This is a genomic window from Thalassovita autumnalis (assembly GCF_001458255.1).
In the GTDB taxonomy this organism is placed as follows: domain Bacteria; phylum Pseudomonadota; class Alphaproteobacteria; order Rhodobacterales; family Rhodobacteraceae; genus Thalassobius; species Thalassobius autumnalis.
Genome location: NZ_CYSB01000028.1, coordinates 55697 through 100573 on the forward strand (window position 1 = coordinate 55697; position 44877 = coordinate 100573).

45 protein-coding genes (1 of these 45 running past the window's edge) are annotated in these 44877 nt (G+C 60.5%); 28 read left to right on the plus strand and 17 right to left on the minus strand.

Going from position 1 to position 44877, the window contains the following annotated elements:
* From TL5118_RS10100 to TL5118_RS10110, 3 genes are all read right to left on the minus strand, one after another.
* A protein-coding gene (locus TL5118_RS10100) for a leucyl aminopeptidase family protein (protein WP_058242384.1) crosses the window boundary here: on the minus strand, window positions 1–1261 show its 5' portion. It extends 125 nt beyond the left edge of the window; 1261 of the gene's 1386 nt are visible here — the first part of the coding sequence; it begins with the start codon at window positions 1259–1261; its stop codon lies off the left edge, out of view.
* 95 nt (window positions 1262–1356) lie between these two features.
* Window positions 1357–1737 carry a hypothetical protein gene (locus TL5118_RS10105; RefSeq protein ID WP_082626161.1) on the minus strand — a complete coding sequence of 127 codons (381 nt, stop codon included), beginning with the start codon at window positions 1735–1737 and terminating at the stop codon, window positions 1357–1359.
* Between the two features lie 234 nt (window positions 1738–1971).
* Complete coding sequence (locus TL5118_RS10110; RefSeq protein WP_058242383.1) at window positions 1972–2796, minus strand: IclR family transcriptional regulator; 825 nt, start codon at window positions 2794–2796, stop codon at window positions 1972–1974.
* A 186-nt stretch (window positions 2797–2982) separates the two neighbouring features.
* On the opposite strand from TL5118_RS10110, the gene TL5118_RS10115 reads away from it, so the two are divergent.
* Both TL5118_RS10115 and rpe read left to right on the plus strand, forming a co-directional pair.
* Window positions 2983–3945, plus strand: coding sequence for a class 1 fructose-bisphosphatase (locus TL5118_RS10115; protein WP_058242382.1), 963 nt, complete (start codon window positions 2983–2985; stop codon window positions 3943–3945).
* A 23-nt stretch (window positions 3946–3968) separates the two neighbouring features.
* A complete protein-coding gene (rpe, locus tag TL5118_RS10120; RefSeq protein ID WP_058242381.1) occupies window positions 3969–4652 on the plus strand; it encodes a ribulose-phosphate 3-epimerase in 684 nt (227 codons plus the stop codon).
* 64 nt (window positions 4653–4716) lie between these two features.
* On the opposite strand, the gene TL5118_RS10125 is transcribed toward rpe, so the two are convergent.
* Window positions 4717–5109, minus strand: coding sequence for a GFA family protein (locus TL5118_RS10125; RefSeq protein WP_058242380.1), 393 nt, complete (start codon window positions 5107–5109; stop codon window positions 4717–4719).
* A 143-nt stretch (window positions 5110–5252) separates the two neighbouring features.
* Between TL5118_RS10125 and TL5118_RS10130 the strand changes: the two genes are divergently transcribed.
* Window positions 5253–5645: a VOC family protein gene (locus tag TL5118_RS10130; protein WP_058242379.1), complete on the plus strand. Its 393-nt coding sequence runs from the start codon at window positions 5253–5255 to the stop codon at window positions 5643–5645.
* A 59-nt stretch (window positions 5646–5704) separates the two neighbouring features.
* On the opposite strand, the gene TL5118_RS10135 is transcribed toward TL5118_RS10130, so the two are convergent.
* A complete protein-coding gene (locus TL5118_RS10135) occupies window positions 5705–6277 on the minus strand; it encodes a PAS and helix-turn-helix domain-containing protein (RefSeq protein WP_058242378.1) in 573 nt (190 codons plus the stop codon).
* 185 nt (window positions 6278–6462) lie between these two features.
* Here TL5118_RS10135 and TL5118_RS10140 point away from each other — a divergent pair, with 185 nt between their 5' ends.
* The 10 genes from TL5118_RS10140 to TL5118_RS10185 all read left to right on the plus strand — a co-directional run bounded on the left by TL5118_RS10140 (window position 6463) and on the right by TL5118_RS10185 (window position 18400).
* The gene (locus TL5118_RS10140) at window positions 6463–7764 is read left to right on the plus strand and encodes an acetylornithine deacetylase/succinyl-diaminopimelate desuccinylase family protein (protein ID WP_058242377.1); all 1302 of its coding nucleotides are present in this window, start codon (window positions 6463–6465) and stop codon (window positions 7762–7764) included.
* Between the two features lie 18 nt (window positions 7765–7782).
* A complete protein-coding gene (locus TL5118_RS10145) occupies window positions 7783–9264 on the plus strand; it encodes an ABC transporter substrate-binding protein (RefSeq protein WP_058242376.1) in 1482 nt (493 codons plus the stop codon).
* Window positions 9265–9367: 103 nt separating this feature from the next.
* The gene (locus tag TL5118_RS10150) at window positions 9368–10315 is read left to right on the plus strand and encodes an ABC transporter permease (RefSeq protein ID WP_058242375.1); all 948 of its coding nucleotides are present in this window, start codon (window positions 9368–9370) and stop codon (window positions 10313–10315) included.
* Window positions 10312–11127: an ABC transporter permease gene (locus tag TL5118_RS10155; protein ID WP_058242374.1), complete on the plus strand. Its 816-nt coding sequence runs from the start codon at window positions 10312–10314 to the stop codon at window positions 11125–11127. The genes TL5118_RS10150 and TL5118_RS10155 overlap by 4 nt, the downstream gene beginning before the upstream one ends.
* A complete protein-coding gene (locus tag TL5118_RS10160; protein ID WP_058242373.1) occupies window positions 11124–12713 on the plus strand; it encodes an ABC transporter ATP-binding protein in 1590 nt (529 codons plus the stop codon). The genes TL5118_RS10155 and TL5118_RS10160 overlap by 4 nt, the downstream gene beginning before the upstream one ends.
* Window positions 12714–12737: 24 nt before the next feature.
* A complete protein-coding gene (locus tag TL5118_RS10165) occupies window positions 12738–14192 on the plus strand; it encodes an aldehyde dehydrogenase family protein (protein ID WP_058242372.1) in 1455 nt (484 codons plus the stop codon).
* A 5-nt stretch (window positions 14193–14197) separates the two neighbouring features.
* On the plus strand, window positions 14198–14650 hold the full coding sequence (locus TL5118_RS10170) for an acyl-CoA thioesterase (RefSeq protein WP_058242371.1): 453 nt from the start codon (window positions 14198–14200) through the stop codon (window positions 14648–14650).
* Window positions 14647–15387 carry an SDR family oxidoreductase gene (locus tag TL5118_RS10175; RefSeq protein WP_058242370.1) on the plus strand — a complete coding sequence of 247 codons (741 nt, stop codon included), beginning with the start codon at window positions 14647–14649 and terminating at the stop codon, window positions 15385–15387. Before TL5118_RS10170 ends, TL5118_RS10175 begins: the two co-directional genes overlap by 4 nt.
* 218 nt (window positions 15388–15605) lie before the next feature.
* On the plus strand, window positions 15606–16628 hold the full coding sequence (locus TL5118_RS10180; protein ID WP_058242369.1) for an aspartate-semialdehyde dehydrogenase: 1023 nt from the start codon (window positions 15606–15608) through the stop codon (window positions 16626–16628).
* Between the two features lie 104 nt (window positions 16629–16732).
* Entirely contained in the window at window positions 16733–18400 is a 1668-nt protein-coding gene (locus TL5118_RS10185; RefSeq protein WP_058242368.1) for a DUF4139 domain-containing protein, read from the plus strand.
* 289 nt (window positions 18401–18689) lie between these two features.
* On the opposite strand, the gene TL5118_RS10190 is transcribed toward TL5118_RS10185, so the two are convergent.
* Complete coding sequence (locus TL5118_RS10190; RefSeq protein ID WP_058242367.1) at window positions 18690–19655, minus strand: NADPH:quinone oxidoreductase family protein; 966 nt, start codon at window positions 19653–19655, stop codon at window positions 18690–18692.
* A 187-nt stretch (window positions 19656–19842) separates the two neighbouring features.
* On the opposite strand from TL5118_RS10190, the gene TL5118_RS10195 reads away from it, so the two are divergent.
* From TL5118_RS10195 to TL5118_RS10220, 6 genes are all read left to right on the plus strand, one after another.
* Window positions 19843–21474 carry a long-chain fatty acid--CoA ligase gene (locus tag TL5118_RS10195; RefSeq protein WP_058242366.1) on the plus strand — a complete coding sequence of 544 codons (1632 nt, stop codon included), beginning with the start codon at window positions 19843–19845 and terminating at the stop codon, window positions 21472–21474.
* Window positions 21475–22033: 559 nt separating this feature from the next.
* Complete coding sequence (locus tag TL5118_RS10200; protein WP_058242365.1) at window positions 22034–22501, plus strand: MaoC family dehydratase; 468 nt, start codon at window positions 22034–22036, stop codon at window positions 22499–22501.
* Window positions 22498–23430 (plus strand): SDR family NAD(P)-dependent oxidoreductase, encoded by a 933-nt coding sequence (locus tag TL5118_RS10205; protein ID WP_058242364.1) that lies wholly within the window; start codon window positions 22498–22500, stop codon window positions 23428–23430. The genes TL5118_RS10200 and TL5118_RS10205 overlap by 4 nt, the downstream gene beginning before the upstream one ends.
* A 32-nt stretch (window positions 23431–23462) precedes the next feature.
* Window positions 23463–24485, plus strand: coding sequence for a phosphotransferase family protein (locus TL5118_RS10210; protein ID WP_058242363.1), 1023 nt, complete (start codon window positions 23463–23465; stop codon window positions 24483–24485).
* A gap of 10 nt (window positions 24486–24495) precedes the next feature.
* Window positions 24496–24924, plus strand: coding sequence for a PaaI family thioesterase (locus tag TL5118_RS10215; protein WP_058242362.1), 429 nt, complete (start codon window positions 24496–24498; stop codon window positions 24922–24924).
* Window positions 24921–25955, plus strand: coding sequence for an NADP-dependent oxidoreductase (locus TL5118_RS10220; RefSeq protein ID WP_058242361.1), 1035 nt, complete (start codon window positions 24921–24923; stop codon window positions 25953–25955). Before TL5118_RS10215 ends, TL5118_RS10220 begins: the two co-directional genes overlap by 4 nt.
* 65 nt (window positions 25956–26020) lie before the next feature.
* On the opposite strand, the gene TL5118_RS10225 is transcribed toward TL5118_RS10220, so the two are convergent.
* From TL5118_RS10225 to TL5118_RS10235, 3 genes are all read right to left on the minus strand, one after another.
* Window positions 26021–26872: a universal stress protein gene (locus TL5118_RS10225; protein WP_058242360.1), complete on the minus strand. Its 852-nt coding sequence runs from the start codon at window positions 26870–26872 to the stop codon at window positions 26021–26023.
* Between the two features lie 10 nt (window positions 26873–26882).
* Complete coding sequence (locus TL5118_RS10230) at window positions 26883–28367, minus strand: SulP family inorganic anion transporter (protein WP_058242359.1); 1485 nt, start codon at window positions 28365–28367, stop codon at window positions 26883–26885.
* A gap of 533 nt (window positions 28368–28900) precedes the next feature.
* Complete coding sequence (locus tag TL5118_RS10235; RefSeq protein ID WP_058242358.1) at window positions 28901–29215, minus strand: metalloregulator ArsR/SmtB family transcription factor; 315 nt, start codon at window positions 29213–29215, stop codon at window positions 28901–28903.
* Window positions 29216–29281: 66 nt separating this feature from the next.
* Here TL5118_RS10235 and TL5118_RS10240 point away from each other — a divergent pair, with 66 nt between their 5' ends.
* Window positions 29282–30211 (plus strand): acyl-CoA desaturase, encoded by a 930-nt coding sequence (locus tag TL5118_RS10240; protein WP_058242357.1) that lies wholly within the window; start codon window positions 29282–29284, stop codon window positions 30209–30211.
* A 180-nt stretch (window positions 30212–30391) separates the two neighbouring features.
* Here the strand turns inward: TL5118_RS10240 and map are convergent, their stop codons facing one another.
* Both map and sfsA read right to left on the minus strand, forming a co-directional pair.
* Window positions 30392–31204 (minus strand): type I methionyl aminopeptidase, encoded by an 813-nt coding sequence (gene map, locus TL5118_RS10245; protein ID WP_058242356.1) that lies wholly within the window; start codon window positions 31202–31204, stop codon window positions 30392–30394.
* An 83-nt stretch (window positions 31205–31287) separates the two neighbouring features.
* The gene (sfsA, locus tag TL5118_RS10250) at window positions 31288–31989 is read right to left on the minus strand and encodes a DNA/RNA nuclease SfsA (RefSeq protein WP_058242355.1); all 702 of its coding nucleotides are present in this window, start codon (window positions 31987–31989) and stop codon (window positions 31288–31290) included.
* Between the two features lie 50 nt (window positions 31990–32039).
* Here sfsA and TL5118_RS10255 point away from each other — a divergent pair, with 50 nt between their 5' ends.
* The 4 genes from TL5118_RS10255 to TL5118_RS10270 are packed head-to-tail and all read left to right on the plus strand — an operon-like array spanning window position 32040 to window position 35045.
* Complete coding sequence (locus tag TL5118_RS10255; protein ID WP_058242501.1) at window positions 32040–32762, plus strand: competence/damage-inducible protein A; 723 nt, start codon at window positions 32040–32042, stop codon at window positions 32760–32762.
* Window positions 32759–33487 carry a GNAT family N-acetyltransferase gene (locus tag TL5118_RS10260; protein ID WP_058242354.1) on the plus strand — a complete coding sequence of 243 codons (729 nt, stop codon included), beginning with the start codon at window positions 32759–32761 and terminating at the stop codon, window positions 33485–33487. The genes TL5118_RS10255 and TL5118_RS10260 overlap by 4 nt, the downstream gene beginning before the upstream one ends.
* Before the next feature lie 19 nt (window positions 33488–33506).
* A complete protein-coding gene (locus TL5118_RS10265) occupies window positions 33507–34085 on the plus strand; it encodes a peroxidase-related enzyme (RefSeq protein WP_058242353.1) in 579 nt (192 codons plus the stop codon).
* Between the two features lie 6 nt (window positions 34086–34091).
* Window positions 34092–35045 carry an OmpA family protein gene (locus TL5118_RS10270; protein ID WP_082626160.1) on the plus strand — a complete coding sequence of 318 codons (954 nt, stop codon included), beginning with the start codon at window positions 34092–34094 and terminating at the stop codon, window positions 35043–35045.
* A gap of 30 nt (window positions 35046–35075) precedes the next feature.
* On the opposite strand, the gene TL5118_RS10275 is transcribed toward TL5118_RS10270, so the two are convergent.
* On the minus strand, window positions 35076–36338 hold the full coding sequence (locus TL5118_RS10275) for a glycerate kinase type-2 family protein (protein ID WP_058242352.1): 1263 nt from the start codon (window positions 36336–36338) through the stop codon (window positions 35076–35078).
* Between the two features lie 252 nt (window positions 36339–36590).
* On the opposite strand from TL5118_RS10275, the gene TL5118_RS10280 reads away from it, so the two are divergent.
* The 3 genes from TL5118_RS10280 to TL5118_RS10290 all read left to right on the plus strand — a co-directional run bounded on the left by TL5118_RS10280 (window position 36591) and on the right by TL5118_RS10290 (window position 39290).
* Window positions 36591–37985, plus strand: coding sequence for an aminotransferase family protein (locus tag TL5118_RS10280; protein WP_058242351.1), 1395 nt, complete (start codon window positions 36591–36593; stop codon window positions 37983–37985).
* On the plus strand, window positions 37985–38575 hold the full coding sequence (locus TL5118_RS10285; protein ID WP_207383447.1) for a GNAT family N-acetyltransferase: 591 nt from the start codon (window positions 37985–37987) through the stop codon (window positions 38573–38575). Before TL5118_RS10280 ends, TL5118_RS10285 begins: the two co-directional genes overlap by 1 nt.
* A 133-nt stretch (window positions 38576–38708) precedes the next feature.
* Complete coding sequence (locus tag TL5118_RS10290; RefSeq protein WP_058242349.1) at window positions 38709–39290, plus strand: HupE/UreJ family protein; 582 nt, start codon at window positions 38709–38711, stop codon at window positions 39288–39290.
* A gap of 73 nt (window positions 39291–39363) precedes the next feature.
* Here the strand turns inward: TL5118_RS10290 and TL5118_RS10295 are convergent, their stop codons facing one another.
* Window positions 39364–40401, minus strand: a complete 1038-nt coding sequence (locus TL5118_RS10295) for a permease (protein WP_058242348.1) — start codon at window positions 40399–40401, stop codon at window positions 39364–39366.
* The gene (locus TL5118_RS10300; protein WP_058242347.1) at window positions 40394–40705 is read right to left on the minus strand and encodes an ArsR/SmtB family transcription factor; all 312 of its coding nucleotides are present in this window, start codon (window positions 40703–40705) and stop codon (window positions 40394–40396) included. The genes TL5118_RS10295 and TL5118_RS10300 overlap by 8 nt, the downstream gene beginning before the upstream one ends.
* Before the next feature lie 128 nt (window positions 40706–40833).
* On the opposite strand from TL5118_RS10300, the gene pdxR reads away from it, so the two are divergent.
* Window positions 40834–42300 carry a MocR-like pyridoxine biosynthesis transcription factor PdxR gene (gene pdxR / locus TL5118_RS10305; RefSeq protein ID WP_058242346.1) on the plus strand — a complete coding sequence of 489 codons (1467 nt, stop codon included), beginning with the start codon at window positions 40834–40836 and terminating at the stop codon, window positions 42298–42300.
* 70 nt (window positions 42301–42370) lie between these two features.
* Here pdxR and TL5118_RS10310 read toward each other — a convergent pair whose 3' ends face one another.
* From TL5118_RS10310 to TL5118_RS10320, 3 genes are read right to left on the minus strand one after another with little or no spacing between them, the layout of a single operon-like run.
* Window positions 42371–43018, minus strand: a complete 648-nt coding sequence (locus tag TL5118_RS10310; protein ID WP_058242345.1) for a DUF1523 family protein — start codon at window positions 43016–43018, stop codon at window positions 42371–42373.
* A gap of 14 nt (window positions 43019–43032) precedes the next feature.
* Window positions 43033–43299: a hypothetical protein gene (locus tag TL5118_RS10315; protein WP_058242344.1), complete on the minus strand. Its 267-nt coding sequence runs from the start codon at window positions 43297–43299 to the stop codon at window positions 43033–43035.
* Between the two features lie 18 nt (window positions 43300–43317).
* Entirely contained in the window at window positions 43318–44712 is a 1395-nt protein-coding gene (locus tag TL5118_RS10320; RefSeq protein ID WP_058242343.1) for a DUF6638 family protein, read from the minus strand.
* Window positions 44713–44877: the final 165 nt, after the last annotated feature.

The window sequence follows — 44877 nt, forward strand, 5'->3', positions numbered from 1 at the left end:
CATCCTCCCCAGCGAAACGACGCAGGAACAGGGCGGCGGTTATCGCCCCGCCAAAGCCGCCCTTGGGCGCATTGTCCAGATCGGCGATGCCCGGTTCAATCTGCGCCTCATAGGGATCCCAGAACGGCATACGCCAGAGCGGATCCGCCACGGTGGCTGCGGCCTGCATCAAGCGGTTGGCGGTTGCATCATCATCGCAGAAAAACGGTGCCAGATCGGCCCCAACCGCCACCCGCGCCGCGCCGGTCAGCGTCGCCATCGACAGCATCATGTCGGGGTTTTCTTCGGCGCCATAGGCTAGCGCATCGGCCAGCACCAGGCGCCCCTCGGCATCGGTGTTGTTGATCTCAACGCTGAGGCCCTTGCGCGATGGCAGGATATCGCCGGGGCGGAAGGCATTGCCAGAGACGGCATTTTCCACCGCAGGCACCAGCACCCGCAGTTGCAGCGGCAGGCCCAGCGCCATGATCATATGGGCCAGACCCAGAACCGTGGCCGCGCCGCCCATATCCTTTTTCATCAGCCCCATACTGGCGCCGGGCTTGAGGTTCAGACCACCCGTGTCAAAGCACACGCCTTTGCCTACGAGGGTCAGCTTGGGGCCACTTTCGCCCCACCGCATATCGATCAGGCGCGGGGCGCGATCACTGGCGCGCCCAACGGTGTGGATCATTGGGAAGTTCTGGGTCAGCAGATCCTCCCCACGGGTGACTTCAATCGTCGCGCCATGTTGCGTGGCCAAGGCGGATGCGGCTGCTTCCAACTCCTCCGGACCCATGTCATTGGCCGGGGTGTTGATCAGATCGCGGGTCAGGAATTCCCCTGCTGCAATGGCCTCAACCTTGGCGGCGTCCACCCCGTCTGGCGCGACCAGCGTCACAGGTTTTGGCTTGCTGCCGGCGTAGCGATCAAAGCCATAAGAGGCCAAGAGCCAGCCCAGCGCCTCTTGCTCGGCCAGGTCAGAGGGCAGGCCCGAGGCGACCTGATACGCCCCTTCAGGCAACGCAGGCACCGCAGCGGCCAGATGGAACCGGCTGCGTTTGCGTGTAGCGGCGGTGCCATAGCCCACCAGAACCTCTTCCACTGCGCCACTGGCCCCGGGGATCAGCAGTACCTTGCCCAGAGCAGGTTTGAACCCGCTGCCACGCACCCAAGTCTGCAGCCGTGCCGGTTGCTGATCGATCCAGGATTGCAGCCCTTCGGCATCAACCAGATGCACAGCGATGGGCGCATCGGCTTGGGTGGCGAAACGAGGGGACATGGCGCGGTCCTTTCACGGCAGGGCAAAAATAATTTGCGCCAGCCTAGCCCTTCCACCGGGACCTGCAAGCCCCCCTGCCCCTGCAAGACGGTGCCTTAGACCGAAAGATCCTGCAAATCCCAAATCTCACGCAGCGATTGCGCCCCGAGGCGTAGTAACCGCGCCAAGGTGGCCGCCTGCGCAACCGGATCACCGCGATCCAGCGCCTCCATCAGGTGGCCTGCCACCGCAGCCAAGGAAGCCATGCCAATTTGGCGCGCTACGGCGGCAAGGCCACGCGCCTGTTTGCGCAACTGCTGCGTCTCACCTTTGCGAAACAGGGCCTCACATCGCTGCAGCCGCTGCGCCAGATCCGCCATGGCCCGGCATAGCACGTCCTGCGCACCATGTTGCCCCAGATCGGTATAAAGCTGCATCACCTCATGCGCATTCAGCTTTACCCGCTCCTGCGGGATTAATCTGATAATCTCATCCACTGTCTTCCCCTTCAGTCGCACCCGGCCGGTCTGCCCCCACGGCGGTGCCAGTGTGACCGCGCAGGGTTCCCAAAAGGTTTATGGGGCATCAGGGAGTGTTTCGAATTCGGTTCAAAGGCGCGTCAGATACCGCGAAACTTCTTGGCAAAATCGCAAGACCCTGAAGGGGTTGGATAACCCCCGGCTCAACCACACAGGTCAATGCATAGATTAGACGCCTGCCTAAACGCCTGTCTAAACACCGGTGCGGGCAATCTTGGCCTGCATCTCCACCAGACGTGGGCCAAACTCCTCCAACAGGCGTTCACCAGGCAGCATGTAGGACGGCCCGCCAAGGTTAAAGGCCAGCATTGGCGTATCGCCATGCGGGGACCGATAGGGCACGGCGATGGCGTTCACATCATACTGCCATTCGCCGAGGTTGGCATAAAATCCACGGGTCGCGACCTGCTCCACCGCTTCATCAATACCATCACGCAATTGCGGCCAATTGGCCGGGTCGGTGCGATCTTCGATCATCGCCATGATCCGGGTCCGCTCTTCGGCGGAACAGCCCGCGATATAGGCCCGGCCCATCGCAGACCGCGCCAGCGAGATGCGCGAGCCAACGTTCAGCTGCAGCGAAATCATCGCCCGGGACGAACGTGCCACAGCCAGATAGGTCATCGCATGTTCATCACGACCGCCCATCGCCACCAGCACCCCATCGCCGCAGGTGTCTGCCAGTTCCTGCATATGCGGCAGCGCGGCCTCACGGATTTTCATACCGCCAAGACAGGCATAGCCGAGGCTCAGCGCCGGCAGCCCCACCTTGTAGCGGCCGGTGCCGTCGGCGTAGGTGAGATAGCCCAGTTTCAACAGCGTATAGGTCAACCGCGAGATGGTGGAATTTGGCAGACCGGTCCGTTCAGCAATTTCGCGATTGGACAGACCGTCCAGATCGGCAGGACGAAAGGCGCGCAGGATATCCAGCCCGCGCTGCAGCGCGGTGACGAACTGGCGATCATTGCTGAGGTCTTCGCCCTCGGCTGTTGCCGTGTCAGCCATTCGTTTGCGCATTTGCTGTCCTGTTTACCGTCTGGTGTTTCCCGCAACATAGGGTGGCATAGGGGCATAAGGCGCGCAAGGCGCTGCTGGATCTGAGATTCCGGTCAAAAATGCCGCGAATTCGGTGTGAAATCTGGACGCAGGCGCAAATCTCTGAGATAGCAGCCTCATCTAATCCTTCAGCAATGGGACCCGATCATGACCCGCCAGGCCAACGTCATTTCGCCCGACCTTATTCCAGCCGCGCTTTACCCCACGATCAACGCGCTCTGCGCCACCTCGATTGAGGTTGCTGCCATCATTGCCCGCGCTGGTCTGGGCCAGTCGCTGGCGGCACAGGTTGGCGAAAACAGTGACGGCGACGGCCAGAAAGCGCTGGATGTGTTGGCCGACGACATGTTTGAGGCCGCGCTGCGCGGTGGTGACGTGCGCTGGTATGCCTCCGAAGAACAGGAAGATGCGCTGCTGACCTCGGAAAGCGGCAAATACGCGCTGGCCATTGATCCGCTGGATGGCTCTTCCAACATCGACGTGAATGTGTCGATCGGCACCATCTTTTCGATTTTTGAAGCCAAGGAGGGCGCCGAGGAAAGCTTCCTGCGCAAAGCCTCGGAACAGATCTGCGGCGGCTATATCCTTTATGGTCCGGCGACCTGTCTGGTGGTGACCTTTGGCGACGGAACCCAGCAATATGTGCTGGACCCGACCAAGGGTGAGTTTGTGCTGGTCGAAAAAGCGATGAGCGTGCCGGAGACCTCGAAAGAGTTTGCCATCAACGCCTCCAACTACCGCCACTGGACCACCCCGGTGCGCACCTACATCGACAATTGTCTGGCAGGCAAAGACGGCCCGCGCGGCATGGATTTCAACATGCGTTGGGTCGGCTCACTGGTGGCGGAAACCCACCGGATCCTGACCCGTGGTGGTATCTTCCTCTACCCCGGTGATGCCCGGCCCGGTTATGAAAACGGTCGTCTGCGCATGGTCTACGAATGTGCGCCCATTGCCTTCATCATCGAACAGGCCAAAGGCCATGCCACCGATGGTGAGACCCCGATCCTGGACCGTCAGGCCGAAACCCTACACGGCCGTATCCCGCTGGTCTTTGGCTCGGCCCATAAGGTACAGCGCGTGGCCGATCACCACGATCTCAGCGAATAACCCCTCTTTCCCGGAGAAACCCCATGAGTTTTGACCGTTCCCTGAAAATCGCCCCGTCGATCCTGTCGGCCGATTTCGCCAACTTTGGTCAGGAAATCGAAGCCGTCGAGGCGCAGGGCGCCGACTGGATCCACGTGGATGTGATGGACGGGCATTTTGTGCCCAACCTGACCTTCGGCCCGCCGCTGTGCAAAGCGATCCGCAAGCACATCAACACCGTGATGGACGTGCATCTGATGATCGCGCCGGTGGATCCCTATATCGACGCCTTTGCCGATGCAGGCGCCGATATCCTGACCGCTCATCTGGAAAGCGGCCCCCATATCCACCGCACCCTGCAAGCGATCCGCGGCGCGGGCTGCAAGGCCGGTCTGGCGCTGAACCCGGCCACCGGTCTGGACGATGTGGAATACCTGCTGGATATGGTTGATCTGGTCTGCATCATGACCGTGAACCCCGGCTTTGGCGGCCAGAAGTTCATTCACAGCCAGGTTGAGAAGGTGCGCAAGCTGCGCGCGATGATTGGCGACCGCCCGATCCATATTGAGATCGACGGCGGCGTGACCCCGGAAACCGCCCCGTTGGTGGCCGAAGCCGGTGCTGATGTGCTGGTGGCAGGTTCCGCCGTGTTCAAAGGAGGATCGGTCTCAAACCCTGCACCTTACGGCGACAACATCCGCGCCATCAAAGCCGCAGTTCAGGGCTGATCTGGACAAGATACTCTGGTGGCCCCACCGCAGGGGCCACCGATTTGGCTACTAGGGCGGACTATCACCCGGGATGGCCATCATACTGTTTGGCCGCATCCCCGATGATCAGCCAAGACGGTTTTTCCGTGACAAATTCGTGGAACTGATTGCTAAGTGGCAGATCGGTATCCAGCGCGTTTGCAGCGATGGGGAAGCTCTCCTCTTCCGACAGGATCTCGCCCAGCGAACTGCCGCATGTCTTGCAGAAACAGCGGGGGTATTTGTAAGGCGCTTCGGGTTGGTAGAGGCCGACGTTTTCCTTGCCCTGCACCCAGCTCAAATGCTCTTTTTGCACAAACACGATGGCGCTGGCACCCAGCTTGCGGCAGCGTGTGCAATGGCATGTGCCCATCATCTTCGGCGCTTCGCTCAATTCAAATTTAACCGCGCCACAACAACAACTTCCGGCAATCATTGCCCTCTCCTCTCACTTGAAATAGAAAAGAACAATATGTGAACATTTAACCTTTCTCAAGACAGTGTTTCGACCTGCCCGCTTGCAGAGGCGGAGCGTTTGCGGCACGGATTGCATGCATAAGATAACCACCGGAGGCGACAATGCTGTCAGGCGTATGTATCGGAACCAATGATCTGGAGGCCGCAGGTCAGTTTTATGATGCGCTGCTGGCCACGATCGGCATGTCACGCGCCCTGACCGTCCCGCGTGAATTGGGCTACGCCGGTGCGGATGGCAAAATCACACTGTTTGTGCTGCTGCCCTATGACCGCAATCCCGCAACACATGGCAACGGCACGCAGGTGATGTTCTACGCCGCCGACAAGGCCGAGGTAGATGCCTTTCACGCCAAGGCGCTGGCGCTTGGGGGCAGTGACGAAGGTGCACCGGGACCGCGCGAGTATCATCCTGAATATTACGGTGCCTATGTGCGCGATCTGGACGGCAACAAGCTGAACATCTCCGTCGATCCTAGCACCCGGAAAAATCCCTGAGCTTTGCTGCTTCGGGGCAAATGTCCGCGGCGCGCAAGGGCCACGGACATATTAAAATCTTAGGTGTTTGGCTCCACCGGGTCCCGTTCGCCGTTGAACCCCGACAGGCGGGCCAGCAGCACGGCAACGTTTTTGACCTCAAACTTCTTAAGCAAGCGGGCGCGGACGTCTTCGATGGTGCGCGGCGATAGTTCCAGCACCTGCGCGATTTCCTTGCTGGTACGGCCACGGCTGAGCCACATCAGCACCTCACGTTCGCGGGGGGTCAGGCTGGGGCCGGTGGGCTTCTGATCAATCGGTGCGAAGCTGAGCACAATCTGCGCCAGCGGATCCTCAGGGGTCAGCGTGCGGGCGCGGAAGCGCACCCAAATCCGGCTGCCATCGGCACAGCGCATGATCCGTTCATCGGTGTAAGGGTGCGACTGGCGCAGTGGCGCCAGACCGATGTCACGCACCTGATGGAACTCCTGGTCGGTTCCGTAAAGCAAACGGAAGCTCTGGCCGATCAGCTGCTCTTTTTCATAGCCAAACATTTCAGCAAAGCTTTGGTTGCAGCTGCGGATCACGCGGTTTTCGGTCAGCGCCAGCCCCATCGGCGCTTGGTCAAAGGCAAGTTGTTCTAGGTCTTTCATAGGTCACCAGTGTGATACGGTGCGAACACCGTTATGGTACGGTATTGGCACCGTAAGTTCGCGTAAAGCATAGTTTCCATACCAAGTTCAAGAGACGAGACCCCTAAATGTCATCGAGTGACCGTACGTCTATTTCCCCTCTCTCTGCCTCGGCAGACGCCGCCCCCAACGCGGCCTCAAACCCTATGGCTGAGCATCTGGCGCAGCGTCTTTATGCAGAACTGGAAGACCGGCGCGACGATTTGATCGCACTGACCCAAGACCTGATCCGCATTCCAACCTTGAACCCTCCCGGTGAGTTTTATCGAGACATATGCGAATATTTGTCAAAAAGACTGGCCGCAAAAGGTTTCGAAATTGAATTGGTGCGCGCTCATGGCGCCCCCGGTGACAGCGAGAAATATCCGCGTTGGAATGTCGTTGCCCGCCGCGACGGGAAATTTCCGGGCGAATGTGTACATTTCAACAGCCATATCGATGTGGTCGATGTCGGGCTGGGCTGGACGACGGACCCTTTTGGCGGTGAGCTGAAGGATGGCAAGATCTACGGCCGGGGCGCCTGTGACATGAAGGGGGGGCTGGCGGCCTCTATCGTAGCGGCCGAGGCATTTCTGGCGATCTGCCCCGACTTTCATGGCGCGATTGAGATCAGCGGCACCGCGGATGAGGAATCCGGCGGCTTTGGCGGCGTGGCCTATCTGGCCGAAAAGGGGTTCTTTGCGCCGGAACGGGTGCAGCATGTGATCATCCCCGAACCGCTGAACAAAGACCGGATCTGCCTCGGCCATCGCGGCGTCTGGTGGGCCGAGATTGAGACCTTTGGCGAAATCGCCCATGGCTCCATGCCGTTCCTTGGCGATTGCGCAGTGCGCCATATGGGCGCAGTGGTCAATGAAATGGAGGAAAGCCTGTTCCCCGCATTGGCGCAAAAACGCACTGATATGCCGGTGGTGCCGGAAGGCGCCAAACAGTCCACGCTCAACATCAATTCGATGCACGGCGGTCAGGCGGAGCAGGATCCGGATTTCACCGGCCTGCCAAGCCCTTGCGTGCCGGACAGCTGCCGCATGATCATCGATCGCCGCTTCCTCATCGAAGAGGATATCAACGAGGTCCAAGAGGAAGTTATGCAGGTTCTGCGCACCGTCGAAGAGAGCCGCGACAACTTCCGCTACGATGTCAAAGAACTGCACCGGGTCCTGCCCACCATGACCGAGAAAAGCGCACCGGTTGTGCAAACCGTGGCAAAAGCAATTGCAGAGACCATGGGAAAAGAGGCAGAATATGTCGTGTCGCCGGGCACTTACGATCAAAAGCACATTGATCGCATCGGAAAACTGCACAATTGCATCGCCTATGGGCCAGGCATTTTGGATCTGGCGCATAAGCCGGACGAATACGTCGGAGTCGAAGATATGATCGACTCTGCCAAGGTAATGGGCCGTTCATTGATTGACCTGCTGGCAAAACCAGAGGCGGCGGCCTGAGATAAGGGAGAATACGAAATGACGACCAAGACTTTCAAACTTGGCCTCCTCAGCGCAGCGGCGCTGGCGGCCAGCGCCGGGCTGGCCATGGCCAAGTCCGACATCGTTGTGGCCATGCAGCTAGAGCCGCCACATCTGGACCCGACATCGGCCGCCGCAGGCGCCATCGACTCGGTGCTTTATTCCAACGTGTTTGAAGGTCTTACCCGTTTCGGTTCGGACGGTTCCGTAAACCCCGGTCTGGCCAAAAGCTGGGAGATCTCGGAAGACGGCAAAACCTACACCTTCATGCTGCACGAAGGCGTGACCTTCCATGACGGTTCGGCGATGGACGCCGAAGACGTGAAATTCTCACTGGATCGCGCCCGCGCCGAAGACAGCGCCAACGCGCAGAAGGCCCTGTTTGAAGGCATCGAAAACGTCGAGGTGGTTGATCCGCTGACTGTCAAGGTCACGCTGGCCGCACCCAACGGCAGCTTCCTGTTCAACATGGCCTGGGGCGATGCGGTGATCGTGGCGCCAGAAAGCATTGAGAACATCAAGACCAACCCTGTCGGCACCGGCGCCTTCAAGTTCACCAACTGGGTGCAGGGCGACAAGATCGATCTGGAAAAAAACGGCGCCTATTGGGGCACACCAGCGAAACTGGACAAGGTGAGCTTCAAGTTCATCTCGGACCCGACCGCCGCCTTTGCCGCCGTGATGGCTGAGGATGTGAACGCCTTTGTCGGCTTCCCCGCGCCGGAAAACCTGCCGCAGTTCGAAGCCGATCCACGTTTCCAGGTGCTGGTGGGTTCGACCGAGGGTGAAACCATCCTGTCGACCAACAACAAGATGCCGCCTTTTGACAATGTGAAGGTCCGCAAGGCGCTGGCCCATGCGATTGACCGTCAGGCCATCATTGATGGCGCGATGTTCGGCTATGGCACCCCCATCGGCACCCACTTTGCGCCGCACAACCCCGATTACGTCGATCTGACCGGCAACAGCGCCTATGATCCAGCGATGGCCAAGGAACTGCTGGCCGAGGCGGGCTATGCCGACGGTTTCAAAACAACGCTGAAACTGCCGCCGCCCTCCTACGCCCGTCGCGGTGGTGAGATCATTGCTGCCCAGCTGCGCGCCGTAGGGATTGAGGCTGAAATCAGCAACCTGGAATGGGCGCAGTGGCTGGAACAGGTGTTCCGCGGCAAGGATTACGGCTTGACCATCGTCAGCCACACCGAGCCCTTCGACATCGGCATCTATGCCCGTCCGGACTATTACTTCCAGTATGACAATCCCAGCTTCCAGCAGCTGATCGCTGATCTGGGTGTGGAGGCCGATCCGGCCAAACGTTCGGCACTGCTGGCGACCGCACAGGAGACGATTTCGGGCGACTATGTGAACGGCTACCTGTTCCAGCTGGCCTACCCCACCGTGGCCAATGCCAAGGTGAAGGGCCTTTGGAAAGACGCGCCCACCCAGGCGACCGATCTGACCGGCGTTTACTGGGAGTAAGTTGACCCCACCCCGGCGGCTGTGTGTGTGGCCGCCGGGGATGTGAGTATTTTTGGAACATTGAAAGACAGGGGCCCACGTCCCTTGGAGGGAAGCGGCGCCGATGCTGCATTATCTGTTGAAACGGTTGCTGTCGCTGGCGGTCAGCCTCGTGGTGGCCTCGCTGGTGATCTTTCTGGCGCTTGAGGTCGTGCCGGGGGATCCGGCGGCCTATATGCTGGGCATCAACGCACAGGAAGACACGCTGGCCGCCCTGCGCGAAGAACTGGGGCTGAACGGCAGCGTGGTAGAACGCTATCTCAGCTGGGCCGGTGGCCTACTGCAGGGCGATTTCGGCACCTCCTATACCTATCGCACCCCGGTGGCCGAGATGATCGGCGAGCGGCTGTGGATTTCCCTGCCGCTGGCGCTTTATGCGCTGACGCTTTCGACCTTGATTGCCTTCCCGGCTGGGATCTGGGCCGCGTCCAAACGCGGCTCACCAGTGGATGTGACCGTGATGGGGGTGACGCAACTGGGCGTGGCGATCCCGAACTTCTGGTTTGCCATGCTGATGGTGCTGGTCTTTGCCATCAACCTGCGTTGGTTCTCCGCCGGTGGATTTGTCGGCTGGGACGCCGGTTTCCTGCTGGCGATGAAATCACTGACGCTTCCAGCCATTGCGCTGGCGCTGCCGCAGGCCAGCATTCTGGCGCGGGTGATGCGGTCATCGCTGCTCGACACCCTATCCGAAGATTTCATCCGCACCGCCCGTGCCAAAGGCCTAAGCAAACGTCAGGCGCTGTGGCGGCATGCGCTGCGCAATGCGCTGATCCCGGTGCTGACCATCATCGGGCTGCAGTTTTCCTTCCTGCTGGCGGGGGCGATCATCATTGAAAACGTTTTCTTCCTGCCCGGTCTTGGGCGACTGGTGTTCCAGTCCATTTCGGCCCGCGATCTGATCGTGGTGGAAAGCGTTGTGATGCTCTTGGTCTTTGCGGTGATTGTGGTGAATTTTCTGGTGGATCTGGCCTATGCCATCGTAGATCCCCGGTTGCGGGGACGGCGCTGATGCGGAACCTTTGGCTGGGCGGTGTGCTGACCGCGATCTTTGCTGGCATGGCGGTGCTGAGCTTCCTCTGGACGCCCTATGATCCGACCGTTCTGGATATTGCCAACAAGATCAAAACGCCCTCAACGGCGCACCCTCTGGGCACGGACCACTTTGGCCGCGATATCCTGAGCATGATCATGGTGGGCGCGCGCACCTCCATCGCGGTGGCGCTGGTGGCCGTGGGCATCGGCATGGGGCTGGGGGTGCCACTGGGCCTGACGGCGGCGGCGCGCAAAGGCGGGCTGCTGGACGAGCTGATTATGCGTGGCAACGATCTGGTCTTTGCCTTCCCCTCGCTGCTGATTGCTATCATGATTACGGCCGTTTTTGGTGCCTCCGCGGTCAACGCGATCATCGCCATTGGTATTTTCAACATCCCTGTCTTTGCCCGCCTAACCCGCTCCGGCGCGCTGAGCCTTTGGACCCGTGATTATGTCATGGCCGCCCGTGTGGCCGGCAAAGGCGCGACGCGGATTTCCGTTGAACATATCCTGCCCAATGTCACCAACCTGTTGATCGTGCAGGGCACCATCCAGTTTTCGCTAGGGATCCTGGCTGAGGCGGGCCTGAGTTATGTTGGCCTTGGCGCGCAGCCGCCGACCGCCAGCTGGGGGCGGATGCTGGCGGACAGCCAGACGATGATTTCCTTTGCCCCGCATATGGCGCTGTTCCCCGGTCTGGCGATCTTGCTGACAGTGCTGGGGTTGAACCTGATGGGCGACGGGCTGCGCGATATGTTTGACCCCAAACTGCGGAGGGCGCGGTCATGAGCCTTCTGAAGATCGAGAAGCTGAACCTGAGTATCCACGGCAGTCAGATCCTGCACGATGTGTCGATGCAGGTCGCACCAGGGCAGATCCTGGGGGTGATTGGCGAAAGCGGGTCTGGAAAATCCATGTCCGCCTTTGCCGCCATGCAGTTGTTGCCCAATGGGGCGACCTGTGAGGGGCAGGTCACTGTGGCGGGACAGGACGTTCTGGCGCTTTCTGAGACGCAGCTGTGCCAGATGCGCGGGCGCGACGTGGGCATGGTGTTTCAGGAACCGATGACGGCGCTGAACCCGATCCGCACCATTGGCGATCAGGTGGCCGAAACCATCCTGATCCATGAAAACGTCAGCAAGGCTGAGGCGCTGGAACGCGCCGCCGAGGCGTTGGCCCGGGCAGAACTGCCGCAGGATCGTTTCCCGCTCAGCCGCTATCCGTTTGAACTGTCCGGGGGGCAGCGCCAGCGGGTGGTGATCGCCATGGCCATCGCGCTGCGCCCCAAACTGCTGATCGCGGATGAACCGACCACCGCGCTGGATGTGACCACGCAGGCACAGATCCTTGAGCTGCTGAAACGGCTGGTGGCCGAGGATCAGATGGGCCTGATGCTGATCAGCCATGATCTGGCGGTGGTTGCGGATCTGGCGGATGAGATTGTCATCATGCAAAAAGGCCGCGTGGTCGAAAGTGGCCCGGCCGCAACCCTGTTCCGCGACATGCAGCACCCCTATTCCAAGGCGCTGCTGGCAGCCTCCACCCATGTGCCGGACCGTGAGGGTGCCGCGCAGGACCAGCCGCTGCTCAGCGTGCGGGATGTGGTGCGGGAATACACGCTCCATGCCAACGGCTGGCTGGGCAAAACCAGCAAATTGAAGGCGGTGAAGGGCGTGAGCTTCGACATCCGCAAGGGCGAAAGTCTGGGCCTTGTGGGCGAGTCGGGTTGTGGCAAATCCACCCTGACCCGCGCCATTCTGGGGCTGGAGGAGGTGCAGGGTGGGGAGATCCTGCTGGACGGCCAGCCGGTCTTCAGCGGTAAGAAACCCAACCGCGCCGTACGCCGCCGTATGCAGGTGGTGTTTCAGGATCCCTACGGCAGTTTCAATCCCCGCTGGAAGGTCAGCCGGTTGATCTGTGAACCGATGCATCTGCTGGACCAGCCGCCGAAAGCGCAGGCATTGCAGGATGCGATGGTTGAGGCGATGGAAAGCGTCGGCCTCACCGCTGACGACCTTGATAAATACATCCACGAGTTTTCCGGCGGCCAGCGTCAGCGGATCGCTATTGCCCGCGCGCTGATCATCAAACCCGATCTGATCATTCTGGATGAGGCGGTTTCAGCCCTCGATGTCTCAGTCCGCGCGCAGGTTTTGGACCTGCTGGCTGACCTCTCAGACCGCTTTGGGCTCACCTACCTGTTCATCAGCCACGATCTGTCAGTGGTGCGCTCCATCACCGATCGGGTGCTGGTGATGAAATCCGGTGAGATTGTGGAACAGGGTGAGACGCAGGCGGTCTTTGACGCGCCGCAGCATGACTACACCAAAGAATTGATCGCCGCCGCGCCGGTATTGCCGGCCGATGTGGCGTGAGACGACAAGACGAAGGACAAGACGATGAGTGATGCGCTGAACCTGTGGTTTGACCCTGAAAAATGCCTGATCGATGGGGCGTGGGTGGCCCCTGCCTCCGGCCAGACGCTGCCACTCTCGAACCCCTCCACCGGGGCAGAGATTGGCGCGATTGCCCGCGGTGGTGCGGCGGATATTAACGCCGCCGTGGACGCGGCGCACCGGGCCTGGCAGGGCGCTTGGGGCAAGGTCACTGCGGTTGAACGGGGGCGCATCCTGTACCGTCTGGGCCAGCTGGTGCTGGACCGGGTTGAGGATCTGGCCCGGATCGAAGCCTTAGACGTGGGCAAGCCACTGAAACAGGCCCGCGCGGACGCCATCGCATTGGCCCGTTATCTGGAATTCTATGCCGGTGCCGCCGACAAGTTGCACGGCGAAACCATCCCCTATCTGGACGGCTACACCGTCTACACCATGCGCGAAGCCCACGGGGTGACCGCCCATATCGTGCCTTGGAATTACCCGATGCAAATCATTGGCCGTTCAGTCGGGGCGGCACTAGCCACCGGCAACGCCTGTGTGCTGAAACCGGCCGAGGATGCCTGCCTGACCGCATTGGCCTTCGCCGATCTCGCCAAGGAGGCCGGTCTGCCCGATGGTGCACTGAACGTGGTGCCGGGGCTGGGGTCTGAGGCTGGCGCGGCGCTGAGCGCCCACACCGGCGTGCATCACGTCAGCTTCACCGGCTCAGTTGGTACCGGGGTTCAGGTACAGATGGCGGCGGCACAGAACGTCATTCCGGTGACGCTGGAACTGGGTGGGAAATCCCCACAACTGGTGTTTGAAGATGCCGATCTGGATGCGGCGCTGCCCTTCCTTGTGAACGCTGGTATCCAGAACGCGGGCCAGACCTGCTCGGCCTCGTCGCGTATTCTGGCGCATCGCTCGGTATACGATCAGGTGGTTGAGCGGATGGCGGCCCGCTATGGCGAGTTGCGGGTTGGTCAAGCGATGTCTGATCTGGATGTGGGACCGCTGATCTCAGCCAAGCAAAAGGGGCTGGTTTCAGGCTTCCTCGATCAGGGCAAGGATCTGGAAACCGCCGCGCAGGGCGTGCTGCAGGACGCACCGGATGGCGGCAACTACGTGCAGCCCACCCTCTTTGCCGGGGTCACGCCTGATCACTGTTTGGCGCAGGACGAAGTCTTTGGCCCGGTGCAGGTCGTCATTCCCTTTGACAGCGAAGAGGAAGCCGTGGCCATCGCAAATGGCACTGATTACGGGTTGGTCGCCTCGGTCTGGTCGCAGAACGGGGCCCGCCAGATGCGTCTGGCCAAGGCGATACGCACCGGTCAGGTCTTCCTCAACAACTATGGTGCCGGGGGCGGGGTGGAACTGCCCTTTGGCGGCATCGGCAAATCAGGGCATGGCCGCGAAAAAGGGTTTGAGGCGCTTTATGGCTTCACCACCCTGAAAACCGTCGCCGCCTTTCACGGGTAACACAGATGGCTGAGATCGAAACAGGCCGCCGCGTGGTTGCGGCCAGCGAATGTGATACATTAGGCCATGCCAATATCGCCAGCTACATCGCCTATGTCTCAGACTCGGGCTTTGCCATGATGAACCATGTCGGGCTGGGCCGAGACAATATACTGGGTGGCCGACGCTTGGGCATCGCCGTGGTGGATATGCAGGCGCAGTATAAGGCCGAGCTGCTGCCCGGTGATTGCATCCATCTGCGCACCGGGCTGCTGTCTATCGGCACCAAGTCGATGGTGTTTCGCCACCGGATCTACCGCAGCCGGTCTGACGGATCAGAACAGCTGGTGTTTGAAGGCCGATTTACCAAAGTGCTGATGGATCTGGAGGCGCGCCGCGCCATCGCCATCCCCGAGGATATCAAAGACAAGTTGGAGACGCTGCGCCTTGCGCCAGCGGAGGAAGGAGAAACAACATGAGACTGGCAGGCAAAACCGCCATCGTAACGGGTGGCGCATCCGGCTTTGGCGCCGGGATTGTACGCAAGTTTGCTGAGGAAGGCGCCAATGTGATGGTCGCTGACCTGAACATGGATCTGGCCCGCGACGTGGCCGCCGAGGTGGGCGGCATCGCCCAACAGGTGGATGTGTCCAAAGACGCCGATGTGGCCGCCATGGTCGCCGCTGCACGTGCGCAGATGGGCGACATCGATATTCTGGTCAACAACGCAGGGATCACCCATCTGCCCAAACCGATGGAAGAGGTGACCGAGGATGAATTTGACCGGGTCTGGGCGGTAAACTGCAAGTCAGTCTACCTGACCGCCAAACACGCCGTGCCGCTGATGAAGGCGGCGGGCAAAGGCGCCGTTTTGAACGTGGCCTCCACCGCTGGCCTCAGCCCGCGGCCGAACCTCAACTGGTACAACAGCTCCAAAGGGTGGATGATCACCGCGACCAAAACCATGGCCGTTGAACTGGCCCCGGCAGGCATCCGCGTCAACGCCATCTGCCCGGTGGCCGGTGAAACCCCGCTGCTGACCAGCTTCATGGGCGAAGACACGCCTGAGATTCGCGCCAAGTTCTTGTCGACCATCCCGATCGGTCGCTTCTCCACCCCCGAGGATATGGGCAATGCCGCCTGTTTCCTCTGCTCGGATGAGGCTGGCATGGTCACTGGCGTCGCCATGGAAGTGGACGGCGGCCGCTGTATCTAAAACCAACGAAGTTGCGCCCTTTCCCAGTGTGAAACGGGCGCAACCCTATCCCGCTGTTGCAGAATTCGTCGCCAGTCCGGCAGGCAAATCCCCCCGCCCCACCGCAAAAGGGGCGATGTTTCGATACAATATAGTTCATCACATCCGCGCGAATCCCCTTTTTTCCTTTGGTTTGCTGCGCTAAGAGCGCCCTGTCCAAACCTTAAGGAGTGAGCCAAATGGGCTACAAAATCGCCGTCGTTGGCGCCACGGGCAACGTGGGCCGCGAAATGCTGAACATCCTGGCCGAGCGCCAGTTCCCTGTTGACGAGATCGTTGCGCTGGCAAGCCGCAAATCTCAAGGCACCGAAGTAAGCTTCGGCGATACCACCCTGAAGACCAAAGACCTGGACACCTTTGACTTCACTGGCTGGGATATCGCGTTGTTTGCTGTCGGCTCGACCGCAACCAAGCAATACGCGCCGAAAGCGGCAGCCGCTGGTTGTGTGGTGATCGATAACTCATCGCTCTACCGCTATGATCCTGAGATCCCGCTGATCGTGCCTGAGGTGAACCCCCAGGACGTGCACCAGTACAAAAACAAAAACATCATCGCCAACCCCAACTGCTCAACCGCGCAGATGGTTGTGGCGCTGAAACCGCTGCATGATCGCGCCAAGATCAAGCGCGTCGTTGTATCGACCTACCAGTCGGTCTCCGGCTCGGGCAAAGATGCGATTGATGAGCTGTGGAACCAGACCAAGGGCATGTATGTCCCCGGCCAGGAAGTGGAACCGAAGGTCTACACCAAACAGATCGCCTTCAACGTGATTCCGCATATCGATGTCTTCATGGACAGCGGCGACACCAAGGAAGAGTGGAAAATGATCGCTGAGACGAAGAAAATCGTCGACCCCGCGATCAAAGTGACCGCCACCTGTGTGCGTGTTCCGGTCTTCGTCGGCCATTCGGAATCGATCAACATCGAATTCGAAGAGTTCCTGGACGAAGATGAAGCCCGCGACATCCTGCGCGAAAGCCCCGGCCTGATGGTCATCGACAAGCGCGAAGACGGTGGCTACGTGACCCCGATCGAATGTGTCGGCGACTTCGCCACCTTCATCAGCCGCATCCGTCAGGACGTCACCGTTGAAAACGGCCTGAACCTGTGGTGCGTCAGCGACAACCTGCGCAAGGGCGCCGCCCTGAACGCGGTACAAATCGCTGAGCTGCTGGGCCGTGAGGTTCTGAAAAAAGGCTGATCCATCGGCTGATTATCACCACTTGAGGGCGTCCTGATGGGCGCCCTCTTGCGTTTAGGGGGTGCAGGGTTTCACCATGGTCGCACTTGATCAGGAGAGATTTCATGCGCGCCCTTCCCTTTTTGCTGAGCACCGCCCTGGCTTCGCTGCCCGCTAATTTGCTGCCCAGCGTGTCCCTGGCTGAGACCTTTCAGCTGACCAGCCAGATTTCCAATGTGATTGTCTATCCCAACGGCGCCAAGGTGACCCGCACCGCCCAGTTTGATCTGCCCGCAGGCAGTCACCAGCTGCAGGTCCTGGATCTGCCGCAAAGCGTGGCGCTTGACGGGATCCGGGCAAAGCTGACCGGTGCGCAGCTGGGGGCCGTCACCCTGCGCGATGACTTTGTGCCCCCCCGCGCCGAGGTCGAAGATGCCGCCCGCGCCGCTGCCGAACGCCGCCTTGAGGCCGCGCGTGAGGAGTTGCAGGCCCATCAGGATGACATCCGCAGCCTGCAGCTCAGCAAAGAAGCGGCGGACACCGCCATCGGATTCCTGCGTGGTCTGACCAAAAGCGATGCCCTCTCAGGCCTAAGCGCCGAAGACCTGCGCGATATCGCCCGGATGATGGGCGAAGAAACCTTCGCCGCGCGTCAGGCCGTACTCGAAGCTGATGCCGAAGCCCGCCAGCTGTCGCGTGATCTGCCAGAGCTGCAACAGGCGGTCGATAAGGCGCAGCAAGCGCTGGATGCGCTGGTGCGCGGTCAGGATGAGGTGCTGCTGGTTGAGGTCGCCGCCAGTGCATCCGCCGCCAGTGAAGCCACGCTGGAAATCAGCTATTTCATCGATGCCGCTGGCTGGCGCCCGGTCAACGATGCTTCCCTCACGCTTGACAGCGGTTTGCTGCAGCTCGATCGCGGCGCGCTGGTCGAACAGAATTCCGGTGAAAACTGGCAGGATGTCTCGCTGACCCTCTCCACCAGCCAACCCAGTGGTAAGGTCGCCGCCAGTCAGGTCTACAGCGACTTCCGCCAACTGGTGGAGCCGCATCGCGCTCTGGCCAAGGTGCGATCTGAGTCCGCAGCCCCCGCCTTTGCAGATATGGCCGCCCCAATGCTGGAGGTGGCCGAAGCTGAACCCGTGGTCATGGCGCCGCCAGTGGCACTGGCCGGGGGGCTGATCCTCACCTACCCCTACCCACAGCCGGTCAGCATTGCCACGGGGGCGGATGCCGCGAAACTGTCGCTGGGCACGTTGAGCTTTGAGGCCACGATTGAAGCAACGGCGGTGCCGCTTTACGATCAAACTGCGTTTCTCACCGCCAAGATCCTGAACGACAGCGGCGAAGAAATCCTGCCTTCACCTGAAACCCTGCTCTACCTGGATGGCGAACTGGTGGGCCGTTTTGATCAGCCGATGCTGGCCGCCGGTGATGATCTGCGCCTACCCTTCGGCCCCATCGAAGGCCTGCAGCTGCGCCGTGAGGTCACGCGAAATCAGGGCGATCGTGGCATCTTGTCAAAATCCAATGACCGTACCGAAGCAATCCGGATCACCGTGGATAACCTGACCAACCGCGCCTGGGATATGCGCCTGATTGACCGGGTGCCTTACGGCGAACAGGACGATCTGCAAATCACCTGGAGCACCCTGCCCGAGCCCAGCGAAACTGACCTCGACGGGCGGCGCGGCGTCCTCGCCTGGACCTTTCCGCTGGCAGCGGGGGCGGAAAAGATCATCAAACTCAACCAACGCATCAGCTGGCCGGGTGAGATGGAGCTGATCCCACGGTAAACCCCCAGTGAAACTGGCACACAAGCCAAACGGACCACGAGGTTTTCACACCATGGAAAGGTTTTGTTAACCAGAATCAGATGAAGCTTCGTTTGCGGTTCGGGGTACACACACCATCCGCAAACGGAGAGGCCCCCTGCTTGGCCCCACTTTGCAGGGGGCATCTTTTTGCCCGCACCTTCCCCGCGCACGACACCCCACCCGAGGACGCCGCCGCAGGCGAAGGACGAGGTATCGAGCGCGCGCCGCATGGCGCGCCCAATTTGGTTGAGGCTTGATTACACTATGGTTAGGGCGCCAACACCAGTTTGCCCACCGCGCCCCGATTGAGGATCCGCTCCAGCACCTGCGCAGCCTCGGCCAGCGGGTAGCGGCCTTCGATCAGCGGTTTGATCTGCCCGCTGCGATACCACCCCATCAACTCCTGCATATTGTCAGCGTAGACGGCTGGTTCCGCCCGAGTGAAATTGCCCCAGAACACCCCGACCAGAGCAAATTCTTTGACCAGCGCCAGGTTGACCGGGAATTTCGGGATCTCACCGCTGGCAAAGCCGATGATCAGCAACCGGCCATTGCGCGCCATTGCCCGGCAACAGGCGTCAAATGCAGCGCCCCCCACCACATCGAAAACCACATCTGCACCTTTGCCATCGGTCAGGCGTTTGATGTCTTCTTTGAGGGCGTCATAGCCAATCACATGATCTGCACCCGCGTCCCGGGCAATCTGCTGCTTCTCGGCCGAGGAACAGACCGCGATCACCGTTGCCCCCATGATCTTGCCGATCTGAATGGCCGCCAGACCTGTTGCCCCGGCCCCGCCCAGCACCACCAGCGTCTCACCCGCTTGCAGGGCTGCGCGTTGTTTCAGCGCGTGATGCGAGGTGCCATAGGCGACCAGCAGCGCACAAGTCTCCGCCGCATCCGCATCGCCAATGGGGAAAGTGGCGCGTTCATCCACCACGGCCTGTTCGGCATATCCGCCCAGCTGCAGCACCGCACCGACCCTATCGCCGACCTTCACATTGCTCACGTCCGGCCCCAGCGCGACCACCTCGCCAGCGGCTTCCATCCCCGGGGTAAAGGGCAGTTCGGGCCGCATCTGATAAAGACCCTGCACCAGCAGGCCGTCAGGGTAGTTCACCCCTGCCGCCTCCACCTTGATGACCACCTGCCGCCCTGTGGGCACTGGTTCGGCCACCTCTGCCACAACAAGATCCGCCAGCGGTCCAAAGGCGTTGCACTGCACCGATTTCATCAACTCTCTCCCTCTCTTCACCGCGTCAGGCTGCCGTTCAGGCCACCTCCGATCAAGCGTTTTACACGCCCACACAGCCAAACCCTTGTTATTGTGGAAACTTACGCTCCGTCCTTTGACAAATTGAATTTTGCAATGATCCCACCGCGCGCTAGGCTCCTCCTCAGGGAGAATATGGGAGGTACGCATGCTGGGCATGATGATGCATCGTCCGCTGCTGATCAGCGACATTTTGAAATACGCCGCCGAGGCCTATCCGCAGGCTGGCATCATTTCGGTCCGCACCGAGGGCGATGTTCATCGCCAGACCTATGCTGAAACGCTGGGCCGGGTGCAGCAACTGGCCAACGCGCTGCAGGCCCGGGGCGTGCAGATGGGGGATCGCGTTGCGACGCTGGCCTGGAACGGCTACCGCCATTTTGAACTCTACTATGCGGTGTCGGGGATGGGGGCGGTCTGTCACACGATCAACCCGCGCCTGTCAGCTGAACAGCTGATCTACATCGTCACCCATGCCGAGGATCGCCTGATCTTTGTCGACACAACCTTTGTGCCGATCCTTGAGGCGGTGCAGGACCAGCTGCCGGGTGACATCACCTATGTGGTGATGACCGACCGGGCGCATATGCCGGAAAACAGCCTTAACGCGCTGTGCTATGAGGATCTGTTGGCCGAACAGCCCGCTGATTTCGACTTCCCCGAGTTTGACGAAAACACCGCCTCAGGCCTGTGCTACACCTCCGGCACCACCGGCAATCCCAAGGGCGCGCTGTATTCGCACCGCTCCTCAGTGCTGCATGCGATGATGATCTGCACCTGCCTCGGCTCCACTATGCCCGAGGGATCGGCGGTGATGCCGGTTGTGCCACTGTTCCACGTCAACGCCTGGGGGCTGCCCTATACCGCGCCCTTGCTGGGTCTGAACATGGTGATGCCGGGCGCGGCGCTGGATGGGCCCAGCCTGTTCAAACTGATGGATGCGGAGAAAGTGCATTCGGCCTGGGGCGTGCCCACCGTCTGGATGGGGCTGCTGGCCGAGATTGAGGCACAGGGTCGCAAACCCGAAGGCTTCGGCGATCTGGTGGTGGGCGGGTCAGCCGCCCCGCGGGTGATGATCGAAACACTGGAAAAGCTGGGTGTTGCCGTGGGCCACGCCTGGGGCATGACCGAGATGAGCCCGATCGGCACCCATGGCCATATGCCCGGCTGGGTGCGGGATCTGCCGTTTGATCAGATGATCGACAAGAAAAGCCTGCAGGGCCGTCGCGCCTTTGGCGTACAGATGAAGATCGTGGATGAGGATGGCAAAGCCCAACCACATGACGGCGTGGCGGCTGGTGAATTGTTTGTGCGCGGCAATACCGTGGTCGCGGGGTATTTCAAAAACGATGAGGCAACCCAAGCCACCATGGATCAGGATGGCTGGTTTGGCACCGGTGACATCGCCACACTAGACCCGAACGGATTTCTGTCTATTCAGGACCGCTCCAAAGACCTGATCAAGTCGGGTGGGGAGTGGATTTCATCGATCGATCTGGAAAACGCCGCCATGTCGCATCCCGATATCGCCAACTGTGCCGCGATTGCGATTGCCCATCCCAAATGGGATGAACGGCCTGTTCTGGTCGCCGTCCCCGCGGGGGAGGCCCGCCCTGCACTGGAAGACATGCACGCCCATATGGCCGAGCATTTTGCCAAATGGCAGCTGCCCGATGATCTGATCTGGGTTGAGGATCTGCCACTGACCGCGACCGGCAAGATTTCCAAGCTGACACTGCGCAAACGGATGGCGGATTATGTGCTGCCGGATCTGCGCTAGAGGCTGTTTGTCAAAATCAACGGCCTGCCGGGGATCTCGTCAGGCTGATCTGCCCCGGCGCAAATACGCCCCTAAAACTTGCTGACAGTTCAAAATAAATGCACCCGGTCGACCGCCGTCAACCGGGTGCCACCCCTCCTGAGTACAGGAGTTGGCGAAACAGGGCTCCTCCCTTCCCCGTTCCGCAGGAAACTGATTCGCAAGAAACTATAGGGCCAAGTCCCTTTGATCGCCTAGGATTTTTCTTTGACAGGGCAAAACGAAGTGAAAATCGCAGGTTGCTCTTTGGCCGAAAACACCACTTTGCGACGTTACGTCTTGTTGGTTTGCGCTGCTTGTTCCGCCCTCGTGCAGCGCCTAACCTGCTGTTCGGCGCAGACACTTGGGAGGGGTGGATGCCGCCCTGCGCACTGCGCTGCTTCGCACCGATTTTGCGCCTAGACTGGCCCCTGAGCCGTCACAGCGGACCAATTGCGTGCTTGTTTCCCCCGCCAGATGACCGCTGCCGTCAAACTCTTGACCAAGGCGCAGACCGACGACCGCTCAGAGGGAGCTATGGATGACAACACTAACCAAAGCCGCGCTGTTGGCCAGCAAAGGCCAGGACATGGGCACCTCAGACTGGTTTGAGATCGACCAGAGCCGCATTGATACCTTTGCTGGGGTCACCGAGGATCGCCAATTCATCCATGTGGATCCGGCCCGCGCCGCCGAGACACCGTTTGGGGGCACGATTGCCCATGGTTTTCTGTCGCTGTCGCTGCTCTCGGCCATGATGCTGCAGGGCTACCCCAAAATGAGCGGCCTGCAGATGGGGGTGAACTATGGCTTTGACCGGGTGCGTTTCACCGCGCCGGTGCCCGTCGGCGCACGTGTGCGGGGCCATTTCAAACTGGCCGATGTGGCCGAGATGCGCCCGGGTGAGGTGCAAACCACCAGCGAAGTGACGGTTGAGATTGAAGGCCAGGATCGCCCGGCCCTCGTCGCGCTTTGGCTGGGACGGTTCTATTTCGGAGAAGACGAATGACTGACGTGAGATTTGACGGCCAGGTGGCCATTGTAACCGGTGCAGGTGTCGGACTGGGCCGCAGCCATGCGCTGGGGCTGGCCGCGCGTGGCGCCAAGGTTGTGGTCAACGATCTGGGCGGCGCGGTGGATGGCACCGGATCTGGATCTGACGCCGCCAAGGCTGTGGTGGCCGAAATCCAGGCGATGGGAGGGCAGGCAATGGCAAACGGCGCCGATGTCTCAAACGCCGAACAGGTCAGCGCCATGGTGGCCGATGTGATCGCCCAATGGGGCCGGATCGACATCTTGGTGAACAACGCCGGCATTCTGCGCGACAAGACCTTTGCCAAGATGGAGATGGACGATTTTCAGGCGGTGATGGATGTGCACCTCTTAGGCTCTGCCAACTGTGCCCATGCGGTCTGGCCCCATATGGTGGCGCAGAGCTATGGGCGGATCGTCTTCACCACCTCAGCCTCGGGCATGTATGGCAACTTTGGCCAGTCCAACTACGGCGCGGCCAAATCCGGCATGCTGGGGCTGATGAACGTGCTGGCCATTGAAGGCGCCAAGTTCGACATCCGCGCCAATATGCTGGCCCCGTCGGCAGCAACCCGGATGACCGAAAGCCTGCTGTCCGAGGATGTTCTGGCCCTGCTGCAGCCGGAAACCATCACCCCGGGCGTGCTGGCGCTGGTCAGTGGTGACGCCCCGACCAAGATGATCCTAGGCGCTGGCGCCGGCTGCTTTGCCGAGATTCAGATCCGCGAAAGCGCCGGTGTGGCCTTGACCGATGAGGCGCTGACGCCTGAGGCTGTGCTGGGGGCGATGGATCAGATCCGGGATCCTGCCGGGGCCGAGGTGATGGATCACGCCTTTGCCCAGACCCGCAAATATGCCCGTATGGCTGCGGCGGCCCGTGGCCTGCCCCTGCCCTGGAACGACTAACCTGGAATGACAAAAGCGCCGGGAGGCCCAAGATGAGCACCACTGCGGATTTGGATTTAGCAGCCGTCGCGGCCTATCTCAGCCAGCATATCGATGGCTTCCAAGGCCCATTGCAGGCCGAAAAGTTTGCTGTGGGCCAATCCAACCCCACTTTTCGCCTCAGTGGGCCGGATCGCTCTTGGGTGCTGCGTCGCAAACCACCCGGCGTGCTGCTGAAATCCGCCCATGCGGTGGAACGGGAGTATCGGGTGCAAAAGGCCCTGGCCGGCAGCGATGTGCCGGTGCCGGCGATGCATCACCTGTGTGAAGATGACAGCGTGATCGGGTCAGCCTTCTACGTGATGGAAGAAATCAAGGGCCGCCATTTCAACGATCCGCGGCTACCCGATGTAGCTGTGCCTGATCGTCTGGCGATTTTCGAAGAAATGAACCGGGTGTTGGCGGCGATACACTCCGTTGACCTAAGTGCGGTGGGCCTGTCGGACTACGGGCCGGATGGCAATTACTACCGACGTCAGATCGACCGCTGGACCAAACAATACCGCGCCTCGGAAACCGATCAGATTGCCCCGATGGAAGAGCTGATCAGCTGGCTCGACAGCAATATCCCGGCAGAGGACGGGCAGCGCACGTTGGTGCATGGCGATTACCGGATCGACAATATGCTGTTCGCCGCAGACGGGCCGCAGTGTCTGGCCGTTCTGGACTGGGAACTCAGCACAACCGGCCACCCCTATGCCGATCTGGCCGCGGTCATCATGCAGTGGCAGATGCCCCCCGGCGGTGAAGGTCGCGGGCTGGCGGGTGTTGATCGTAGCACCGAGGGGCTGATCAGCGATCAGGGGTTCATTGACCTTTATTGTCAGCGTCGTGGCCTGCCGGGCATCGACAGGTTTGGCTTCTATCTGGCCTTTGCCTTCTTCCGCATGGCGGCGATCCTGCAGGGCGTTTACAAACGAGCGCTTGATGGCAATGCCTCAGACCCCGGCCGCGCCAAGGCCTTTGGCGCCTATGTGCCGCTGTTTGCCCAGCACGGGCTGGATGCGGCGAAGTGAAGGACCAGACATGATTGACCCCGCCCTGCGCGAAGACGCTTACGCGCTGCAAAAACACCTTGGATTTGAGATCACCGATTGGCAGCAGGGCTATGCCCGTGTGGAAATGCCCATCCGTGAGGTACATGGCAACCGCTACGGCATTCCCCATGGCGGCGTGCATGCAACGCTGATCGACACGGCCATGGGGTTTTCGGGCTGCTACACTGGTGACCCGGACAATCCGCAGATGGCCATGACCCTATCGCTGACGGTGAACTACTTGGGTCAAGTCAAGGGGCAGCGGCTGATCGTCGAAGCCCACAAAACCGGTGGTGGGCGCAAGGTTTTTTTTACCGAAGCGCTGCTATCTGATGAACATGGCAACCCGGTTGCCAGCGGCGTCGGCACCTTCCGTTACCGCACAGGCACCAAAGCCCCAGAGGAGAGCCCCAAATGACCGAGATGCAGCATATCGTTTTGGCCCGCCGCCCCGAAGGCGCGCCAGTGGCCGAAGACTTCCGTTTGGAAACCGCGCCGCTGCCGGTGCCGGGTGATGGCGAGGTGCTGGTCAAACTCAGCCACTTCTCCCTCGACCCTTATATGCGGGGGCGTATGGATGACGCAAAATCCTACGCAGCACCGGTGCCGCTGAACGGCACGATGGAGGCCGGCGGCGTGGGTGAGGTCATCGCCTCAAACCACCCCGGCTTTGCGCCGGGCGACATCGCCTTTGGCATGTTTGGCTGGGCCAGCCACGGCTGCCTGCCGGGCAAGGAGCTGCGCAAGCTGGATCCTGCACATGGCCCCGTAACCGCTGCGCTGGGGGTTTTGGGGATGCCCGGGTTCACCGGCTGGGCTGGCCTGATGGAATATGGCCGCCCGAAAGCCGGCGAAACGCTGGTGGTTGCTGCCGCAACCGGTCCGGTTGGATCGATGGTCGGGCAATTGGCCAAGTCGCTGGGCCTGCGGGTGATCGGCATCGCCGGTGGCGCCGAGAAATGCCAGATGGCGGTTGAAACCTTCGGCTTTGACGCCTGTCTGGATCACCGCGCCTATGATGACGCGAAAGCCCTGCGCGCCGCGCTTGCGGACGCATGCCCGGATGGCATCGACATCTATTTTGAAAACGTCGCAGGCAAGGTGCTGGAGGCGGTGCTGCCCTTGATGAACGTCGGCGGGCGCATCCCGCTGTGCGGCATGATCGCCTGGTATAACGCCGGGGCGCTGGGGGCCAATCAGGGCGGTGAGGTGGATCAGCTGCCCAAACTGTGGCGGACCATTTTGGTGAAACGTCTGCATGTGCACGGCTTTATCATCACCGATCACTTCCACCGCTTTGGGGACTTCCTGAAACAGGTCGGGCCCAAAGTGGCCGGTGGCGACATCCGTTTTGTTGAAGATGTGGCCGTGGGGCTGGAAAACGCGCCGGCTGCCTTTATGGCGATGCTGGGCGGGGGCAACACCGGCAAACAGATCGTCGCGCTCTAACCTGAGCGCAAGACATGAAAAAGGGGCCTCAGCGCCCCCTTTTTCCATCCAGCAGTATCGCCAGATTATTTCATCAACAGAACCGGCACCTTACAGGTGCGGATCATCGCCGTGGTCGTGGATCCGATGATCATCGCACGGATCCGCGAATGGCCATAGGCCCCCATCACCAGCAGGTCATGACCCTCGGCCTCAATCAGATCTGCCAGTGCGGTTTCGGGCTGGCCCTCAACCACTTTGATCTCAGCCTCATGACCACCGGCGGCCAGCGTCGCCTGCGCGTCTTCCAGACCTTTTGACACTGCATCGGACGGGGTGCCAACGGTCACGACCGTGCAGGCCAGACCGGCAAACAGCGGATGACGGGCCACATAGTCAACAGCCTTCATCGCGCTGACACCGCCGTCAAAGGCGATTAACACTTTCTCAATCGGTTTGAATTCGCGGTTGGCCACAAACACAGGCTTGCTGGTGGCACGCGCCACACGTTCCAGGTTTGATCCCAGATGCAGCTTGGCAAAGTCAGCCTTCTCACCGCGTTTGCCGATCACGATCAGATCGGCGTCACCTTCCAGCTCTTCCACCGACTCGACAATGTCACCAATCCGCAAATGCGGCCGCACCTCAGCCACGCCATCGGTTTCGATGATCGCCTGCGCATCCTCAAGGATCGCACGCCCCTGCGCCTGGGCCAGCTTGGCGCGCTGCGCGTCCAGCTCGGCCAGTTCGCCCATGATCTTGGTGCGGGCGCCAAGGCGCAGGTTGCCACTCAGATCATCCGAACCCGCATCGCGGCGACCCAGAACGTGGAACAGATCGACCGAGGCGCCAATGCGGCCAGCAATCCAGGCGATGTGGTGGCAGACCGACTCGGAATAGGCGGAGCCATCCACCAATGCGAAGATTTTCTTGCTCATGTCAGCCCCCTCAATGCGCCAAGAGCTTGTCCATCGCGCCGGGTTTGTCATGTTCCCCCAGACGATCAACAATGGTTTTCGATGCTTCGTTCATGCCGATGATTTCCACCTCGGCGCCGTCCCGGCGGAACTTGAGCACAGCCATGTCCAAGGCCGCAACAGACGAAATGTCCCAGATGTGGGCACGGCTGACGTCAATCACCACTTTTTCCAGCGCTTCTTTGAAGTCAAACGCCTTCATGAAGTCCTCGGACGAGGCAAAGAACAACTGGCCGTGGATGGTGTAGGTGCGGGTGCGCCCATCTGCCGACAGGTCACTGGTGACCGCAAACAGCTGCGCAATTTTCCAGGCAAAGAAGATGCCCGACAGCAGCACACCAACCAGAACACCGATAGCCAGGTTGTGGGTGAAGACCACAAAAACCACCGTCGCCACCATCACAATGGACGAAGACGCCGGGTGTTCCCGCAGGTTCGCGATGGAGGACCAGCTGAAGGTGCCGACCGAGACCATGATCATGATCGCCACCAATGCGGCCATCGGGATCAGCCCCACGATGTCATCCAGGAACACAACAAGGATCAGCAGAACCACACCCGCGATGAAGCAGGACAGGCGGCCGCGACCACCGGATTTCACGTTGATCATCGACTGACCGATCATCGCGCACCCCGCCATACCACCGATGAAGCCGGTGGCCATGTTGGCAACACCCTGGCCGATGCATTCCTGGTTCTTGTCCGAGGTTGTATCGGTCAGATCATCCACCAAGTTCTGGGTCATCAGGCTTTCCAGCAGACCCACCGCCGCCACAGCGGCCGAGTAGGGCAGAATGATCATCAGGGTTTCCATGTTCAACGGAATGTCCGGGATGAGGAACATCGGCAGGGTATCGGGCAGTTCCCCCATGTCGCTGACCGTGCGCAGATCCAGCCCCAGTGCCAACGAGATGCCGGTCAGCACAACGATGCAGACCAGCGGCGAAGGGATCGATTTGGTCAGCAGCGGGAAGGTGTAGATGATGCCCAGACCGGCCGCGACCATCACATAGGTCAGCGGCGGCACATCAATCAGCTCAGGCAGCTGCGCCATGAAAATCAGGATCGCCAGCGCGTTCACAAAGCCGGTCATCACCGACCGGCTGACAAAGCGCATCACATAGCCCAGCTTCAGCAACCCGGCCCCGACCTGCAGGATGCCGGCCAGCACGGTTGCCGCCAGCAGGTACTGCAGCCCGTGGTCCTTCACCAGCGTCACCATCAACACGGCCGTGGCCGCCGTCGCGGCTGAGATCATGCCGGGGCGACCGCCGACAATGGCGGTGATCACCGCGATCGAGAAAGACGCATAAAGCCCCACCTTCGGGTCCACACCTGCGATGATCGAGAAGGCGATCGCCTCGGGGATCAGGGCCAGTGCGACCACCAGGCCGGACAAGAGGTCGGCGCGGATGTTCCCGAACCATTCGTGTTTGTAGTTGGATAGCAGCATCATCGGCCCTCCGTTCCGGACCGCGCCAGGGGCGACCGGGGTGCAAAGTTTTGTCCTGTTCAGCAAGTTTCGGGCCGGTTTCGGCCGCAAGACCACGTTTCGAGCCGCTTATATAAAGGGGTTTGAGGATCGCAAGCCCTAAGCCCGTTATCATTTCCGCCTTGCCGGAACTGTCACAGCGCAATCACATTGCCGACAGGCACCACCCGCCGCAGTCAGCGATCCGGGCACGATAGCCCGGCTTGATCGTCGTGATGCCACTGCTGGGCCACGCCAGTTGGCACCTCTACTGCAAGGCGGTGCATTTCCCCGAGACCAAGTAGCCCCGGAGACATAAACCCTGCGGATAGGGCGAAGAAAGCGGGGGCACACACCCGCCCTTGTCGGCGATTGGTGCCGCGTCAGATGGACCACTCTGTAAGCGCTTTGCAGCGCGAAGTTCGGAGCTCTAAGATGTCTGCTGTGTCCACTTCGGGGCCTTAGCTGCGCATGCGCGACGGTCTGCTTTTCTATCAAATTGGAAGAGCACGTCCCGTTTAGTCATTGTCGTTTTCAGCACGCCTTTCAGCCTTCAAAGCGCGGCTGGGTGGGCACACCTCTTGCATGAACTTCGCGAGTGTTCCTCCCAGGTTGTCAGCTTTCATTCCGTAGTTCACAAACTGACCGTCCCTCTTTTTCCAGATCAAATCTGCCGCCTCCAAGACTGACAAATGCTTGGAAATGGCTGGCTGAGACACATCAAACCGCTCGGCAACAGCGCCTGCGGTCAACGGACCTTCGGACAAGTAAGCCAATATTTTTCTGCGCGTTGTCGACGCCAAAGCTTCGAAAACCTTGTCTGGGCTTGACATTAATTCACCTTTTAACTTATTTGTTATATATTTAATATTTTAAAAACTTTGGCTGGAGCATTCAAGATGCGCCTGTATTCAACTGAACGCGTACGTCCCAATCGCAATGCCAACGCGATCAAAGGTAACATTCGCTGGGACGCGGGGAAGTCGATTTGGTTCTTTGCCATGCTCACCGGGGGTGTCCTTGCGATTGTCTGGTCGCCAAGTTGGAGCGGGTTTCTTGTATTCCTGGCAACCACTGCGATCACTGTCTGTACAGGGCATTCCGTTGGCATGCACAGGCTGCTCATTCACAAGGCTTTCGAGACACCTAAGTGGCTGGAATACACACTCGTCTGGCTTGGAACGCTGGTTGGGATGGCAGGACCGTTCGGCATGATCCGGGCACATGACATGCGGGACTGGCATCAACGCCAACGCGTCTGCCCTCCGCATCCTAGCCATGGCGCCGGTTTCTGGCAGGACGCATGGTGGCAGATGCATTGCCGGTTCGACCTTGACCACCCGCCCCATTTCGAAATTGAATCCGAGATCGCAAATGACCGTGTCTACCAGTGGATTGAACGGCATTGGATGGCCCAACAACTTGCCGTGGCCGTTCCGCTTTTCCTGATCGGCGGCATTGGTTTTGTCCTTTGGGGAGTTTGCTTGCGCATCGCAGTCTCCTTGAGTGGACACTGGATGGTTGGGCATTTTGCCCATCGAGGCGGACATCAAGGATGGACCGTCGAAGGCCTGCCTGTTCAGGGCTACAACCTACCCGGCCTCGGACTACTCACCTTCGGCGAAAACTGGCACTCCAATCACCACGCATTCCCGCACTCAGCCAAACTTGGCATCGATAAAGGCCAACTGGACCCTGGCTATTGGTTCATCAGGTCACTTGCGGCCATTGGTTTGGCGCACCGTATCCTTGGCCCGTCAGACTTGCCCGATCGCGAAGGCCTCAAAAGATTAGCACCCGATGAATTAGGCGTACCTCAGACGTCATAAGTCCGAAAGCGCGCTTGGTTTGAGATTTCCAGAAGCAAAGCAGATGCAACTGGCAGTATCTAAAATTAAAGGCCCAAAAGCGGACTTTGCCCTTTGAGCCTTCAAGAATCCCATACCTATCACCAACCCCGATGCCAGAGGCTGGGCGCCACCCTTTGTGACGCCCTAGACCCGGGATCCTCAGCCGTAGGTGGGGTGGAAGCGGCCGGTGGGGGAGAGGGTGAAGATCTCAAACCCGTCTGCCGTCACGCCTATGGAATGTTCAAACTGCGCTGACAGCGATTTATCGCGGGTCACGGCGGTCCAGTCATCTGCCAGCACTTTGGTTTCGGGACGGCCCAAGTTGATCATCGGCTCAATGGTGAAGAACATGCCTTCTTCCAGCACCGCTTCGGTGCCGGGGCGGCCGTAGTGCAGCACGTTAGGCGGCGCGTGGAACACCCGGCCCAGACCGTGACCACAGAAGTCACGCACAACGCTCATGCGGTGGCTTTCGGCGTAGCTTTGGATGGCGTGGCCGATGTCGCCAAAGGTGTTGCCGGGTTTAACCGCTTCGATGCCTTTGAACAGCGCATCATGGGTTACCTGGATCAGACGCTCGGCCTTGCGGCTGAGCTTTCCCGCGACATACATCCGGCTTGAATCGCCAAACCAGCCATCCACGATCACCGTGACGTCGATGTTCAGGATGTCGCCATCTTTCAGCTTCTTGTCACCGGGAATGCCGTGGCAGACCACGTGGTTGATCGAGATGCAGCTGGCGTGCTGATAGCCTTTGTAGCCGATGGTCGCCGAGGTGGCGCCGGCCTCTTTCACCTTTTCTTCGATGATCCGGTCAATCTCACCGGTGGTTTGGCCGGGGAAGACATGTTCGGCAATCTCATCAAGGATCTTGGCCGTCAGCGCGCCAGCTTTGTGCATGCCAGCAAAATCCGCAGCCTGATGGATGCGGATACCGTCGCGTGTAATGCGGCCCTGATGCGTCTCGTTCACGGGATCACCCTTTTCACAAAAACCATTTCACCCGTATTTAGGGTGTTTATCCCCTGAGGACCAGAGGCAGCGGCAGATGGGGGCTAGGCGTGAACAAATGGCAACGCTTTGCCGACCTCAACCGCCTCAGGCGTGATCGTGCAGTCAAAGCACAAGATCTCAACCCCGGCGGCCACCGCCTGTGTCAGCCCCGCCGCATAGGCCGGATCAATGTCAGCTGCGATGCTCACCCGGTCACAATCGGTGCGCTGCACCAGATAAAGCATCACGGCCCGTTGGCCGCCTTCGACGATTTTGGTCAGCTCGCCCAAGTGTTTCAGCCCGCGAGCGGTCACGCTGTCGGGAAATTCCGCCAGCCCCGGCTGACGGCAGAGTGTCACGGATTTCACTTCGACATAACAGTCCAGCCCGGCCCCTGAGAGCAGGAAATCGATCCGGCTCTTTTCGCCATATTTCACCTCTGGCCGCACCTCGGGTGCCTCAAGGCCCGGCACCTCGCCCGCCATCAACGCCGCCTTCAGGGCGCGATTGGGCACTGAGGTATCGACCCCAGTGAAATGGCCGTTTTCATGATCCACAAGACGCCAGCCGAACTTGAGCTTTTTCTTCGGATCGTCATTTGGCTCCAGCCAGATTTTCATGCCTTCCTCGGCCAGCCCCATCATCGATCCGGGGTTGGCGCAATGGGCTGTCACCTCACGGCCATCGTCTAAAATCACATCGGCCAGAAAGCGTTTGTAGCGACGGATCAGCCGGGCGGGGACAAGAGGGGTAGGAAAGCGCATATCTCGCGCCTATACCGGGGGAAAAGATTTCGCAAGGAAGGAGAGGCATGATGCAAAATCCAACAGCCGCCATGTTGGTGATCGGGGATGAAATCCTGTCGGGGCGCACCCGTGACAGCAACATGCACCACCTTGCCAATGAGCTGACCAAATACGGCATCGACCTGAAAGAAGCGCGCATGGTCTCGGACGAGGCTGAGGCGATCACCAGCGCGGTCAAAGCGCTGGCTGCCACCTATGACCATGTCTTTACCTCGGGCGGGATCGGCCCCACCCATGATGACATAACCGCAGACTGCATTGCCGCGGCCTTTGACACCCCCATTGCGGTGCGTGACGATGCCCGCGCCATTCTGCAGGCACATTATGACCGGTCAGGTCAGGAGCTGAATGAGGCCCGCCTGCGCATGGCGCGTATCCCGGATGGCGCGGCTTTGATTGACAACCCGATCTCGGCCGCCCCCGGTTTCACGTTGGAAAATGTGCATGTCATGGCCGGGGTTCCGACGATTTTCCAGACGATGGTGGCCTCAATCCTGCCCACGCTCACCGGCGGTGCACCACTCCTGAGCCAGAGCCTGCGGGTGGAACGCGGCGAAGGCGACATTGCCGCGCCGCTGACCGCGCTGGCTGAGGCCTATCCTGACTTGTCCTTCGGGTCCTACCCGTTCAGCCAAAACGGCATCTATGGCACCAACATCGTGATCCGTGGCCAGGATGGCGTGCAGTTGGATCAGGCGATGACCGCGCTGAGTGAGGCGATGAACACATGATGCCCGATGCAAATGCGCTTTATGATGTGATTGATGGCACCTGGCCGGCCGCCACCGAACGGCGTGAGGGGCCCTGGCTGATCCGTGATGGTCAGGGCGGCGGGCAGCGGGTTTCGGCCACCGTGGCCAAGGCCCCTTTCACCGGCGCCGACCTGCCTGCGGCAGAGGCCGCGATGCAGGCCTTGAACCAGCCCCGCCTGTTCCAGATCCGGCAGGGCGATGAGACATTGGATCAGCTTCTGGCTGAAAACGGCTATCAGGTTGTTGATCCGGTAAACCTTTGGGTGGCAACCGTGGATGACATCGCCACCGAATTCCCGCCCCCCGTCACCGCCTTTCAGGTTTGGGAACCGCTGGCGATCCAGCTGGACGTCTGGGCCAAAGGCGGCATCGGTCCGGACCGCATCAAAGTGATGCACCGCGCCAAAGGGGCCAGAACCGCGCTGCTGGGCCGGTTGAACGATTCCCCAGCGGGTGCCGGGTTTGTCGCAATCCACAACGGCATTGCCATGGTGCATGCGCTTGAGGTGCTGGAACATCAGCGCAAACAGGGCATGGGGCGGTATTTCATGCGGCTCGCCGCCTTCTGGGCGCGCGACAATGGGGCGTCACATCTGTCTGTGGTCTGCACCCAGGCTAACAAAGGCGCCAATGCGCTTTATTCGAGTTTAGGAATGTCTCTTGCAGGACAGTACCATTACCGCAAACATGGTGATGACCTGTAACCGAACACGAAAGACCAACATGAGCCGCCAAGACGACATGCCCACCGCCCTTGATCTGCCAATGGTGGATCCGCTGCCAGAGCAAACACAGAAGTACTTCGACATTTGTCAGGACAAACTGGGGTTGGTGCCCAACGTGCTGAAGGCACATGCCTTTGACATTGAAAAGCTCAACGCTTTCACTGCGCTTTACAACAACATCATGCTGGCTGAGAGCGGCCTCAGCAAGCTTGAGCGGGAAATGATCGCGGTTGTCGTCTCCTCTGAAAACAAGTGTTTTTACTGCCTGACCGCCCATGGCGCGGCGGTGCGTGAACTGTCTGGCGATCCCGCTCTGGGGGAGATGCTGGTGATGAACTACCGCGTTGCCAACCTGCCCGCACGTGAACGCGCGATGCTGGATTTCTCGGTCCAGCTGACCAAGGCCAGCGCCACCATTGAAGAAAGCGACCGTCAGGCGCTGCGCGATGTTGGCTTTAGCGAACGCGATATCTGGGACATCGCCAACACGGCGGCGTTTTACAACATGACCAACCGGGTGGCTTCGTCCTTGGACATGCGCCCGAACCCGGAATACCACGCCCAAAACCGCGGCTAAGACACAATGCGCACCCTTGCCTTCCTCACTTGTCTGGCGCTGCCAGTCCCCGCGATGGCCACCAGCCTGACGCTGGAACTGCCCGCCGGCAGTGAGGTTCTGCGCGATCAGATCAGCCGGCTGGACAGCTACGCCCTGCCCGTCGGTGCCTTTGCCGATGGTCAACTACCGGTGCTGGATCTACAGGGGCTGGTGCACCGCGGCAGCTGGTCGGTGGCGTCGCAGGGGCTGACCTCACTGCAGCTGCTGGATCCCTTGCAGACCCAGCTGGAGGCGTTGGGCTACACCATTCTGTATTCCTGTGACACGCAGGCCTGCGGTGGTTTTGACTTCCGGTTTGAGACCGAGGTGCTGCCCGCCCCTGACATGCATGTGGACCTGAGCGATTTCCGCTTTCTGGCAGCGCAGAACGGCGACAAGGATCATCTGGGCCTGCTGGTGTCACGATCTGCCAACACCGGGTTCATCCAGATGATCCGGGTGACGGATGCGGCAGACACCGACGGCGTGATTGCCGCAAACACACCTGATGGTCCTGCCGAGGTGCCGGATGTCGCCCGTCTGACCAACAGTGACATTGCCAGCGATACCGTTCAGCACCTGCAGGCGCAGGGGCATGTGGTGCTGGGGGATCTGTCCTTTGCCACCGGATCGGCCGATCTGGGGGCTGGGCCCTTCGCCTCACTCAACAGTTTGGCGGCGTACCTCAAGGCCGATCCCTCGCGCCGGGTGGCACTGGTGGGTCACACCGATGCCGTCGGCACGCTGGAGCGCAATATTAACCTGTCCAAACGCCGGGCCGCCTCGGTCCGGGACCGGTTGATTGCCGTCCATGGTGTGTCGTCCGCGCAGTTGGACGCTGAAGGTATGGGATACCTGGCGCCGCGTGGGCCAAACCTGACCGAGGAGGGGCGCGAAGCGAACCGCCGGGTTGAGGCGGTTCTTCTGAACACCGAATAGGGCAGCGCCCGACGTCAAAACGCTATCGCGTCAGCCTTCGATCAGAATGGCCCTGAAATCATTCACATTGGTGCCGGTTGGACCGGGGGCAAAGATCTCCCCCACGGCGTCAAAGGCCGTGTAGGCATTATTGCCAGCCAGCGCTTGCGCGGGATCGACCCCGGCCTCACGCATCGCAACCGCTGTGGTGCCATCGGCAAAGGCACCGGCGTTATCCTCGGACCCATCGATGCCATCGGTGTCTGCCGCCAGCGCTGTGACGCCAGCCACGCCATCCAACTCCATCGCCAGCGACAATAGAAATTCACTGTTTCGCCCCCCCCGGCCCCCTTTGCCGCGCAGCGTCACGGTGGTTTCCCCCCCCGACAGCATGACCAAAGGTGCCTTAAACGGGCGGTTGCGGCGCACCACTTCGCGGGTCATGGCGCCATGCATCTTGGCGACCTCTCGCGCTTCGCCCTCAATGGCGTCTGACAGAATGACAGCTGGCCAACCTGCGGCCTCCGCTTTCGCGGCAGCCGCTTCAAGGGAAATCGCGGCGGAGGCGACAACATGCACCTCATTGCGGGCAAATCGCGGATCGTCTGGCTGCGGGGCATCTTCCAGCGCTTTGGCCAAATGGGCTGCAATTGCGTCGGGCAGGACAATGCCATAATCGGCCACCGCTTTCAGCGCCTCGGCCCGGCCCACCGGATCCGGCACCGTCGGGCCCGAAGCCACCTGCGCCGGGTCATCGCCCGGCACGTCGGACACCACCAACGACACCACCCGCGCCGGCGCGCAGGCCGCAGCCAGCCGGCCACCTTTGATCCCGCTCACCTGTTTGCGCACCGCGTTCATCGCCCCGATGGGCGCACCTGAGGCCAACAGCGCCTCATTCAGCGCCACCTCATCGGCAAAGCTCAGCCCCTCAGCCGGGGCCGCCAGCAGGGCGGAGCCGCCGCCGCAGACCAGCGCCACCACCAGATCATCGGCGCTCAGACCCTGAACCTGCTGAAACAGCGCCTCAGACGCGGCCAGACCAGCCGCATCCGGCACCGGATGCGCAGCCTCCAACACGGTCACATTCTGGGTCTCACAGGCGTAGCCATAGCGGGTGACCACCGTGCCCTCGACCGCGTCCCCCCAAAGCTCCTCAAAGGCTGCGGCCAATTGCGCCGCGCCTTTGCCCGCACCGATCACAATCGTGCGGCCTATGGGTTTTTCCGGCAAATGCGCCGCCAATGCCAGCTTCGGATCTGCGGCAGCGATGGCTGCATCAAACAGTTCGGTCAAAAATGCGCGGTGTTCCAAGGGCCCCTCCTGTTTGCGCGAACATTAGAAACGACGCCGGGTAAAGAAAAGCGCAAAGCGCCCGCGTGCTGCGCAATCTCCTGCAAAACAGGCTCATCTTGGGCACTGCACCCCACAACTCAAATTTGGCCCTAATCGCATTCCCAATCTGGACCTACGCAAGCGCATGATTTCCCCGTTCAATGATGCCAACGCCCAAGGTCAGCGAAACGCCTGCCCAACGGCCCTCCCCTAAGAAGAAAGGACAGTCCCATGGACGGCACCCGTGACAACGATATTCAGGCAGTGGTTGACGCAGACCGCGCCCACGTCTGGCATCACCTGACCCAGCATAAACCCTTTGAAGAGGCCGAGCCGCGCATCATCATCGAAGGCAAAGGCATGCGTGTCTGGGACCAGAACGGCAAAGAATACATCGATGCCGTTTCCGGTGCGGTCTGGACCGTCAACGTTGGCTATGGCCGTGAAAGCATTGCCAATGCGGTGCAGGAACAGCTGATGAAGATGTGCTACTTCGCGCAGGCAGCGGGTTCGATCCCCGGGTCCAAGTTTGCCGAGAAGCTGATCTCGAAGATGCCGGGCATGAGCCGCGTTTACTACTGCAACGCAGGATCTGAGGCCAATGAGAAGGTCTTCAAGATGGTGCGCCAGATTTCGCACAAGAAATACGGCGGCAAGAAAAACAAGATCCTTTACCGGGATCGTGACTACCACGGCAGTTCGCTGGCGACGATGTCGGCGGGTGGTCAGGATGAGCGGAACCTGCAGTATGGTCCCTTCGCGCCGGGCTTCGTACGCGTGCCGCATTGCATGGAATACCGCAAGGATGAGCTGGGGCTTGGCCATCTGGAAGGTGAGGCCTTCGGCATCGCGGCGGCCAACCTGATTGAGGATGTGATCCTGCGCGAAGGCCCGGATACCATCGGCCTGCTGTGCCTGGAACCGGTGACCGCCGGTGGTGGCGTCATCACCCCGCCCGAAGGCTACTGGCCGCGTGTGCAGGAGATCTGCAAGAAGTACGACATCCTGCTGCACATCGACGAAGTGGTCTGCGGCATTGGCCGCACCGGCACCTGGTTTGGCTACCAGCAATACGGCATCCAGCCGGACTTTGTGACCATGGCCAAAGGCGTGGCCTCGGGCTACGCGGCGATCGCCTGTATGGTCGCGACCGAGGAAGTCTTTGACTGCTTCAAATCCGACCCGTCGGACAAACTGGATCACTTCCGCGACATCTCAACCTTCGGCGGCTGCGCCGGGGGCCCGGCGGCGGCACTGGAAAACATGCGCATCATCGAAGATGAAGGCCTGCTGGAAAACTGCGAAAAGATGGGTGAGCGTTTCTTTGCAAACCTTGAAGCGCTGAAAGAAAAGCACGCCGTGATCGGTGACGTCCGTGGCAAGGGTCTGTTCCTGGGCGCCGAACTGGTCAAAGACCGCGACAGCAAAGAGCCGGTGGATGAGGCGCAGGTTGGTGCCGTTGTGGCCGCCTGTGGCGCCATGGGCGTGATCATCGGCGCCTCGAACCGCTCGGTTCCTGGGCGCAACAACGTACTGTGCTTCTCACCTTCGCTGATCGTCACCGCAGAAGATGTGGATAAGATCACCGACACGGTTGATCAGGCGCTGACGCAGGTGTTTGGCTGATGTGGCCGACACCGGTAACCTTGGAGGGCCAGCACGTTGTGCTGGCCCCTTTGTCATTGGACCACCACGACGCCCTACAGACGGCCAGCGCCAGCGGTCAGATGCACCGGTTGTGGTACACCTCGATCCCCTCTGCCGACGGGATGAAAGCGGAGATTGAGCGCCGCCTTTCCTTACAAGCCGCAGGCTCCATGCTGCCCTTCACCGTGCTGACCCCAGCGGGCAAGGCCGTGGGCATGACCACCTATATGAACATCGACGCGGCCACCAAACGGGTTGAGATCGGGTCCACCTGGTATGCGCCCGAGGTCCAGCGCGGCCCGCTGAACACCGAAGCAAAACGTCTGCTGCTGGCCCATGCCTTTGACGATCTGGACTGTGTCGCGGTGGAGTTTCGCACCCACTTCATCAACCACCAAAGCCGTCGTGCCATCGAACGGCTGGGGGCCAAGCTGGACGGGGTGTTGCGCAATCACATGCGGATGGCAGATGGCACCCTGCGGGACACCGCCGTTTATTCGATCCTGTCCAACGAATGGCCGATGGTGCGATCCCACCTGACCTGGCAGCTGGAAAAGCCGCGCGACTGACCGCTGCATCCAGAAAATGCCCACGCAGGGGCCGGGCAGCATTGCGCCCGGTCCCGTGCCGTGCTTTGGAGGATGTCTAAACAAGGGCATGACCCAACCCGGGATGCCCGGATGACCAAAGATAGGATCCGACATGAGATATCTCACCCGCCTCACCGGCCTGCCGATGGCTGGCGCAATCGCAACCTTTGCCTCTCCCGCGCTGGCCCATATGGACCCTGCCGAGCACGGGTCAATGCTGGCGGGCTTCAGCCACCCGCTGTTTGGGCTGGACCATATTCTGGCGATGATCGTTGTGGGCCTCTGGGCGGCGCAGATTGGCGGCCGGGCGATCTGGTCGGTGCCGCTGGGTTTTGTGGCCGCGATGCTGGTGGGGTTCCTGCTGTCGCTGGCGGGTGTTCCCCTGCCCGCGGTTGAGCCGATGATCCTTGCCTCCTCGGTAGTGCTGGGGCTGCTGGTCGCGCTGGCGCTGCGCCCTGCTGCGCATTGGGCGATCCTGACCGTTGCGGGCTTTGCCCTGTTCCACGGCCACGCCCATGGCACCGAACTGGGCGCGGCCGAGGCCCTGCCCTACGGCGCCGGGTTCCTTTTGGCGACAATCGTTCTGCATGGCTTCGGCACCCTGATCGGCGCTTTGCTGCAACGCCAGGACCTGCCCCTGCGTATCCTTGGCGGCGGCACGGCGATTGCCGGGTTGATCCTAGCGGTGGGCTGACGCCTTAGGCTCAGACCCCAAAGCAAAAGGGCCGCAACGCGCGGCCCTTTCTGGTTCACCAACTTTGCAGCGATTAGATCAGCTGAAACAGGATCCCCGACAGGATCGCCCCGCTGATCCCCAGCGCCAGATAGGTGGCGAAGACCTGCGGTTTGACCAGCGACCAGACCGCGGCCATCGCCGGGATGGAGCTGACAGATCCCGCGATCATGAAGGACATGGCGGCGCCTGCGCTCATCCCCTGTTCCATCAGACCAGCCAGCAGCGGCGGTGCAACATAGCTGTTGAGGTAGGCGGGCATGCCAACAAAGGCCGCGGTCACGATCGGCAGCACGCCGTCGCCGCCCACCACCGTGGCGATCACATCCGCCGGTACATAGGTCACCAAGAGCGCCTCCAGCACATAGGCCAGTGCCAGCCATTTCAGCAGGAACAGCGCGTTGGAACCGAACTCCTGGCGGAATTTCACCCGACGCTCTGCCTCTTTCCAGAAAGCCCAGACCGGCTTACCCTCCATCTTGGGGGCGGAACAGCAGCTGCCGCAGCCCTTTTTCTCTTCTTTCTTCAACGGGTTCTGAAACGCGCCACCAGACATCAACGCCCGCAACAGGAAACCACCAAAGAGGCCCAGACCGACGGCAAACGCCGCTTTACCAATTGCAAAAGGCCAGCCCAAAGCACCTGCGGTGATCAGCAGGGTCGGCGGATCGATCAGCGGTGAGGACAACCAGAAAGCCATAACCGCAGGCAAAGGCGCCCCAAGGGCCAGCAGACCAGCGATAAACGGAATCACCTCACAGGAACAAAACGGTGCCAGTCCGCCAAACAGCGCGGCAAACAGGATCATCCGGGTCTGGCGCCCCTCAAAAGCTTTGGCGACCAACACCTCAGCCCCGGTGGCTTTCAGGTAGGCCAGTAGGAAAACAGCAAAGAGGATATAGCGCCCGGTGCTCAACAGGGCCGCACCAGCAAAGGAGATTGTGCCCTGCAGGTTGGCCGGGTCCAGCATCGCCACCAGCGACAGGATCACCACAATTGCGGCCCAGGGCGTTTTCAAAGCAGAGAGCAGCGTGCCCCAGTTGCGGGATGGGTTTTGGGTCAAATCAGCCATCGTTTGCTGCCTTTCGTGGTGCGTCAGCGCAGCATTCACACAGGATGTAATCTGCCAGCAGACGCAGGTGGTCAAAATTTGCGTGGGTGATGGTGCTGCGGCCTTGCTTTTCCTGGGTCACAACATTGCCCGCCGCCAAGAACTTCAGGTGATGCGCAAGAGTTGAGGGGGCGATGCCGGACCGCTCCTGAATTTCGCTCACGGTCAGACCGGCCTCACCGGCGCGGATCAACAGGCGCAGCACTTCCAGCCGTGCCTCTGATCCCATGGCGGAAAACCCGCCTGCTGCCACTTCCAGATTCATGGCTCTCTCCAATACGATTCGATAAAACTAGTTTTATAGTTTTATTTTTTCTGAGGCAACCCCCTTGGTGCAGATGCCTTTCGTAGATCCAGATTGAACCCCGGATAAGGCCAATCTAGACTGCGGACATGGCCATCCCTGTCGAAACCTTCTTTCTGAAACCCGATGCACAAGGCACCCTGCAGGCGCAGATCCAGCAGATGATCGCCGAAGGCATCCTGTCAGGCCGTCTGCGCCGGGGTGAAAAATTGCCATCATCGCGCAAACTTGCGGCCCATCTGGGGGTGAGCCGGATCACAGTGACATTGGCCTATACCGAATTACAGGCCTCGGACTACCTCGCGGTGCGGGATCGGTCGGGCTATTTCGTTTCGGAAAATGCGCCAGAACCGCTGCCCGAACCGGAACTGCCCGCCGCCGCCGAAGCGGTGGATTGGGACATGGCGCTGAGCCGTCAGATCACCTCCTCTGTGGTGCCGGGGCGACCCTCGGACTGGGCGCGCTACCGCTACCCCTTTGTCTACGGTCAGGCAGACCCGGCGCTGTTTGACCACGCCCATTGGCGGCTTTGCGCGATTCAGGCGCTGGGGCAGAAGGATTTCACCGCGCTGACCACGGATTACTACGATCAGGATGACCCTGAACTGGTGGAGTTTATCCTGCGCCACAGCCTGCCCCGACGCGGCATCATGGCCCGCCCTGAGGAAGTGCTGGTCACCATGGGGGCACAGAACGCCCTGTGGTTGGCGGCGCAGGTGCTGTTGGGGCCGGGGCGTCGCGCGGTGATGGAAAACCCCAGTTATCCGCCGCTAAAGGACACGCTTGCCCAAATCGATTGTGACGTCACCGCGGTGGATGTGGACGCCGAAGGCCTGCCGCCGGCAGCGCTGCCAGAGGCCTGCAATGTGATCTTCACCACGCCATCGCATCAATGCCCGACCTCTGCCACCATGCCACGCCCCCGGCGCGAGGCCCTGCTGGCCGCCGCCCGCGCGCGCAACGCACTGGTGGTGGAGGATGACTACGAATTTGAAATGTCATTCCTGTCGCCACCCTCACCCGCGCTCAAAAGCCTCGATGGCGATGGTCGGGTGATCTATGTCGGCAGCTTTTCCAAGGTGCTGTTTCCGGGGCTGCGCCTTGGCTACCTCGTCGGGCCAGAGCCATTCATCCGGCAGGCGCGGGCCCTGCGCGCCAATGTGCTGCGCCATCCCCCCGGGCATATCCAGCGAACCGCCGCCTATTTCCTGCGCCTTGGCCACTATGACGCCCAGATCAAACGCATGTCGCGGCTGCTGGCGGAACGCCGCGCGGTGATGCAGGCCGCGCTTCTGGATCACGGGCTGACGATTGCGGGCAGCGGCACCTTTGGCGGCTCCAGCTTCTGGATGAAGGCCCCTGAGGGCGTGGATATGGAACAGGTCCGCCAGCATCTACAGGCCGACAGTGTTCTGATCGAAAGTGGCGACAGGTTCTTCACCGGTGCGCAGGCGCCGCGCAATCATTACCGGCTGGCCTATTCCTCCATCCCGTCGGACAGGATCGCTGAAGGTGTGGCGCGCATTGCGCAAGCAATTACTGACGCCAGCGCTTGATCGCACCCAACAGCAAAAAGGGGGCCGAAGCCCCCAAATTTATCTGCTCTTGGCCATCCGTTTTGGGCCATCACTTCTTGCTGCGCCAGCTGTCCAGCCAGCGGCCAACCCGCCCGCGCCGATCCGCCAGCGCGTCTGAGGCCGCATCATAACCTTCGCCGATATCCTCCAGCACCGGATCAATCCGCGCCTGACGGAACCGCCGCCAGCGCACGTAAATCGCCCAGAACACCGCCGCAAACAGCGTCAGGATCACGATGTTGAGCCAGGGGATGATCCGTTCATCCGGTCCTGTTGCGGCCCGCACGGACACCGCATTGGGGAAGATCGACAGGAACTCATTGCGCCAGCCGTAATGTTTGATCACCACCCACTGCGGTGCATCTGCGCTGGATTTCAGATCCGCAGCTTCGGCCTGCAGGTTCGAGGTGTCGAACTTGAAATAAGGCGGCCAGCCCCAACCAGTGTCTTCGTTGCGATAGACCATCACCCGATCATTTGGGTATTTGGCCTGAATGAAGAACACATCGCGGTTCACGGTGGTGGTCGCATTGCCGGAATCCGAGGCCGCCCAGAAGATCGAGTTTTCGCCAAAATCGATCCGCTTTTCATAGGTGTCGGTCACCCGGGCAATATCATGCTGCGGCAAGGTGTAGTGGAAGAACCCCACCACAAGGGTCAAGAGAACAACCCGAAACGCCCATTTCAAATAGACCATGTTGATGGTCCCCCTTAGTAGAAATTCACCAGATAGACGGTCACGGCGACCAGTACCACCGGTACGATGTAAATCAACAGGATCAACTTGCGACGGAAGCTGTCATCATAGTCTTCCAGCCCCTCGCGGATGAAGGCATCGCGGTCCCCGACGCCCCCCTCTTCCTGCCATTGCTTGGCCAGTTTGCTGCGGCGCACCAGCCGCGAATAGATCGAAACGCCGACATAGAGGATGGTCAAAACGATGAAGCCAAAAAACGCCAGTCGTGCCAGTGCAAACATGTCTCTCCTCCTCTTGCTTTAACCCCAGGGGCCACGCGGCTTTTCAGGGCGGCGCGGTGGTTCGGCCTGCCCGCGCCGCAGCGCAGACCACGGGCCAACGCGCTCAATCAGATCATCCTCGGGTGCGGCCTCAGCAACCTCCAGCGGTGCATCGTGGCCGAAAAGGGCCGCGCGGGTACCGGCCTTATCCACTTGGTACTCTCGGGTAAGGAAATCAACCACATAGCCCTTTTTCGTCTCACTCCAGCCCTGATATGCGCTGTAAAACGCCTCTTTGTGGCAGATGAACAACTGGCGCATGTCTTTGGGGCTCAGCTCGGCCAGCAGCATATTGACCAGATCCCGGTCGGGATGATTGGCCGCGCGAAGCGTGTAGAAATAGGCCGGATGGTCGGACGTGATTTTGGGCCAGCTGCCCTCGGCCTCCGCCCAGCGCAGCAGCGACTGCAACCCGTGGAATTCCTCAGGCAGATCGGCGGCATGATCGCGCGCCAGGGCACGGATGTCACGGCGAGTGGCCCCGGTCAGGTCAATGCCACGATCCTGCGCCACATCCACCACGATGAAATCCATCTTCTGCCGCAGGATGGCTGCCGCATCCACGCCCCGTGCCTTCACAATGGGTTCGACCAGATCATTATAATCAAGGAACTTCGCCACCTGATTGCGGTCATTGAAGTCAAAGACGTATTTGATCGGCAGCTTGCCCAGATCCTCTTTCTCCCCACGGGAAATCACCGCCGGATGGTCCATGCCGCGGAACACGTAAAGCCCGCCAAAATGCGCTGTCCAATAGTTTTCCGGGCTGAACTCCATCAGATCCAGCGTGACCGGGTTGCGCGTGACATCGCCGGTCTTTTTGGCCAGCGTGATCATCTCGGCAATCAGCACATCATCAAACCAGGCGTCCTCTTCCCCCATGAACCGGTCAATCTTGTCGCCCAGCGCCTGCGCCTGCCGCAGGGTGCCTGCGGTGGTGTCCGCCTCAATCCGGATCCGGCGAATGTCAAACAGCTGCTGGGGTGACTCCAGACTATAGACAGAGTTCAAAAGCTCCCCGGCGACCGCATCCCGCGTGGTCAGCGCAAACAACTGGTTTTCATTCTGCTCAATGAACTGACGCAGAACCGAGCGGTTCATCGAGAACTGCACATTCAGCAAAGGCGCGGTTTTCTGCTGGGTGGTCAGCAGGATGAACTGCCGGTTCACCCCATTCTGATTGAGGTACATGTGATCGCCCAGCTCATCGCCGATTTCAGGCGAGTACCCCGCGATGTCGATGTGAAAATCACTGAGGTCAGTGCGCTGGCCCGTCAGATGGGTGAGCGCGCGGTTATAGCGCTCAACCAAGGCGGGGCTGGAAATGTGAATGAGGTTGCCGAACATGAGGCCGGCTTCGATCAGGCGTTTCATGTTTGGGTGACTCCCTTCGAGGTTTCAGTGCACGTAGCGGGATCGCGGAGAAATGCCCCCGCCGAGGCAAATCCGACCGCATGAAAGGCAAGTCCAATTCCGATGAAACTTAGGCTCAGGACTCATAGCCAGTAAATAACGAGTGCGGCGAGAGCGATGGCTGAC

Bases quoted from the DNA above. Each gene is read 5' to 3' on its own strand.
- TL5118_RS10225 (WP_058242360.1), bottom strand. From the start codon at position 26,872: ATGAGCAAGAAAATCTTCGCATTGGTGGATGGCTCCGCCTATTCCGAG.
- TL5118_RS10170 (WP_058242371.1), top strand. From the start codon at position 14,198: ATGGCTGAGATCGAAACAGGCCGCCGCGTGGTTGCGGCCAGCGAATGT.
- TL5118_RS10295 (WP_058242348.1), bottom strand. From the start codon at position 40,401: ATGGCTGATTTGACCCAAAACCCATCCCGCAACTGGGGCACGCTGCTC.
- TL5118_RS10180 (WP_058242369.1), top strand. From the start codon at position 15,606: ATGGGCTACAAAATCGCCGTCGTTGGCGCCACGGGCAACGTGGGCCGC.
- TL5118_RS10185 (WP_058242368.1), top strand. From the start codon at position 16,733: ATGCGCGCCCTTCCCTTTTTGCTGAGCACCGCCCTGGCTTCGCTGCCC.
- TL5118_RS10315 (WP_058242344.1), bottom strand. From the start codon at position 43,299: ATGTTTGCACTGGCACGACTGGCGTTTTTTGGCTTCATCGTTTTGACC.
- TL5118_RS10190 (WP_058242367.1), bottom strand. From the start codon at position 19,655: ATGAAATCGGTGCAGTGCAACGCCTTTGGACCGCTGGCGGATCTTGTT.
- TL5118_RS10220 (WP_058242361.1), top strand. From the start codon at position 24,921: ATGACCGAGATGCAGCATATCGTTTTGGCCCGCCGCCCCGAAGGCGCG.
- TL5118_RS10300 (WP_058242347.1), bottom strand. From the start codon at position 40,705: ATGAATCTGGAAGTGGCAGCAGGCGGGTTTTCCGCCATGGGATCAGAG.
- TL5118_RS10135 (WP_058242378.1), bottom strand. From the start codon at position 6,277: ATGAAAGACCTAGAACAACTTGCCTTTGACCAAGCGCCGATGGGGCTG.
- TL5118_RS10285 (WP_207383447.1), top strand. From the start codon at position 37,985: ATGTGGCCGACACCGGTAACCTTGGAGGGCCAGCACGTTGTGCTGGCC.
- TL5118_RS10240 (WP_058242357.1), top strand. From the start codon at position 29,282: ATGCGCCTGTATTCAACTGAACGCGTACGTCCCAATCGCAATGCCAAC.
- TL5118_RS10140 (WP_058242377.1), top strand. From the start codon at position 6,463: ATGGCTGAGCATCTGGCGCAGCGTCTTTATGCAGAACTGGAAGACCGG.
- TL5118_RS10235 (WP_058242358.1), bottom strand. From the start codon at position 29,215: ATGTCAAGCCCAGACAAGGTTTTCGAAGCTTTGGCGTCGACAACGCGC.
- TL5118_RS10200 (WP_058242365.1), top strand. From the start codon at position 22,034: ATGACAACACTAACCAAAGCCGCGCTGTTGGCCAGCAAAGGCCAGGAC.
- TL5118_RS10270 (WP_082626160.1), top strand. From the start codon at position 34,092: ATGCGCACCCTTGCCTTCCTCACTTGTCTGGCGCTGCCAGTCCCCGCG.
- TL5118_RS10255 (WP_058242501.1), top strand. From the start codon at position 32,040: ATGCAAAATCCAACAGCCGCCATGTTGGTGATCGGGGATGAAATCCTG.
- TL5118_RS10205 (WP_058242364.1), top strand. From the start codon at position 22,498: ATGACTGACGTGAGATTTGACGGCCAGGTGGCCATTGTAACCGGTGCA.
- TL5118_RS10150 (WP_058242375.1), top strand. From the start codon at position 9,368: ATGCTGCATTATCTGTTGAAACGGTTGCTGTCGCTGGCGGTCAGCCTC.
- TL5118_RS10165 (WP_058242372.1), top strand. From the start codon at position 12,738: ATGAGTGATGCGCTGAACCTGTGGTTTGACCCTGAAAAATGCCTGATC.
- TL5118_RS10230 (WP_058242359.1), bottom strand. From the start codon at position 28,367: ATGATGCTGCTATCCAACTACAAACACGAATGGTTCGGGAACATCCGC.
- TL5118_RS10130 (WP_058242379.1), top strand. From the start codon at position 5,253: ATGCTGTCAGGCGTATGTATCGGAACCAATGATCTGGAGGCCGCAGGT.
- TL5118_RS10260 (WP_058242354.1), top strand. From the start codon at position 32,759: ATGATGCCCGATGCAAATGCGCTTTATGATGTGATTGATGGCACCTGG.
- TL5118_RS10195 (WP_058242366.1), top strand. From the start codon at position 19,843: ATGCTGGGCATGATGATGCATCGTCCGCTGCTGATCAGCGACATTTTG.
- TL5118_RS10320 (WP_058242343.1), bottom strand. From the start codon at position 44,712: ATGAAACGCCTGATCGAAGCCGGCCTCATGTTCGGCAACCTCATTCAC.
- TL5118_RS10115 (WP_058242382.1), top strand. From the start codon at position 2,983: ATGACCCGCCAGGCCAACGTCATTTCGCCCGACCTTATTCCAGCCGCG.
- TL5118_RS10310 (WP_058242345.1), bottom strand. From the start codon at position 43,018: ATGGTCTATTTGAAATGGGCGTTTCGGGTTGTTCTCTTGACCCTTGTG.
- TL5118_RS10215 (WP_058242362.1), top strand. From the start codon at position 24,496: ATGATTGACCCCGCCCTGCGCGAAGACGCTTACGCGCTGCAAAAACAC.
- TL5118_RS10265 (WP_058242353.1), top strand. From the start codon at position 33,507: ATGAGCCGCCAAGACGACATGCCCACCGCCCTTGATCTGCCAATGGTG.
- TL5118_RS10290 (WP_058242349.1), top strand. From the start codon at position 38,709: ATGAGATATCTCACCCGCCTCACCGGCCTGCCGATGGCTGGCGCAATC.
- TL5118_RS10145 (WP_058242376.1), top strand. From the start codon at position 7,783: ATGACGACCAAGACTTTCAAACTTGGCCTCCTCAGCGCAGCGGCGCTG.
- TL5118_RS10280 (WP_058242351.1), top strand. From the start codon at position 36,591: ATGGACGGCACCCGTGACAACGATATTCAGGCAGTGGTTGACGCAGAC.
- TL5118_RS10210 (WP_058242363.1), top strand. From the start codon at position 23,463: ATGAGCACCACTGCGGATTTGGATTTAGCAGCCGTCGCGGCCTATCTC.
- TL5118_RS10160 (WP_058242373.1), top strand. From the start codon at position 11,124: ATGAGCCTTCTGAAGATCGAGAAGCTGAACCTGAGTATCCACGGCAGT.
- sfsA (WP_058242355.1), bottom strand. From the start codon at position 31,989: ATGCGCTTTCCTACCCCTCTTGTCCCCGCCCGGCTGATCCGTCGCTAC.
- TL5118_RS10175 (WP_058242370.1), top strand. From the start codon at position 14,647: ATGAGACTGGCAGGCAAAACCGCCATCGTAACGGGTGGCGCATCCGGC.
- pdxR (WP_058242346.1), top strand. From the start codon at position 40,834: ATGGCCATCCCTGTCGAAACCTTCTTTCTGAAACCCGATGCACAAGGC.
- TL5118_RS10110 (WP_058242383.1), bottom strand. From the start codon at position 2,796: ATGCGCAAACGAATGGCTGACACGGCAACAGCCGAGGGCGAAGACCTC.
- TL5118_RS10125 (WP_058242380.1), bottom strand. From the start codon at position 5,109: ATGATTGCCGGAAGTTGTTGTTGTGGCGCGGTTAAATTTGAATTGAGC.
- rpe (WP_058242381.1), top strand. From the start codon at position 3,969: ATGAGTTTTGACCGTTCCCTGAAAATCGCCCCGTCGATCCTGTCGGCC.